Genomic DNA, 43222 nt, shown 5'->3' on the forward strand with positions numbered 1-43222 from the left:
GTACCGACAATGGCGCCGATACCCAGCGCGATCAGGTGCGGCCAGCTGAGGGTCGGCACCAGGCGCCGGCCGGCTTCGTGGACAGTGACGGAATCTAGTGACTTGCGCCGGAGCAGGGACATGCAGGCCTCGGAAGGGGATGACTTGGAACGACAAGTCCCCGAGTGTGACCGAACGCAGCGCAGCATTACCACTGACGGGGGTCATGCCTGGCCGGGCGCGCGCTGCGCCCCGACCAGGCTGCCGGAATCGGCACAATCCGGCGGCTACGACTCGATGTTGGCCATGCCACTGACCGAATAGCGCTCGCCGGCCGCGGCGTTCAACGGGAAGGCCGCATCCAGCGCGTCCAGCGTGGCGGCATCGAGTTCGACCTGCAGCGCACCGAGGTTCTCGTCCAGCCGTGCCCGCCGCGTCGTGCCCGGGATCGGCACGATGTGCTCGCCGCGCGACAGCACCCAGGCCAGGGCCAGCTGCGAGGCGGCGATGCCGCGTTCGGCGGCCAGCGCCTGCACGGTGTCCACCAGCGCCAGGTTGCGCTGGAAGTTCACGCCTTCGAAGCGCGGCGAGGTCCGCCGGTAATCGTCGGCCTCGAAATCATCCGGGCTGCGGATGGCACCGGTCAGGAAGCCACGGCCCAGCGGCGAATACGGCACGAAGCCGATGCCCAGTTCCGCCGTGGTGGCCAGCACCCCGTTCTGCTCGGGTTCGCGCGACCACAGCGAGTACTCGCTCTGCACGGCGGTGATCGGGTGCACCGCGTGGGCCCGGCGCAGGGTGGCCGCCGAGGCCTCGGACAGGCCCAGCCAGCGCACCTTGCCCTGTTCCACCAGGCGCGCCATCGCACCCACGGTGTCCTCGATCGGCACGGTCGGGTCGACGCGATGCTGGTAGTACAGGTCGATGTGGTCCACGCCCAGGCGGCGCAGGCTGGCCTCGCAGGCGGCCTGCACATAGTCCGGGTGGCCGTTGACCTGCCGTGCCTGCGGGTCGGAAGGGTCCAGGCCGATGCCGAACTTGCTGGCCAGGAACACCTGGTTGCGGCGGCCGGCGATCGCGCGGCCGACCAGTACTTCGTTGGTGTGCGGGCCATACACATCGGCGGTGTCGAGCAGGGTCAGGCCACGGTCCAGCGCGTGCTGGATGACGGCAATGGCGTCCTCCTCACTGCTGCGGCCGCCGTAGTAGGCGCTCATGCCCATGCAGCCCAGGCCGAGGGCGGACACGGTAGGGCCGGCGGGGCCGAGGGTACGGGTCTTCATGCGGATCTCCTTGGGGGAAGCGCCTCGCCCGGATGGGCGGCGGCGTGGGGCTTAGCTTCCTCCTGTCGATCATGTGGATAAACTGCGTACAACCTGACTAACCTTGAAGGCTGGCTTCACAATGGATGCCTCCGCTCCGCTGACCGCCGTGGTCGCGTTTGTCCACGTCGCCGAGCATGCCAGCTTCACCCGCGCCGCCGATGCGCTGGGCGTGTCGACCTCGGCGTTGTCGCAGAGCGTGCGCGCGCTGGAAGCACGGATGGGCGTGCGCCTGCTGCAACGGACCACGCGGCGGGTGGGCCTGACCGAACACGGCGCGCGTTTCCTGCAGCGGGTGCGGGGCGGCCTGGACCAGATCGACCAGGCCTTCGCCGAACTGGACAGCGCGCGCTCGGTGCCGGCCGGGCGGCTGCGGGTGACCCTGCCGCGCATCGTCGCCGACCGCATGGTGCTGCCGCGGCTGCCCGATTTCCTGGCGCGCTACCCGCAGGTGCAGGTGGAACTGTGCGTCGACCCGGCACTGACCGATCTGGTGGGCGAGGGCTTCGACGCCGGCATCCGTCTGGGCGAATCACTGGCCCAGGGGATGATCGCGGTGCCGGTCGGGCCGCCCGAGCGGCAGGTGGTGGTGGCGACGCCGGCCTACTTCGAACGCCATGGCGTGCCGCAGACCCCGCATGACCTGCAGGGCCACGCCTGCATCGTGCACCGCCTGGCCAACGGCCGGCCGATGCCCTGGGAGTTCAGCCGCGAGGGCCACGAGCTGGACGTGGAAGTGAGCGGGCGGCTGGTGTTCAACGATGCCGGCGTCGCCCATCGTGCCGTGCTTGCCGGGCTGGGCATGGCCCAGGGCTTTGCTTCGCTGATGGCCGACGACATCGCCGCCGGGCGACTGCAGAGCGTGCTGCAGGACTGGCAGCCGCCGTTCCCGGGCTTCCATCTGTATTACCCGGCGCGCGAACAGATGGCACCCAAGCTGCGGGTGTTCATCGATCACCTGCGCGCGGAACTGCACGACCGGTAGAGTCGAGCTTGCTCGACTGCTCCGTCGCCTTTGTAGAGTCGAGCCATGCTCGACTGCTCTTTGCTTCAGTCGAGCAGGCTCGACGCTAAGGTGAGCGGTTCGACACCCGGCCAATGGCAGCCGTCTTCCTGCCACGCCTCAAGGTCTTCACTGAACTCCGTGCGGCGCCCATCGCGCGCGCGTTCGTAGCTGAACCCGTAGACGCGCGCACCCTGCGTGGTCAGGTAGTAGCGTCCGTTGAGGCGGCCCTCGATGCGCTCTTCCCACACGCTGTCGAACTGGTAGGGGCGGTCTTCGGCCAGCACCGTGGTGTCCAGCGAAAGCTGCTGCACGTGCAGCCGCGCGCGCTGCCCGGCGTACTGCACATCGGCGCTGCCATCGTCCAGCCAGCGCCACAGCAGGTGGATGCGGTCGTTGCGGCCGCCGGTCAGGCAGCGATGGTCCTGCGCCGTTGCCGCCGCCGCGGTGTTGGCCAACAGCACCGCGCACACCAGCACTGCCAGCCGCCGGATCATCCGTTCAACCCCAGGCGGATGCCGAAGCCAACCAGAAACAGGCCGGCCACGCGGCGCAGCACGGTGCTGATGCGCGGGTGCTGGATCAGGTGGCGACGGGCCAGGTTGCCCGCGCCGATCAGCAGCGAGCAGTAGGCCACGCTGACCACGAAGATGATGCCGGCCAGCGCCGCGAAGGTCGCGATGCCGTGGTGCGCCTTCGGATCGATGAACAACGGCAGGAAGGCCATGTAGAACAGGATCGCCTTCGGGTTGAGCAGGCTGACCAGGATCGCCTGCTGGAAGTAGCGGCCGGGCTGCATGCGGATCGGGCCGGCATCACCGCCCTCGGTCTTCGGCGTGCGCAGCAGGCTGATGCCCACCCACACCAGGTAGGCCGCGCCGAGGTACTGCACGGCGTGGAAGACCAGCGGGTTGGCTTTCAGCAGTGCGGCCACGCCGGCCAGCGCCAGCCACATCAGGATCTGGTCACCAAGCAGCAGGCCGGCCAGCGCGGTATAGCCGCCACGCACGCCGCCGCGGCCGGTGGCGGTAAGCAGGGTGAAGGTGCCGGGCCCGGGCAGGGCGAGGAACACCAGCACGGCGAGCAGGAACGTCCACAGGTCCTGGATGCCCATCCACGGCATGGCATGGCTCATTGTTGTTGCGGGGGGGCGCCATTGTCGGCCACTGCTGCGGCCGGCGACAGGGGGCCGCCCTCGCCACCGGGCAGGCCGGACAGCAGCGGTTGCAGATGGCCGCGCAGCTGCGCGTGCAGCTGCCGCACCGCTGGCGAGAACTGCTTGCGGTGCGGGCACACCAGCTGCAGCGGGATGTGGCTGCCGACGCCGTCCAGCAGCACCTGCAGGCGGCCTTCCAGCACGTCCTGCCGCAGGTCCAGCCAGGATTTGTAGGTGATGCCTTCACCGGCCACGGCCCAGCGCCGCACCACGTCGGCGTCGTCGCAGACCAGCGGGCCGCGCACCGGCACCACCACGCGCCGGCCCTCGACCTCGAACGCCCAGCGGTCGTGGGTGCGTCCGCCCAGCTGGTAGGCCAGGCAGTCGTGCTCGCGCAGGTCCTCCAGCCGCGCCGGTACGCCACGCCGCTGCAGGTACGCGGGCGACGCCGCCAGCACGCGGCGGTTGCCCTCCAGCAACGGCAGGGCCACGTAGCTGGCATCGTCGAAGTGGCCCAGGCGGATCGCCACGTCCACCGGGTCGCGGAACACGTCGGCCACCTCGTCGGACAGGCGCAGGTGCAGCCGCAGCCGCGGGTGCGCGGCGCGGAACGTGGCCAGCCACGGCAGCAGCAGGTTGCGGCCGAAATCCGATGGCGCCGACAGCTGCAGGGTGCCGTGCAGGTCGGCGTCCTCGCCCTGCACGCGGGCCTGGCCCTCGCGCAGGGTCGCCAGCACGTCCTGCGCGTAAGGCAGGTACAGCGCGCCCTCGCCGGTCAGGCGGAGGCTGCGGGTGGTACGCACGAACAGGCGCAGATCCAGCTCGCGTTCCAGCCGCGCCACCGCGGCGGCCACCTGGCCGGGCAGCAGGTCGGCCTCTCGCGCGGCCTGCGAAAAGCTGCCCAGCGCGGCGGTGCGGACGAACAGCTGCAGATCGTCGAAACGGATCATTTTCATTGCCCGAGTGAAAGTGCTGATCGATTCTGCGCCTTTCCGGGGAGCCGCGCGCGGCGCACGCTGTGGATTCCTTTCCCCCCTGGACCGCTGCCATGCGCGCCATTGCCTACACCCACGCCGGCCTGCCGATCGATGACCCGCAGTCCCTGATCGATATCGACCTGGACCTGCCCCAGCCCGGCCCGCGCGACCTGCGGGTGGCAGTGCGCGCGGTGGCGGTGAACCCGGTCGATACCAAGGTCCGCCGCAATGCCGCCACCGAGGGCCCGCGCGTGCTGGGCTGGGATGCGGTGGGCGTGGTCGATGCGGTAGGCAGCGAAGTGACCCTGTTCCAGCCCGGCGACGCGGTCTACTACGCCGGTGTGATCGACCGCCCGGGCAGTAATGCCGAATACCAGCTGGTGGACGAGCGCAGCGTCGGCCGCAAGCCGGCCAGCCTCGACGATGCCGCCGCCGCGGCTCTGCCGCTGACCGCGATCACCGCCTGGGAACTGCTGTTCGACCGCCTGCGCATCGCCGAGGGCGGTGGTGAGGGCCAGACCCTGCTGGTGATCGGCGCGGCCGGCGGGGTCGGCTCGATCCTGGTGCAGCTGGCACGCACGCTGACCAAGCTGACCGTGATCGGCACCGCCTCGCGCCCGGACACGCAGGATTGGGTCTATGCGATGGGCGCGCACCACGTGATCGACCACAGCCTGCCCCTCACCGAAGGCCTGGCCCGGCTGGGCATCCCGCAGGTCGAGCACGTGGCCAGCCTGACCCACACCGACCAGCACTACGCGCAGATCGTGGAAGTGCTGGCGCCGCAGGGTCAGCTGGGCCTGATCGACGACCCCGGCCAGCTGGACGTGATGGCGCTGAAGCGCAAGGCGCTGTCGCTGCACTGGGAACTGATGTTCACCCGCCCGCTGTTCAAGACCGCCGACATGCAGCGCCAGCATGACCTGCTGAACCGCGTGGCCGAGCTGATCGATGCCGGTGTGCTGCAGACGACGCTGGGCGAGCACTTCGGGCGCATCAATGCCGCCAACCTGCGGCGCGCGCACGCGCTGCTGGAAAGCCATCGCGCCAAGGGCAAGATCGTGCTGGAAGGCTGGTAAGGATCCACGCCAACGGCTGAGCCCCTCGTGGCTGGTCGCGGAATGCAAAACCCTGCGCTTGGTCGGGCGGGTGGGTTGCGCGGGGGACGCCGTGAATCCGTCCATGGAGGCTTGTCAGCCGCATCCATGCGGCCGACACCCCCGCGCAACCCACCCGCCCGACCTCTGACAATTTCCATGCGCGTCCAGCCACGGAAAAGAAAAAAGAAGAGCAGAAGCCGGTCGCTTCGCTCGTGTGTCGACCAAGGTCGACACCTACCAGAGCAGGTCCCGTGCCGACCAACGGTCGGCACCCACCAAGGCCGTACGCCGTTCCGACAGATCGCGGGAAACTGTCGAAGGCGGGGTGGGTCCGGTTGAGGGGGTGTGAGCGGCATGGATGCCGCGACCAAGCCCCCATGGATGGGTTTACGGCGTCCCCCTCAACCGGACCCACCCCGCCATCCCACGGATAGCCAGCTTCTGAAGTTGACGTTGACGTTGATTGCAGCACGTGCAGGGCTGCAAGCCCTGCAAACAAACCAAACCCTCAGGCAACCCCGTTGTCGACGTGCGCCGCAAACCCCGGCTGCCGCCGCAACCGTTCGAACCACGCATCTACATTGGCCAGTACCGGCTTCCCGCCCGGCGTGCTGCGCCAGCGCTGCGTCGACAGCCCCAGCACGATGTCAGCCAGAGTGAAGTCATCGCCGGCCACGTACACGTGGCGCGCCAGCTGCGCATCCAGCATCGCCATCAGCCGGTTCCACTGCATCAGACTTGCTTCTGCCCGTGCGTCGTCCGGGTAATCCGCATGCCCGCGCACGCGCGCCATGAACACGTGGCGCCACGCCGTGTTCAGATCGGTGGCCTGCCAGTCCATCCACTGTTCCACCCGTGCCCGCGCCTGCGCCTCGGCCGGCAACAGGTTGTGGCGCCCGGCGCGCGCGGCCAGGTAGCGGCAGATGCTGTTGGATTCCCACAGTACGAAGTCGCCCTCGCGCAGCACCGGCACCTGTGCGTTCGGGTTCAGCCCACGCAGCAGGTCCGCATCGGGGGCGGCGTGGTGCTGCACCGCCAGGTCCAGCCCGGTGCACAGCCACAGCACCTTGCGCACGTTGATCGAGGTCGGCTTCCCGTACAGTTCGAGCATGGTCAGACGCAGCGTTTGAGACGGGGCCAGCCTACACTGGTGGCATGCAAACCGAATTCCTGCTCATCGGCGGCCTCCTGCTGGCCGTCCTCGTCCTGCAGCTGGTCGCCCTGCTGCGCCGCCCGCCCCATGACCGCCTGGAACAGGCGGTGCGCGAAGAGGCGCGGGCCGGCCGCAGCGAACTGCGCGAACAGCTCGACGGGTTTGCCCGCGCGCTGACCGACCTGTCCACCCGCACCGACCAGCGCCTGGACCTGCTGCGCGAAGCGCTTGGCGAAGATGCGCGCAAGGCACGTGCTGAAGCGGCCGAGAGCCAGCAGCGCAGCGGTGCATTGATGGGCCAGCGCCTGCAGGAACTGCGCGCGCAGCTGGAAGTGTTCGGCCAGCAGCAGGAGGCGCGCATCCACGCCTTCGGCCAGCAGCTGCAGGAACTGACCACGCGCACCGACACCCAGCTGGGCGCGCTGCGCCAGACCCTGGTGGACGATGCGCGCAAGGGCCGCGAGGAAGGGGCGCAGTCGCAGCAGCGCCTGACCGAAAGCCTGGGCCTGCGCCTGCAGGAACTGACCCAGCGCAACGAGCAGCGCATCGCTGAAATGCGCGCCACGCTGGAAGAACAGCTGCGCGCGCTGCAGACCGACAACGCGCAGAAGCTGGAACAGATGCGCGTGACGGTGGATGAGAAGCTGCAGACCACGCTGGAAACGCGCCTGGGCCAGTCGTTCAAGCTGGTCTCCGAGCGCCTGGAACAGGTGCAGCGCGGGCTGGGCGAGATGCAGCAGCTGGCCACCGGCGTGGGCGACCTCAAGCGCGTGCTGACCAACGTCAAGACGCGCGGCAGCTGGGGCGAAGTGCAGCTGGAGAACATCCTGGAGCAGACCCTGATCCAGGAGCAGTACGCGCGCGGCGTGAAGGTGCGCCCGGACAGCGGCGAGATGGTCGACATCGCCGTGCGCCTGCCCGGCCGAGGCGATGATGCGCCGGTCTGGCTGCCGATCGATTCCAAGTTCCCGCGCGAGGACTACGAACGCCTGCTGGATGCGCAGGAGCAGGGCGACGCCGAACTGGTCCGCATCCAGGGTGCGCAGCTGGAGCGTGCGGTGAAGGTGCAGGCCAAATCGATCTGCGACAAATACATCGTGCCGCCACACACCACCGATTTCGCGGTGATGTTCCTGCCCACCGAGGGCCTGTACGCCGAAGTCATCCGCCGCCCCGGACTGGTTGATCTGCTGCAGCGCGACCATCGCGTGGTGGTGGCCGGCCCGACCACCATCACCGCCCTGCTCAACAGCCTGCAGATGGGCTTCCGCACGCTGGCCATCGAGAAACGTTCCAGCGAAGTGTGGAGCCTGCTGGGCGCGGTGAAGAGCGAGTTCGGCAAGTTCGCCGGCATTCTCGAGAAAGCCGAGAAGCAGATCACCACGGTCGGCCGCAGCATCGGCGCGGCCAGCCGCAAGACGCGCACCATCGAGCGCCGCCTGCGTGGCGTAGAGACCCTTGCCAACGAACAGGTGCAGCAGCTGCTGGGCGATCTGGGCGAGGCCGAGGAAGAGGGCGGCGAGGATGAGGCCAGCGAGGGCGAAGAGGCCTGAGTGCGCTGACACACCACCTGCACCACGCCATGCGTATGCTGGCGGCCTCGATCACCGCCTGCAGGTCCGACCATGCGCATTCGCTTCCTTGCCAGCCTGGCCCTGGCCGTCCTGTTGGCGGCCTGCAGCAGCACGCCGCCGGCCGCCGATGCGGCCGCACAACCGGCCGCACCTGACACACCGGAAGCCACCGAGGCCTACCAGGAAGCGCGCGACGTGGATTGCCGCGCCGCCGGCGGCACCCTGCAGCCACTGGGTCGGCTGCAGCGCGTGCAGTGCGTGATTCCCTATGCCGATGCCGGCAAGACCTGCAGCAGCAAGCGCGACTGCAGTGGCCAGTGCCTGGCGTCGGGCGAAACCGAGGCGGGCGCGGTGGCCACCGGTACCTGCCAGCGCGATGCCAGCCAGAACTTCGGCTGCCGCCAGCGCATCGAAGACGGCAAGGCACAGGGCACGATCTGCGTGGATTGAACGCACCTGACGCATACGCGCAGCGCTATGCTGGTGGACCTTTCCACGGCATAGCCGGAGCCCCCGCGTGAGCACCCCGATCCAGGACATTTCCCTCACCACCATCGACGGCCAGCCGTCCACCCTGGGCGATTACCAGGGCAAGGTCTTGCTGGTGGTGAACGTCGCCTCCAAGTGCGGCCTGACCGCGCAGTACGAAGGCCTGCAGGCGTTGTACGCGGACAAGCAGGCACAGGGCCTGGAAGTGCTGGGTTTCCCGGCCAACAACTTCCTCGGCCAGGAGCCGGGCAGCGAAGCGGAAATCCAGCAGTTCTGCCAGCTGACCTACGACGTGACCTTCCCGATGTTCGCCAAGATCAGCGTGGCCGGTGAGGACACCCATCCGCTGTACCAGCAGCTGACCGCGGCCCAGCCGCAGGCGATCGGCGAAGGCCCGCTGCGCGAGCGCCTGGCCAGCAAGGACATCCCGATCCACGCTGCACCGGCGGTGCTGTGGAACTTCGAGAAGTTCCTGGTCGGCCGCGACGGCAAGGTCATCGCCCGTTTCGCCCCCGACGTGGCACCGGACGATGCACGCCTGCGTGAAGCGATCGACGCCGCCCTGGCCGCCTGACGCAATCAGGGTCGGATCCCTTTCCCCCGGAAAGGGCTCCGACCCCCGGCAGCAGTCAAGAAAAAACCCCGCCAAGGCGGGGTTTTTCATGCACCGACCGCAGCGGTCAGTTGCTCCAGTTCGGCATCGGCATGGCATCGACCGGGATCGGCGAATTCGCGTCGTCACTGCCACGCTCGCGCTTGCCGCGCAGGTCGTTCTCGATCTGGTAGTTGCGACGCTGCAGCCAGGCATCACGCACCAGTGCGTACTCATCCACGGCCGAGCTGCGCAGGTCGTCCACCGCCATCAGCTGCGCGCGGGTATCGACCAGCTGCAGGCCCTGCAGGCCGATGCGGATCTTGTCTTCCTCGATGGTGCGGATCGGTGACAACGGCATGTCGCCGGCCAGGCCGAACACATCGCGCACGGTGCGCGGGCCGAAGAACGGCAGTTCGACGTAACGCGAACGGCGCCAGCCCCAGGCACCCAGGGTCTGCCCGAAGTCCTCGCGGCGGTTGGGCACCATTGCCTTGCTGGCCGGGTCGAACAGGCCACCGACACCCAGCGTCGAGTTCATCAGGAAGCGGCCGAAGGTATCCCATGCATCATCGGGGCGCCCCTGCAGCAGCTGGTTGACGATGGTCACCGGCGACTTGAGGTTGTTGAAGAAGTTGCTCACACCGGTACGTGCGAAACGCGGCACGACATGGGTGTAGGCCGTGGCCAGCGGGCGCGCGATGACGTTGTCCACGCCCACGTTGAAGCGGTGCACGCGGCGGTTCAGCGGCTCCCACGGGTCATAGGCGGCGGTGGTGGCGGCCGTGCCGGTGGTGCCGTACAGCGCGTCGAAGTCGTCATCGCCACCGGGCGCAGCCGCGGCGGCCGCAGTTGCGGCATCGCTTGCGGTGGCGTCGGCTGGCGGTGGCGTGGTCGCTGCCGGCGTGTCGTCCACGACGGCGGTCGGTGCCGCTGCAACCGCACCGGTGTCGGCAGCGGATGCATCGGCGGGGGTGCTGGCCGGAACCACGGTGTCGGCCACCGGCGCATCGCTGCGCGCGGGCTTGCCGGCACAGGCGCTCAGCGCCAGGGCCAGGATCATCAGGGGAATGGCGCGTACGACGTTCATGTCAGCTCGCAGCAGAAGGTGCATTGAAATCCAGATCGGGCGACAGCCGGTAGGCCGCGCTCAGTTCGTTGAAGCCAGCCGGCGTGCCGGAGATCGCCAGCGGATGGCCCTGCGCGCGTGCACGCGCAGCCAGTTCAGCCAGCAGGGCCAGGCCGGCGCTGTCCACGCGCTCGACCTCGCCCAGTTCCAGCCGTGCCAGCTGTGCCGGCAGAGCCTGCAGCTGCGGCCAGAGCGCAATCACGGCAGCGCGGTCGAGCACCCCGCGCAGGCGCAGGGTGTCGCCTTCCAGCAGCGCCAGTGGCTTACTTGCCATTGCCGGCCGGCCCGGCCTGCATGCTGCCGCTGCGCAGTTCGCTGGCCACCTGCTTGATGCCCTTCTGGCGCAGCGGGGCATCGAACTGGTTGCGGAAGGTCTGCACGTAGGAGATGCCTTCGATGTTGACGTCGAAGATCTTCCACTGGCCGTTGACGTTGCGCATCCAGTACTCGACCGGGGTCGGCTCGTTGCCGGCACGCACCAGTTCGGTGGCCACGCGCACGCCGCGGTTGCCCGGCAGCGGGCTCTCGCCCTTCAGGCGGAAGCTCGGCTTGCCCTGGATGTTCAGCAGGGTCGAGCCGTAGCGCTGCATCAGGCTGTCGGCCATCGCATCGGCGAACAGCTTGATGTCGGCGTCGGAGGCGCCGCGGGCGTGCGTGCCCAGCACCAGGCGCGCGGCATAGTCGCGGTCGAAGGTGCGGGTCAGTTCGCTGTCGATGTAGCTGCGCAGGCTGGCCGGGTTGCTGGTGAACTCAGCGCGGCGCTGCTGCAGGGTCGACATGATGCGGCTGCTGGCGTCGATCACCACCTTGCCGGCCTGGCCCTGCGGGGCGGCGGCAGCGGCGGGCGCGGACTGCGCCTGGGCCAGGAACGGAGAAGCCAGCAGCAGCGAGGAGGCCAGCAGGGCCGGGATCAGTTTCATCTTCATGGTTGCGGTTCCGTTGCAGGCGACTGCTCGCCATCGTTGGGTTTCTGGCCGGCGCCACCGGCGCTGCCACTGAACATGTACTTGCCGACCAGCTGCAGCAGGTCCACCGCCGGCTGGGTGAAGACGATCTCTTCGCCGGGCTTGAGCACCTCCGGATCACCACCGGGCTGCAGACCGATATAGCTCTCGCCGAGCAAACCGCTGGTGAAGATGCCGGCGGAGGTATCGGCCGGCAGGTCCTTGACCTTGCTGTCCATGCGCAGGGTCACGATCGAGTCGAACTTGACCGGGTCCAGTTCGATCGAGGCGACCTGGCCGACGGTGACGCCGCCGATCCTCACCGGCGCCTGCTTGCGCAGCTGGCCGACCTGGGAGAAGCGCGCCTTCAGCTCGTAGCCCTGGCTGCCCCAGCTCCAGCGCTGGTTGGTCGAGGCCACGGCCAGCACCAGCAGCGACGCCAGGGCCAGCAGCAGAAATGCGCCGACGGAGAATTCGAGTCTGGGACCGCGTATGGCCATGTGGATTACCTGATCGAGTCGTGGTGGCCGCGCGCCCTGCGCACCGCCGGAGGAGGGGTTAGGTGAACAACATTGCCGACAGCACGAAGTTGAACATCAGCACCAGCAGCGAGGCGTTGACCACCGCACGGGTGGTGGCCACCGAGGTGCCTTCGATGGTCGGCTCGGCGTGGAAGCCGACGTAGGAGGCGACCAGCGCGGCGGTGCCGCCGAAGATCGCCGATTTCAGCATCGCCACGCCGAAGTCATCCCAGAAGTCGACGCTGTTGCGCAGCGCCGACCAGAACACGCCATTGTCCAGGCCGAGCACGTGCACCGCTTCGAAGTAACTGGCCGTGATGGCCAGCGAACAGAAGATGCCGGTCAGCAGAGGCACGGTCAGCACCGCCGCCCAGAAGCGCGGTGCCACGGCCTTGGCCACCGGGTCGATGGCCATCAGCTCCAGCGCCTTGATCTGGTCGGTGGCGCGCATCAGGCCCAGTTCGGCAGCGATCGAGCTGCCGGCGCGGCCAATGAACAGCAGCGCGGTCAGCACCGGCGCCAGTTCGCGGTACAGCGACAGGCCGAGCAGGGTCGAGAGCGCGTCGGCCGCACCGAAGGTGGTCAGCGTGCGGTAGCCCTGCAGGGTCAGCACCAGCCCGACGAAGGCGCCACCGACGGCGATGATCGGCAGCGAACGCGCACCGATCTTGTAGATCTCGCGGGTCAGCTCGGCGAGGAAATCACGCGTGGGCAGCGAACCGCGCAGCACGGTCAGCGAGAACAGGCCGGCGCGGCCCAGCGAACGGGTGGCTTGCACGAACGGCATCAGGCAACCCTCGCGCGCGGCGCGGCATCGAACGGAATGGGGCCATCGGGCTGGCCGTGCAGGAACTGCCGCAGCAGCGGGTCCTGGCTGGACTGCAGCGCTTCGGGCGTGCCCTGGAACACGATGCCGCCATTGGCAATGGCGATCACCTGGTCGCAGATCGGCAGGGTCTCGTGCACGTGGTGGCTGACGATGATGCTGGTCAGGCCCAGGCTGTGGTTGAGGCGCTGGATCAGGCTCATGATGACGCCCGAGGCGATCGGGTCCAGCCCGGTCAGCGGCTCGTCGTAGATCATCAGCGGCGGGTCCAGCGCCAGCGCGCGGGCCAGTGCCACGCGGCGCGCCATGCCGCCGGACAGCTCGCGCGGCCACGCATCGGCGGCGGCCAGCAGGCCCACCGCGTGCAGCTTCATCTGCACCAGCCGGCGCAGCACCGGCGCCGGCAGGCGGGTATGGGTGCGCAGGGGCAGGGCGACGTTCTCGGCCACGGTCAGGTCGGTCAGCAGGCCATTGCCCTGCAGCAGCACGCCCACGCTCTTGCGCATCTCCAGCAGCGCACCGCTGTCCTGCGGGATCGGCTTGCCGAACAGGGTGACCTCGCCCGCCACCGGACGCAGTTCGCCGGTCAGTGCCGCCAGCAGCGTCGACTTGCCGCTGCCGGACGGGCCCAGCACGGCGGTGATGCTGCCTTGCGGAACCTGCAGGGAAACGTCGCGCAGGATCGTGCGTCCGCTCCGGTCGATGCGGACGTTGGATAACTGCACCAGACTGGAGGCGGAAGCCGACATGGGCACCATTAACGTTTTTTAGACATCGAAGGGTGGGGTCAGCCGGCTGAACATAAGCAGACTGGACGGTGCAGTATTGTGGCACGTTGCAGCCGTTGGCAGGCCGGGATAATTGCCGGGGGCGCCGGAACAATCCATCGCGGCGCTGGCTGCGTCCCCCAGTGACGTCCGTCACCATTGAATACTGGCAGGCGTACTGCACACACTGTGCATGATGACCGACCCGTCCAGCGACTTCCGCCTCTACCATTCCAATTCCCTGGACGTGCTGGCCGCGCTGCTGGCCCGCAACGTGCGCGCCCCGGTGCCGGGGCAGCCACTGCTGGCACCGGAGGTGGTACTGATCCCGCAGGTGGCGATGCGGCGCTGGCTGCAGGCAACACTGGCGGCCGAATACGGTGTGGCGGCCAACCTCGAATTCCTCACCCCCGGTGAGTTCGTCGCGCGGGCGCTCAATGCCAATGTCGAAGGCGAAGCCGACGATCTCGATGCCGCCGGCCTGCACTGGAAGCTGTACCAGGCGCTGCGCGACCCCGTGCTGCTGGCGCAGCCACCGATGCGTGCGCTGCAGGCCTATCTTGCCGGTGGCGATGCCCTGAAGCCGTGGGCGCTGGCCGGTGAACTGGCCTCGGTGTTCGAAAAGTACCAGGCCTGGCGCCGTGACTGGCTGCTTCGCTGGGATGCCGGCGCCGAGCCGGCCGACCCGCAGGCGATCCTGTGGCGGGCCATTGCCACGGATCGTGGCTACCGCGCGCGCCGCATCCAGGACTACCTCGACCGTTTCGAGGGCCCGGACAAGCCGCTCCCACAGGGCCTGCCGCCGCGCCTGTCGGCGTTCGCCACGCTGAACATCTCGCCCGACGTGCTGCGGGTGATGGCCACCCAGGCCCGGGTCGGCGAGCTGCACTTCTATATGCCGACCCCGGTGCAATCCTACTGGGGCGACCTGCAGACCCTGGCCGAGCGCCTGCGCAGCGGCGCACCCGATCCCTTTGGCGAGGCCGCCGGCGAGAACCGCCTGCTGGAAGCCTGGGGCGCGGCGGGCCGCGACTTGATGGCCGTGCTGGGCAGTTACGAAGTGGTGCATCCGGCCGGCGAGATCGCCGCGTACTCCGATCCCGAGGAGGACACCCGACCGACCCTGGCCGAGGGCGGCCTGGCCGACAGCCTGCTGCACCGCCTGCAGCGCGACCTGTTCCACCGCCGCGCACTGCCCTCGGGCGAGCTGCGCGAGGAACCACGCAGCGATGACCCCAGCCTGCAGGTGCATGCCTGCCACACCCGCCTGCGCGAACTGCAGGTGCTGCATGACCAGCTGCGCAGCCTGCTGCAGGACGCGCGCTTCGATCCACCGCTGCAGGCCCGCGAGATCGCGGTGCTGGCACCGGACATCGATCCCTACGTGCCGTACCTGGAAGCCGTGTTCGGCGGCCGTGGCGGCGACGAGGAACACATTCCCTATGCGCTGGCCGACAGCAGCCCGCTGGCGGGCGAGCCGCTGGCCGATGTGTTCGTGCACCTGCTGTCGCTGCCGGTATCGCGGTTCGGCCTGAACGAGATCCTCGACCTGCTGGCCAGCGCACCGCTGGCCGAGGCGGCCGGGCTGGAGGCGGTGGACTTCGACCGCCTGCATGGCTGGCTGCAGCAGGCCGGCGCGCGCTGGGGCATCGACGCCAACCATCGCGGCCAGCTGCAGGCACCGCGCGACGACGCCTACACCTGGCAGTTCGCGCTGGACCGCCTGCTGCTGGGCCATGCCACGGGCAGCGATGTCGATCTGGCCGGTGTCGCGCCGTGGATCGAGCTGGAAGGCGGCGCGCTGGACGCCCTGGACCGGCTGCTGCGCCTGCTGCGCGTGCTGGCGCTGTACCAGCGTCGCCTCGGCGAGACCCTGACCCCGGCCCAGTGGCGGCAGCGCCTGCTGTCCCTGCTCGATGCGCTGCTGCCGGAGGCACCCAGTTCGCCCAACAGCCAGCGCGCGCTGGAGCGCCTGCGCAAGCTGCTCAACCAGTTCGCCGACGATGCGCGCAAGGCCGGCTTCGAGGATGGCGTACCGCCGGAGGTGGTGCGTGCGCACTTTGCCGGCGCGCTGTCCGAAGCCGATACGCGTGCGCCGCTGCTGACCGGCGGCATCAGCTTCGGCCGCATGGTGCCGATGCGCCTGCTGCCGTTCCGGGTGATCTGCGTGCTGGGCCTCAACGATGGCGATTTCCCGCGCCGCGACCCGGCCGCCGGCCTGAACCAGCTGACCGCCGAGCTGGACACGCCGCGCCGCCGCCCGGGCGACCGCTCCACCCGCGAGGATGACCGCTTCCTGTTCCTGCAGCTGTTTGCCGCCGCGCAGGACGTGTTCTACCTGAGCTATCTCGGCGCCGACCCGCGCGATGGCAGCGTGCGCGAACCCTCGGTGCTGGTCAGCGAGCTGATCGACGCCGCCGCCGAGTACCACCAGGCGCCGGAGGCCGCCAAGCGTGCGTTCACCGTGCGCCACGCGCTGCAGCCGTTCTCTCCGGCCGCGTTCGGCGAGGGCGACCCGCGCCGCTTCAGCTACCGCCGCCAGTGGCACCCGGCCGCCGGGCGCATGGCCGGCCAGCGCGGCGGGCTGCAGCCGTGGTTCGACGCCGCACTGCCGCCACCGCTGGATGACGCCGTGGAAGACGAAGTAGCCCTCGATACGTTGCGCCGCTTTCTGTGCGACCCCGCCGGGCAGTTCCTGGCCCAGGCGCTGGGCCTGCGCCTGGCCGACGATGTGGAGGAGGTGGACGACCTGGAACCGCTGGTACTGTCTTCGCGCGGACCGGAAAAGCGCAGCGTGCAGGCCGCGGTGGTGCGCGCCACCATCAGCGGCGATGCCGAGCCGCTGTACCCGCGCCTGCGCGCCCGTGGCCTGCTGCCGTCCGGTGCGCTGGGCGAGCGCCAGTTCGAGGCCGAACAACTCAAGACCCGCCCCTACGCCAGCGCGATGCTGGGCTGGATGCAGGGGCAACCGCTGGAAAGCCGCCGTTACGAGGTGGAGATCGACGGCGTGCGCCTGCACGGCCGCGTGGCCGATCGCCATCCCGAAGGCCTGGTGCGCCTGCGTGCCGGTACGCTCAACGGCAACGCGGTGATCCGCCAGGGCCTGGACTGGCTGCTGGCCAATGCGGCCGGCGATGCGCTGCCGCTGGTGCAGTTCCACGATGGCGGTGATGCCGGCCCAGGCCCGCACATCCACCCTGCACCGGGCGCGGCGGCCGCACGTAGTGCCCTGCGCGCGCTGCTGCAGCTGCGCCAGCGCGGCCTGCGCGAGCCGCTGCGCTTCGCGCCGTATACCGGCTGGGTGCTGTTCACCGCGCCGGTGGAAAAACAACGCAGCGAAGGCTGGAAGCAGTGGCACGGCAGCGACCGCAGCTGGGGCGAAGCCAACAGCGATGCCTGGCAGCTGCTGCTGCGCGGCGCCGATCCCTTCGCCGATGACGACAGTTACGCTGACCTGCTGCGCAACAGCCAGGTGGTATTCGGCGCGGTGCGCGACGGGCGTGGCCCGGGTGGCACCGGCAAGGAGGCCGACGCATGAGCACCCCCGTGGATCCCTACCTGCTGCTGCCGCTGCAGGGCATCGGCCTGATCGAGGCCAGCGCCGGTACCGGCAAGACCTTCACCCTGGCCACGCTGTTCACCCGCCTGGTGGTGGAACAGGGCCTGCGCATCGGCCAGATCCTGGCGGTGACCTTCACCGATGCCGCCACCCAGGAGCTGCGCAAGCGCATCCGCGAGCGCCTGGCCCTGGCTGCGCGCCTGGTCGATCTGCCGCCGGCCGACGACGAGGCGCCCGATGCGCTGCTGACCCGGCAGGTGCTGCAGCGTCACCTCGACGAGGGTAGGGAAAGCGCTGCCGCGCTGAAGCGCCGCCTGCAGGTGGCCGCCGACGAGATCGACCTGGCCTCGATCTTCACCATCCATGGCTTCTGCACCCGCGTGCTGCGCGAACATGCGCTGGAAAGCGGGCATACCTTCGATCCGCCGGAACTGCTGGCCAGTGACCGCGAGCTGCTGGAGGAACTGGCCGCCGACCTGTGGCGCGTGCACGCCAACGACCCGGCCACGCTGGAGCCGCTGCTCTGGCTGTGGTCGAACCCCGATGCGCTGGCCTCGGACCTGCGCGCGCTGCTGGCTTCGCCGCCGCTGTACCCGCGCCCGCAGCCGCTGGCGGTGGAAGATCCGCGCCCGGCCCTGCAGGCCGCCGCAGCCGACCTGTCGCTGGCAGTGCGCGAGCATGGGGAACGGTTCTTCCTCGATCTGTGCGAGGCGGTCGACAACAAGTGGATCAACGGCGTTTCCTACAAGCTGGGCTGGCTGCACCCGCTGGGCCGGCAGCTGCTGGCCTGGGCCGCGCGCGACGATGCCGGCGAGCTGCTGAGCAGCGACCGCCTGCCGGCGCTGCTGGCCGATGCGCTGGTGGCCAAGACCAACAAGAAGTTCGTCGACCGCACCCCGTCCTCGCCGCTGCAGGCACCGCTGCAGCGCTACGTGGCGCTGCTGGCCCAGCGCGAACAATGGCTGCGCGCGGCCGCGCTGAACTTCCTGCACAGCCTGCGCGAGGAAGCCACTCAGCGGCTGGCCATGCTCAAGCGCACGCGCCGGGTGCAGACCTACGACGACCTGATCGACGGCGTGGCGCAGGCGCTGGAGGGCCAGCAGCGGTTGGAGCTGGTGCGCAAGCTGCGCCTGCAGTACCGCATCGCTCTGGTCGACGAGTTCCAGGACACGGACGATCGCCAGTGGGGCATCTTCCACACCGTGTTCGGCGATTCGCCGGAGGTGCAGGCGCTGGGCCTGCCACCGGCGCTGTTCCTGATCGGTGACCCGAAGCAGGCGATCTACGGCTTCCGTGGCGGTGATATCCACACCTACCTGAAGGCCAAGCAGGCCGCGCGGCCGGCACCGCCGCTGGACCAGAACTTCCGCTCGCGACCGTCGGTGCTGCGCGCGCTGCAGGCGCTGTACGACAACGGTGGCGAAGACGCCTTCCTGGAAGCGGGCATCGGCTTCGAGCCGGTCCGCCCCGGTGGCGTGCGTACGGATGAAGACTACCTGCGCGACGGTGCCGCGGCCCCGGCACTGACCCTGCGCGTGCTGCGCAGCGAAGGCGACAAGGCGATGAGCGCCGACGCCTCGCGTGCCGCCGCGACCCAGGCCTGCGTGGCCGCCATCCACCAGACCCTGCTGGATGCGCGTGCCGGTACCGCCGTCCTGCGCGGCCGCCCGGTGCAGCCCGGTGACATCGCCGTGCTGGTGCGTTCCCACCGCGAGGCGACGCTGGTGCAGCGCGCGCTGGCGGCGGTGGGCATTCCGGCGGTGGCGGCGGGCAAGCAGAGCCTGTTTTCCACCAGCGAGGCACGCGACCTGCGCACGCTGCTGCTGGCCCTGCTGCAACCGGCGGATGAAGGCCGCCTGCGCGCGGCGCTGGCGACGGTGCTGCTCGGCCAGCGGGCCAGTGCCATCGCCAACATGGAACGCGAGGGCGACCTGCAGCGCGCGTTCCAGGCGCAGCTGCTGCACTGGCGCGAGCGCTGGCAGCGCGGTGGCCCGTTCGCGGTGGTGGCCGATGTCTGCGCCGCACAGGGCGAACGCCTGCTGGCGCTGATCGATGGCGAGCGCCGGCTGACCAACTACCTGCAGCTGGGCGAACTGCTGCAGGAAGCCTCCGCGCAGGCGCTGGGCATGCATGGCCTGCTGGACTGGCTGCAGGGGCAGATGGCCAATGCCGACCAGAACGACGAGCAGCAGCTGCTGCGCCTGGAATCGGACGCGCGGCGCGTGCAGATCATCACCCTGCACAAGAGCAAGGGCCTGGAATACCCGCTGGTCTACCTGCCGTTCGTCGGCATCGATGGTGGCGCACCCAATACCGCCGCGCACTGCACCGTGCACGTGGACGGCGAGCGCCAGCTGCATTGGAAGCTGGACAAGGACGAGGCCTGGGAAGCGGCCAGCGGCCAGCGCGAACGCGAGCAGCGCGCCGAGGATGCGCGCCTGCTGTACGTGGGTCTGACCCGCGCCGAGCATGCGCTGTGGATCGCCATCGGCGATCTCGCCGGGCTCGGCAGGACCCGCCTGGCGCCGCTGCTGGGTGACCTGCAGGCGCTGCGCGCGCACACCGATGTGCATATCGACGACAGCGAGCAGGTGCTGCGGCTGCCGCAGCTGCCGGTCGAACAGGATGGCGAACTGCCGGCCGTGCGCAGCCTGACCCGGCGCGTACCACACGACTGGTGGGTGTACAGCTTCACCCAGCTGGCGCATGCCGATGCCGGTGACGACGTCGAAGCGGCGGCGACCGAACTGCCGGCACCGGCCGCCGACGAACCGGCGGGTGCGGAACTGCCGCTGGAACCGGCCCTGCCCGAGCCCGCAGCTGTCGACGCCGCACCGTTGGATCCGCGTTTCATGGGCAGCCGCTTCGGCAACGTCCTGCACGAGGCGCTGGAAAACGTTGATTTCGCCGCCTGGGGCGGCTGGACAGCCGAACAGCCGGCGCCCGAAGGGCAGGCCGACCTGCTGCGCAAGGCGCTGCACGACGAAGGCTACGCCGACGCGGACCTGGATGATGGCGTGGCGGTGCTGGTGCCGCTGGTCGGTCACACGCTCACGGTCGCGCTGCCCGAGGGCGGTGCCCTGCACAGCCTGGGCGAGGGCGAGCGCCGTGCTGAAATCGAATTCCACTTCGCCATCGAACCGACCGCCGTGCCCGCGCTGCTGCAGCTGCTGCACGCGCACGGCATTTCCAGCGCGCGGCGTGGCTTCGGCCTGCGCCGCCGGCTGGAAGGGCTGATGACCGGCAAGATCGACCTCACTTACGTGCGCGATGGGCGTTGGTACGTGCTCGACTACAAATCCAACCGCCTGCCGGGCTACAGCCCGGACCTGCTGCAGATCGCCATGCGCCACAGCGAGTACGACCTGCAGGCGCTGATCTACACCGTGGCCCTGCACCGCTGGCTGCGCTTCCGCTTGGGCCGTGCCTACGATTACGCGCAGGACATGGGCGGCATCCGCTACCTGTTCTGCCGTGGCCTGGATGGCAACGGCAATGGCGTGCACGTGGACCACTTCGCGCCAGAGCTGGTGGATGGACTGGACGCGCTGTTCGCCGGGGGCGACGCCGCCCATGCCGACCTGGTCGCGCGTGCCCTTGGAGCCAGCGCATGAGCGAGACCCTGCTGCAGCAGCTGTACCGCGGTGGCCACCTGCGCACCCTCGACCATGCCCTGGCCATCAGCCTGCTGCGCCTGCGCGCCGACACCCCCGATGGCGTGGCCGTTGCCGCGGCGCTGGCATCGCTGGCGGTGTCGCAGGGCCATGCCGCCTTCGATCCGGCGCAGCCGCAGCGTCTGCTGGAAGGCTTCCAGGCCTGGCCCGCACCCGCGCAGTGGCTGGCCCAGCTGCAGGCGTCGCCGTGGGTGGCGCAGCCGGAGGATCCCGAGGCGGCCGCCGATGAGGCACCGCTGGTGCTGGAGAACGGGCTGCTGTACCTGCGCCGTTACCGCGAATACGAGCGGCAGCTGGCCTCCGGCCTGCAGCGCATCGGCCGGCACCCGTTGCCGGCGCCGGACATGGCGGCGCTGGCGCCGTTGTTCGCGCGCCTGTTCCCTGCTGCCGCCAGCCAGGAAGACCACCAGGCCCGGGCGGCCAGGGTGACCTTGCGCCACCCGTTGGCGCTGGTCACTGGCGGCCCGGGTACCGGCAAGACCACCACCATCGCCCGCCTGTTGCTGCTGCTGGCCGCGCAGGCCCTGCATGCCGGCCAGCCGCTGCCGCAGGTTGCGCTGGCGGCACCGACCGGGCGTGCCGCCGAGCGCATGGCCGAAAGCCTGCGCCTGGCCGTGCAGCGCCTGCAGGAAGAAGGCCTGGACCCGGCGCTGTGCGCGGCGCTGCCGAGCACCGGCACCACCCTGCATCGCCTGCTCGGGGTCATTCCCGATTCACCGCGCTTCCGCCACCACGCCGACAACCCGTTGCCGGTGGACGTGGTGGTGGTGGACGAAGCCTCGATGATCGACCTGCCGCTGATGGCCAAGCTGGTCGATGCCATCGCCAGCGGCACGCGGCTGATCCTGCTGGGCGATCCGGACCAGCTGCCCTCGGTGGAAGCGGGCGACGTGCTCAGCGCCATCCTGCGCGCCAGCGGCGATGGCAGCGGCACCCGCGCCGATGATGCGCAGGCCCTGCATGGGCTGCTGGCGGCGTCGACCCTGCAGCCGCAGGCCGTGCCACGCGCCTTCGCCGGCCGTCGCGTGCAGCTGCAGCGCGGCTACCGGCAGAGCGATGCCCTGCAGCTGGCGCCATTGGCCCAGGCGGTGCGCGAAGGTGACAGCGGCACCGCGCTGGCCCTGCTGCGCAGCGGCAGCCTGTCCGGTGTCAGTTTCCACGAGAATGATGCCGACCCGCTGCGTGGCCAGCGCGAACACCTGCTCTCGCACTGGCGCGCGCTGGCCGAGGCTGAAGACCCGGGCCGCGCGCTGCAGCAGGCCGGTCGCCTGCGCGTGCTGACCGCCCTGCGCGAAGGCCCGCAGGGCGCGCGCGGGCTCAACAGCCGCATCGAACAGCTGCTGGCCGGCAACACCCCCGGCTACTTCCAGGGCCGCCTGCTGCTGGTGACCGAAAACAGCTACCGCCATCGCCTGTTCAACGGTGACATCGGCATCTGCCTGCGCGATGCCAGCGGCGCGATGGTGGCCTGGTTCCCCGGCGATACCGCCGAACAGCCCCGCGCGTTCCACCCGGCTGCGCTGCCCGCACACGAGAGCGCCTTCGCGATGACCGTGCACAAGGCACAGGGCTCGGAGTTCGATGAAGTGTGGCTGCAGCTGCCGCGGCAGGACAGCCGCGTGCTGTCGCGCGAACTGGTCTACACCGGCCTCACCCGCGCCCGCCAGCGCCTGCATGTGGCCGGCAGCGAAGAGGTGCTGGTGGCCGCGTTGAAGCGGCACGCGAGCCGGTTGGGTGGCCTGGCGTGGCGGTTGGGTGCCGAAGCGGGGTCGGATCCTTTTCCCGACGGCAACGGGCTCTGAGCCCATCGCGCTGATGCGCCCCTGTAGAGCCGAGCCATGCTCGGTTGCAGTTCGTGCGAGGTCCGCAGTCGAGCATGGCTCGACTCCACAAGAGCATCCACGCATGGCGTGGATCTACTGCAATGGATCTACCGTGCCGACCAACGGTCGGCGCCCACCAAAGCAGAACGCCGATCCAACAGACCGCAGGAAATTGTCGAAGGCGGGGTGGGTCCGGTTGCGGGGGCGTGAGCCGCATGGATGCGGCGACCGAGCTTACATGGACGTACTTGCAGCGTCCCCCGCAGCCGGCCCCCCCCCCCGCCATCCCACGGATAGCCAGCTTTTGACGTTGACGTTGACGTTGCATCGAGCAGGTGCAGGGCGCAGCCCTGCCGCCCCCTTCATTCCGCGATCAACACCAGTCCATCCGGAAACACGATCGCCGCTTCATCCGCACTCAGGTCGAAGAACCCCACGCCATGCTTCTCGGCCAGGTCCTGCACGCGGCCGTGCGCGCGCTCGGCCACCGAATACGCGAACGCCCCGTAGATCACCTGGCGGCCGATGCTGTAGTCAGTCACTTCGGGACGGTCGTCATCGTCGTTGCTCAGCGGCCCGTTCATCGGTGGGAAGTCCTGCGCCATCTCCGCAAACCATGCCTGCAGCGCCGGGCTGCTCACCGCCGGATCGTCGTACTCGTGGTTCTCGCCCCACTGCGCCTGCTTCTCGAACCAGGCGATGAAGGCCGCAGCGTCGCGTGGTGCAGCACTGGCCTCAAACACCATCATGTCGTAACTCATTGAAGCTTCCTGTTGTCGGGGCGAAAGGCCGCCGGGCACGGCCCGGCGCTACCGAACGGCAATCATCGCATCACACGGACGGCGCGGCGGCGTCCGCCAACCCCCGTGCCAACGCCTTCGCCTCGGGGAACAGCGCGAAGCGCAGGCCGATCAGGCCCATCAGCGCCTCATCGCGTGCCTTGCAGGCGCCTACGCTGCCCACCCGGCCCAACGAGGTGTCCAAACGCTCGCGCAGTGCTTCGGCCGCGGCAATCGGGCGGCGTGCGGCAATCTGCCGACGGTAGTGCGCGGCGATTTCTTCCAGGATGTGTTCGACCGCCTCGCGGCTGCGTTCGGGCAGCTCCAGGCGGGCACGGCGCAGCTGCAGGATGTTCAGGCCGATGCGGGCCTCGTTGAGCATGTCCACCGAGGCGATGTCGCTGCCTTCCGGCGTCGCCGCCAGGCGCGGCGCGAGCAGGCCCAGCAGGTCGAGCATGCGTGCGGCGAAGCGCTGGCGATCCTGCTGGCCGCGCCCTTCGGCGGCCTCGGCCAGCGTGGTCCAGCCCTGGCGCACCAAGCGGCGCGCCGTCCACTCGGCACCCACCGAACGGAACAGGCGGGTCATCACCACCGCGAAGCCAATGCCGATGAACATCGCGATGGACGAGTTGAGGAAGCTCTGGATGTTGGCGCTGTAGGTGTTCTGCAGGCTCAGCAGCGCCGCCAGGTTCACCGTCAGCGGCAGCGCGAACAGCGCGCTCTTGGGGTGGTGCAGCAGCAGGCCCAGCGGCAGGAACGCCACCGCCAGCACCAGCGCCAGCAGGCCGAAGTCATGCACGGCCGGGAACACGCCGAACAGATACACGCCGGCCACCAGCGAAGCGACGATGGCCCAGACCAGGAACGAGACCATGCTCGGCGCCGGGTCGTCCTGCGCGGCAAAGAACGCGGCCGTCACCGCCGCCATCATCGCGCCGTTGCCGCCGCCTTCCCAACCCAGGCCGATCCACAGCACGCAGTAGCTCATCAGCGCCACGCCGGCGCTGAGCGCGGAGAACAGCGCCATGCCGTAGTCCACATGCTTGTCGGTGGCCACGCGCTCGGTACGGATACGGTAGTGCGCGCGATCCAGCGGCGCGGTGCCGTGGTCGATCGCGTGCTGCAGGGTGCGGCAGTCCTGCCACAGGTCCACCAGCTCCTCCAGGCGCAGCAGCAGGCTGGCCAGCTGCAGGTGCTGCAGGTCACTGTCCACCTGCGGCTTCAGGGCACTTATGCGCGCGCGCAGGCGGGCGTAGTCGCTGGCACTGGCAGGCGTATCGATCCAGTCGTGGATGTCATCGACCAGCGCCGGCAGGCCCTCCGGCAGCGTCTGCCCCTCGCTGCGCAGCGCGCTCAGGCGGTCGGCAATCGAAGAAAGCACCGGCAACAGCAGCAGCATGCGTTCGCGCAGGCGCTCCATCGAAATCGCAGAACCCGCATGGCGCGGATCATCGCGGCGCAGGAACTCGATGAGCGCCTCGAACTGCACCAGGTCGGCGGCCAGCCGGTTGCGCGGGGCATGGGCGCGGCCACGCTCGAGGATCTGCCGGCACCACTGTGCGGCATCCTCCATCCAGTTGCCGATGCGGGTGCGCAGCATCGGCTGCACCGAGGCCGGGAACAGCAGCGATGCCGCCAGCACCGCCACCACCGTGCCGAGGATGATTTCCTCGCTGCGCGCCACCACCGTATCGAAGATGGTTTCCGGCGAGGTCACCGCCGGGAAGCCGATGAAGGCGGTGGTGTAACCGGCCAGCAGGAACGCGTAGCCGCGTGGGCCGCGGTTGAGCAGGGCCAGGAACAGGCAGGCGGCCAGCCACACCGACATCGCCGCGCTCAGAATCATCGGGGTTTCCACCAGCGCCGGCAGCACCAGCAGGGTGGCCAGGCCGGCCACCAGGGTGCCGACGATGCGGTACACGCCCTTGGCCCGGGTCGGGCCCAGCAGCGGCTGGCTGACGATGTACACCGTGCCCATCGCCCAGTACGGGCGCGACAGGTTGCCGGCCATGGCGATGTACAGCGCGGCCACGGCGGCCAGGTAGGTCTTGATCGTGAACAGCCAGGCCTGGCGGTCGGTCAGCGCGTTCATCGCTTACTTTGCCGTGGCCTGTGCGGTGGCGGGGGCGGCCGGGGCCACCGTCGTCTGCCAGCCACCGCCCAGCACCAGGAACAGGTGGATCTGGTCACGCGACACCTGCGCCTCGGCTGCGGCCAGGGTGGCATCGCTGGTGGCCAGGCTGCGGTCGGCATCCAGGCTGGACAGGTAGGGCGTGCGTCCGCCCTGGTACAGGCGGCGGTTCTGCTCGGCGGCCAGTGCGGCCTGCTGCTGGGCTTCGCGCAGCGACTGCAGGCGGCGCAGGTCCTGCGCGTAGCGGTCCAGTGCGGTCTGCGTCTCGCGCAGGGCCTGCAGCACGGCATGGTCGAACTCGGCCAGCGCAGCATCGGCACCGGCCTCGGCGGCGTGGATGCGCGCGTGGGTGCCCGAGGACGGCAGCGTCCAGGAGATCAGCGGGCCGATCGACCACTGCTGGGTCATCGGCGTACCGAAGTCCTCCAGCAGGCCGGCGGCACCGAGCGAGGCGCCCAGGCGGATGTCCGGGTACAGCTCGGCGGTAGCCACACCAATCCGCGCGGTGGCCGAGGCCAGCTTGCGCTCGGCCTGGCGGATGTCGGGGCGACGCTGCAGCAGGGCGCGGCCATCACCGACCGGCAGCGGCTGGGCCAGGCGCGGCGCGTCGGCGCAGTCGATCACGCCGGCCGGCAGCTGGCCGGGGGTCTGCCCCAGCAGCGCGGCCAGCGAATAGGCAGCCGCCGAACGCTGCGCGCGCAGCGGCGGCAGTGCCGCTTCCAGCAGGGCCACCTGTGCGTTGGCGCGGGCCAGTTCCGGCGGCGTGCCACGGCCGGCATTGATCAGGCGCTGGGTCACCGAGCGGCTGCGCTGCTGCAGCTGCAGGGAATGCTCGGCCACATGCAGTTCGTGGTTGGCGTGGCAGATTTCCAGATAGCTGTCGGCCACTTCGGCCACCACGCTCACCTGCGCCAGGTCACGTGCGGCGGCCACCGACTGCTCGTCCGCGCGGGCGGCTTCGGCACCCCGCTTGAGCTTGCCGAACAGGTCGAACTGGTAGCTGACCGCGAACTTGCCATCAGCCAGGTTGATCACCGGCAGCTCGTGTTCCTGCAGGAACGCTTCGGCCGACAGCTGCGCGCGGCTGACCCCGGCTTCGGCTTCGTACTCAAAGCCACCGGCATCCATCGCCTGTTCGTACACGGCGGCGGCGCGGCGCAGGTGCGCATCGGCGGCCTTCAGCTCCACGTTGTCACGCAGCGCTTGGGTGATCAGGCCATCCAGCACCGGATCGTTGTACAGCGACCACCAGCGGTCGGGCAGCGCCTGGTTGGCAGCCACGTCCGGGTTCTGGGTGTCGATGAAGGCGGCGTTGGCCTGCGGACGCTTGAACGCCGAGCCTTCCGGCAGGGCGTAATCCGGGCCGACGGTCCTGCAGGCCGCCAGGCTGGCCAGCGCAACGATCAGGCCGAGACGGGGCAAGGTGGTGTTCACAGGCCCGCCTGTGTCGGCGCGGTGCCGGCCTTGTCTGCGTGCTTCCTGCTGTTGGTTTCGACGGTCACCGTGGCGGTACGGCCGGCGATCAGTTCCACGCCCTGGGGCACGTCATCAATGGCGATGCGCACCGGGATGCGCTGCGCCAGCCGCACCCAGTCGAAGGCCGGGGTCACGTTCGGCAGCAGGGTGCTGCCGTTGCTGCGGTAGCGGTCCTCGATGCCGGCGGCGATGCTTTCGACGTGGCCGCGCAGCGCGGTCGATTCGCCCATCAGGCGGATGTCCACGGCCTGCCCGGGTGCCACGCCGCGCAGGCGGGTTTCCTCGAAATAGCCATCGATGCGGAACGAACCGGTATCCAGCAGCGCCAGCACCGGCTTGCCGGCCACCACGTAGTCGCCCGCGCGCATGGTGCGGTCGTTGACCCGGCCGTCGGCCGGTGCGTGCACTTCGGTGCGGGCCAGGTTCAGATCAGCCAGGTCGACCGCTGCCTGGGCGGTGGCCAGCGATGCCTGCGCGGCCTGCAGCTTGGCCCGGCGCACTTCGGCGTCCTCGGCGGCCACCAGGTCCTGCAGGCTGCGGTCGCGGCCGATCTCACGGCGCAGCTGCGCCACCGAGGCCTGGCGTTCGGCCAGGCTGGCCTTGGCCTGTTCCAGCGCGATGCGGTAGCGCGCGCGGTCGATCACGAACAGCACGTCGCCCTTCTTCACCGCCTGGTTGTCGGCCACGTTCACCGATTCCACCAGGCCGGACACATCGGGGGCCACCTGCACCACGTCGGCGCCGACATGGGCGTCGCGGGTCCACGGCTCGTCCATGTAATAGACCCAGAGCTGGCGCAGGACCAGCAGGGCCACGATCACCGCCGCGCTGGTCAGCAGTATGGGAAGTGTCTTCTTCACGATCTTGTTCACGATTGCATCCAACGCAGGAGGTGGAACAGCAGGCCCAGCACGATCCCGTACAGCGCCAGGTTGAACAGCGCCGGATGCCAGACATGGCGGTAGGCGCCGGCACGCTGCAGCAGCGCGTGCAGGCCGCTGTTGACCAGGTAGGCCAACAACATCAACCCGAGCAGGGTCGGGACGAACACTCCGTGGAGACTGAATTCACCGGGCATCGGTAGGGCGGGGGCGAGATGGGGGAGGGGAGGGGCAACACACAGGACAACGACAACGGGCAAAAGCCGCTGGCGCCTGCACGGCAGCGGCGGTGTTCCAGCGATAACGGGCTTACGTGATGCGGTCGGCCGCCTCGGCCAGCAGGCGCCATGTCTTCAGCACGGCCTGCAGTTCATCCATGGAAAGTTCGCCGAACACGTCCTGGCGCAGGCCGATGAGCTGTTCTTCCAGCTCACGCACCAGCGCCTGTCCCGCGTCGGTCAGCCACAGCAGGTTGGCGCGGCGGTCGCTGGCGTCGCTTTCGCGGCGGACCAGGTCGCTGGCGCACAGCTTGTCCAGCAGGCGTACCAAAGACGGGCCTTCCATGCCCAGCTGCTGGGCCAGCGCCACCTGGCGGATACCGCCGCCGGAGCGGCCGATCATCAACAGGGGCATGGTGCAGGCGGTGGAGATGCCGTAGCTGCCGAGCCGGCTGTCGGCCAGGCGCTGCCACTGCCGTCCTGCATAGAGCAGGCCGGAGCTGAGCTGCATCTGCAGCCGGGTACGGTCGTCGAGGGTTCGGTCCATAAGAGATAGATAGGATACTACTAATTTCATTCCTATCAATAGTTTTTGCTGAATGGGTGATTGGGGGTGGGTCGGTGTACTGAGGAAAGCGCTTCGCCTGCTGGTTGTCGGTGGGGCAGCGGGGGCCGGACGGGGCAGGACACGCCGTAAACCCGTCCTTGGGGGCTCGGCCGCGGCATCCATGCCGCGGACGGTCCTGCCCCGTCCGGCCCCCGCTGCCCGCCCATCACCCCGCGAGCGCGGTGGGTTGGCTCTTTAAAGGCAGGAGCAGTGCGGACCAACGGTCCGCACCTACCAAGGCAGCGGCGCGCGGAGCTTCCGGAGCCATGAACCCCCGCTTTTGCCACCGCTTTCGGGTGGCCTCGCCGCGCCCGCAGGAAACTGTCAGGGATGGGGAAGGGCGGCAGGGCAGGACCGTGAGGCGCATGGATGCGCCGACCGAGCCCCCATGGATGGGTTCACGGCGTGTCCTGCCCTGCCGCCCTTCCCCATCCAAACCGATAGCAGGCAGGCGCCACGACGACCCCCGATGAACCGTCCCCACAGGACGACCCACCCCCCGGTCGGGTACGATGCTCGCCCCCCGTTCGGGACGCTGTACGCAATGAGCATGAACAACGAAAAGGCCGCCCCGCAGGGCGACGTGACCCAGGACCAGGCCGAGGATGCCGTGCGCACCCTGCTGCGCTGGGCCGGTGAGGACCCGTCCCGTGAAGGCCTGCTGGATACCCCGCGCCGTGTCGCCGAAGCCTATGGCGACTGGTTCAGCGGCTACCGCGACGACCCGCGCGCCTACATGGAGCGGACCTTCGAGGAAGTGGCCGGCTACGACGAACTGATCGTCCTGCGCGACATCGAGTACGAAAGCCACTGCGAACACCACATGGCGCCGATCATCGGCCGCGTGCACGTCGGCTACCTGCCGGCCGGCAAGGTGGTGGGCATCAGCAAGCTGGCCCGCGTGGTCGAAGCCTACGCGCGCCGCTTCCAGGTGCAGGAAAAGATGACCGCGCAGATCGCCCAGTGCATCCAGGATGTGCTGCAGCCGATCGGTGTCGGCGTGGTCGTCGAAGGCGCCCACGAATGCATGACCACCCGTGGCATCCACAAGCGCGGCGTCAGCATGGTCACCTCGAAGATGCTGGGCAGCTTCCGCGACGACGCGCGTACCCGCGCCGAGTTCCTGCGCTTCATCGAAGTGGGCGGCAGGCGCTGAGCCGCTTGCCCGCACCGCGCCGGCCCCGCGTGGCCGGCACGTCCACGGCTGCCCCCGCGGCGGCCGTGCATGGCTGCCCGCAGCCGCCAGCGTCCATGACTCCTTTCGCTGCATGAAGCACCGCGAACGTATTGCCCGTTACCGCCATCTGCGCGAACAGCCCCAGTGGAAGCTGCTCGCCGCCGACCACGCCCCGGAAATCATCGGCCTGCTGCAGGGCCTGCTGATGGACGGCGAGCGCACGCTGCCCTCCTCGGTACTGAACGAGCGCCTGCAACGCGCGCTGGACCAGCTGGCCGGCGACGAACTGTCGCGCGAGCTGCCGCGTACCGCCCAGGCCTACATCGCCCACTGGCTGGCCCAGGGCTGGCTGGAACGCCGCCTGCCCGAAGGCGCCGACCAGGAGCAGTACGAGCTGTCGACCCCGGCGCTGCAGGCGATCCGTTTCGCCGACAGCCTGGAGCAGGCCCGCGTGGCCGCCACCGAAAGCCGCCTGGCGCTGGTCATCGAGCAGCTCTCGGCACTGGCCGCACAGACCGAAGCCGATCCGGATGCGCGTCTGTCCGCGCTGCACGACGAGCGCGACCGCATCGATGCCGAGATCGCCCGCGTCGGCGCCGGCCGCGTGGTCGCCCTCGACGGCAAGCGCGCGCTGGAACGTACCCGCCAGATCATCGGCCTGGCCGACGAACTGACCGAGGACTTCCGCCGCGTGCGCGATGACTTCGAGCAGCTCAACCGCGATTTCCGCGAACGCATCATCGACGACGAAGGCGAGCGCGGCGACGTGCTGTCGCAGCTGTTCGAAGGCGTTGATGTCATCGGCGAAAGCGATGCCGGCCGCAGCTTCCAGGCATTCTGGCGCCTGCTCAACGACGCCGAACAGAGCGCCCAGCTCGACGCCGCGCTGGAGGCCGTGCTCGCGCGCGGCTTCGCCCGTCGCCTGGACCGCAACGAACGCAACTTCCTGCGCGGCTTCACCAGCACCATGCTGGAACGCGGCGGCCAGGTGCACGACGTGCTGCAGAACTTCGCGCGCAGCCTGCGCGGCTTCGTGCAGAGTCGTGGCTATCTGGAACAGCGCCGCCTCAACCAGCTGCTGAAGCAGGCCCAGTCCGAAGCCCTGGCCCTGCGCGATGATTTCCCCGCACAGCGCAGCATCGGCCGCGACCTGCAGCTGACCACCAGCCGCCTGCGCTCGTGGTCGCAGTGGAAGCTGCACGACCCGCGCAGCGCGCAGGTCGATGGCAACGTCGAATACAACGATGCGGCCGCCATCAGCCTGGAAAGCGTGGGCGACCTGGTGGCCTCGTCGGAAATCGACTTCCGTACGCTGCGCCGAGACCTGCATGAACTGCTGGACACGCAGCCGCGCCTGAGCATCGCCGAAGCCCTGGCCCAGCGCGAAGCGCCGCAGGGCCTGGGCAGCGTCATCGGCTACCTCTCGCTGGGCACGCGCTTCGGCAACGTGGTTGCCGGCGAGCAGGAGCTTGCGCAATGGCGCGGCGGCGACGGCCAGGTGCGCCGCGCACGTATTCCGCTGGTTTGGTTCACCCAGGAGAGACGCCATGAGCTGGCATGAAGATCCCATCGAAGCAGCGGCGCCCGACCTGGTCGAAGACGCCTACGAGGCCGAACCGGCACCGGTTGCTGCCGCGCCGCGCCGTGGCAACGACGTCTACTACATGGGCGATACCGGCCGCCTGCCGCTGGATGCGCGCCGCGCGCTGTGCCAGCTGCTGATCGGCCCCAGCATCGACCAGCTGCGCCACGCCAAGCTGTGGCCGGCGCTGATCCGCAGCGAAGCCGCGATCCGCTCGGCACTGGCCGACCTGTTCCTGGAACTGGTGCTGGACCGTGACAGCGGCGTGGCCTTCACCCGCCAGGCCGATACCGAAGACGTCGACGCGCCGGTGCTGCTGCGCACCTCGCCGCTGACCTTCATCGATTCGGTGCTGCTGCTGTACCTGCGCCAGCAGCTGGCCGAGGCCGATGCGCGCGGCAACCGCGCCGTCGTCGCCGATGCCGAGATGGCTGAAGCGCTGGCCATCTACGAGAAGAACCTGTCCACCGACCGCGCCGGCTTCAACCGCCGCGTGGCTTCGGCTGTGCAGAAGATGAAGGACAACCACATCCTGACCCGCCTGGGCGGCCAGGAAGACCGCCACGAAGTCTCGCCGGCGCTGAAGCTGCTGTTCTCCGCCGAAGACGTGTCCCAGCTTTCGGCGGTGTACCGCCAGCTGCGCGAAACCCCGGCTGCCGAAGCCTGAGAGACCCGAGCACCGCATGGCCATTTCCAAGCACACTCCCGCCCTGTTCAACGAAGGCCTGCCGGACCCGCGCCTGCAGCAGTTCCGCATGCGCCGCCTGCAGGTGCACAACTGGGGCACCTTCAACGGCCTGACCGAAGTACCGATCGCCGAGCGCGGCTTCCTGTTCGTCGGCCGTTCCGGCTCGGGCAAGTCGACCCTGCTCGATGCGATGTCCGCGCTGCTGACGCCGCCGGCCATCGTCGACTTCAACGCCGCCGCACGTGAAGCCGAGCGCAGTGGCCGCGACCGCAACCTGGTGTCCTACGTGCGTGGCGCGTGGGCCGACCAGCAGGACAGCGGCACCGGCGAGATCGCCACCCAGTACCTGCGCAAGGGCGCGACCTGGACCGCACTGGTGCTGGAATACCGCGCCGGCGATGGTCGCGTGGTGTGCCTGGTGCGCCTGCTGTGGATCTCCGGCAACGGCACCTCGGCCGGCGACGTGCGCAAGCACTACATGATCGCCGAGCGCCCGTTCGACATCGCCAAGGACCTCGGCGGCTTCGACCTGGACCTGCGCAAGCTGAAGCAGAAGCTGGCCGACATCCACCACTTCGATACGTTCTCCGGCTACGCCGAGCGCTTCCGCCACCTGCTCGGCATCGACAACGAGATGGCGCTGCGCCTGCTGCACAAGACGCAGTCGGCGAAGAACCTGGGCGACCTCAACGTCTTCCTGCGCGACTTCATGCTGGACACGCCGCGCACCTTCGATGCAGCCGAGCGCCTGGTCAGCGATTTCGCCGAACTCGACGGCGCGCACCAGGCGGTGGTCACCGCCCGCCGCCAGGTGGAAACCCTGCTGCCGGCGCGCGCGCACTACACCGAACTGAAGGACATGCATCGCCAGCGCGGCGATGACGAGACCCTCAAGCTGGGCATCGACAGCTTCCGCGAAAGCCGCCGCCAGCTGCTGATCGAAGCACGCCTGCGCGAGATGGACGTGCGCGACCGTGGCCTGCTGGGTGAGGAATCCCAGCGTCGTGCGGCGCTGGACAACCACACCGAGCGCCTGGCCGAGCTGGAACTGCAGCGCCGCCAGCAGGGTGGCGAACGCATCGAGGAACTGGAACGCGAACAGGGCCGCGCCGAAAGCGAGCGCGACCGTCGCCTGGCCAAGCAGACGCAGGCCCGCGACGCTGCGCGCCACCTGCAGGCCGAGCTGCCGGAAGACGCGCACGGCTTCTCCGAACTGGTCGAGCGCGCGCAGAACGAACTGCAGGACCGCCAACGCGCTTCGGCGGCGCTGGACGATGCGATCAGCGAACGGCTGGGCGGCAAGCGCGATGACGAACGTCGCTTCGGCGAAGTGCGTGGCGAACTGGAAGCGATGCAGCGCACGCCGTCCAGCATTCCCGCGCCGATGCAGAAGCTGCGCGCACGCCTGGCCGAGGAAACGGGTATTTCCGAAGCCGCGCTGCCCTTTGTTGGTGAACTCATCCAGGTCCGCGGCGAAGAGCAGAACTGGCAGGGCGCCATCGAGCGCGTGCTCGGTGGCTTCGCACAGTCGCTGCTGGTCGACGACAAGCATTACAACGAGGTTGCCGACTGGGTGAACCGCACCCACCTAGGCATGCGCTTCACCTATTACCGCGTGCGCCGCAACGATGATGCGTTCGCCCGCGAACCGTCCGCGCGTTCGCTGCTGCACAAGCTGGAACTGCGCGACCACGCCTTCGAGGGCTGGCTGCGCCGCGAGCTGGGCAAGCGCTTTGACTATGAGTGCGTCGATGCCAAGCAGCTGCGCAACGTTGACCGCGGCATCACCCGCGAAGGCCAGGTCAAGCATCCGGGCGACCGCTTCGAGAAGGACGACCGCAGCGCGGTGAACGACCGCCGCCGCTGGATCCTGGGCTTCAACAACCGCGACAAGCTGGTGGTGTTCGAGCGCGAAGCGCAGGAACTGGCCAAGCGCATCGCCAGCTGCGATACCGATATCGCCAGCCTGCGCAGCCAGCGTGACCGCGACAACGAACGCCGCCTGGCCTGCCACGAACTGATCGGCATCCAGTGGAATGAGATCGACGTGGCCGCGCCGCAGCAGCGCCTGGCCGACATCGAAGCCACCCTGCGCGACCTGCGCGAAGGCAATGCCGACCTGGCCCGCCTGGCCCAGCAGATCGACGCCGTGCGCGCCGATATCGAGCAGGCCCGCCGCACCTATGAAGACACCCGCGTCGAGCGCGGCCAGCTGGTGCGCGAACGCGACCGCCTGGACCGTGCCCGCCAGCAGAGCCGTGCCCTGGTGCTGCCGGCGCTGGCCGAAGACCAGGAAGCCGGACTGGCCGAGCGCCTGCAGGAGCAGGGCCCGCTCAGCCTGGAAACGCTGGAAGCGCACATGCGCCAGGTCAGCAATGCACTGAACGAGCAGCTGTCGTCCTCGCAGCAGGACGTCAACCGCGTCGAGAACCTGCTGCTGGGCTGCTTCCGCCGCTTCATCCAGCAGTGGCCGGAAGAATCGGGCGACTTCACCGTGTCGGTGGCCTCGGCCGAGGATTTCCTCGCCCGCCTGGAACGCCTGGAACGCGATGGCCTGCCGCAGCATGAAGAGCGCTTCTTCGACCTGCTGCAGAACCAGAGCAAGAACAACCTGCTGGCCCTGCAGCGCCACAGCGCAGAGGCCCGGAAGTCGATCGGCCAGCGCCTGGACGAGGTCAACGCCAGTCTGGAACAGGTGCCGTTCAACCGCGGCACTCTGCTGACCATCGAGCTGAGCGACCGCCGCCTGCCGGAAGTGGGCGAGTTCCACCTGCAGCTGCGCGAGGTGCTGTCGCAGCAGCAGACCGAACAGCGCGAGCTGGCCGAGTCGCAGTTCACCGTGCTGCGCCAGCTGGTCAACCGCCTCGGTTCGCAGGAAGGCGAGGACAAGCGCTGGCGTGAGCTGGTGCTGGACGTGCGCATGCACGTCGAGTTCATCGGCGTGGAGCTGGACGCGGAAACGCGCCAGCAGGTCGAGATCTACCGCAGCGGCGCCGGCAAGTCCGGTGGCCAGCGGCAGAAGCTGGCCACCACCTGCCTGGCCGCGGCGCTGCGCTACCAGCTCGGCGGCGCCGACAGCCAGCTGCCCAGCTATGCCGCCGTCGTGCTCGACGAAGCTTTCGACAAGGCCGACAACGAGTTCACCGCGCTGGCGATGAACATCTTCGACAACTTCGGCTTCCAGATGGTGGTGGCCACCCCGCTGAAGTCGGTGATGACGCTGGAGCCGTTCATCGGTGGCGCCTGCTTCGTCGAGATCAGCGGCCGCCACGATTCAGGCGTCCTGCTCATCGAGTACGACGAAGAAGGCAAGCGCCTGAAGCTGCCCGAGCGCAGCCGCCAGCAGGCCAACGAACCGGAAGAAGCCGAGGCCTGAGCAGCCAGGTAGCGCCGGGCCATGCCCGGCAATCCCCTGTAGAGCCGAGCCATGCTCGGCTGCTCTGCGCGACCGGCTACAGCGTGCCAACCAAGGTTGGCACCTACCGGATTGCGTCGCGCCCTCACGCCCCGCGGAACGTATCCCACGCCATCCGCGCGATCAGCACCACCACCAGCCCCACGAACAGCTTGCGGATGAACGGCGTGCCGCCCTTCAGCGCCAGCCGCGTGCCCACCACCGAACCGAAGATGTTGGCCGCCGCCATCGGCAGCGCGAACAGCCACAGGATGTTGCCGGTCGGGATGAAGAACGAAATCGCCGCCACGTTCGTCGCCAGGTTCACCACCTTCGATGCCGCCGAGGCGCGCAGGAAATCCAGGCCGAAGAAGCGCACGAACAGGAAGATCAGGAAGCTGCCTGTGCCTGGCCCGAAGAAGCCGTCGTAGAAGCCGATCGCCGCACCGATGGCCAGGGCGATCACCAGTTCGCGGCGGCCGATGTCCTGCGTCCGGTGCAGCGCACCGAAATCCTTCTTCCACAGCGTGTAGCCCAGCATCGCCACCAGCAGCACCAGCACCAGCGGGCGCACTGCGTCCTTGGGCAGCAGGCTGACCGCCGTGGCACCGGCAAAGGAGAAGATGAAGGCCGTACCGGCTGCGAACAGCACCGGTTTCCACGGAAAGCGCACATTGCGCGCATAGCGCCAGGCCGCCGCGCCGGTGCCGAACATCGAGCTGAACTTGTTGGTGCCAAACAGCATCGCCGGGGTCTGCTGCGGCAGCACCGTGAACAGGCCCGGCAGCTGCACCAGCCCGCCGCCGCCCACCGCCGCATCGACCAGGCCTGCGATGAAGGCAATCACCACCAACCACCACAACTCAGGGGGAACCAGTTCCAGCACGGCCATCGACACTTGAATGGGGGGCGACAGCATACGCCTATCGCCGATGGATGCTGGCTGCGTCCCGCGCGACAATACCGGCATGACCCGCACCCCTGCCGATCCCTGCCCCTGTGGCCTGCCCGCCGACTACGCCGCCTGCTGCGGCCGCTACCACGCTGGTGAAGCCGCCCCGGATGCCGAGCGCCTGATGCGTTCGCGCTACAGCGCCTACGTGCGCCAGCTGCCCGACTACCTGCGCCAGACCTGGCACCCGGACACCCGCCCGGCCGAACTTTCGCTGGACGAGGCGCCGGGCCAGCGCACCCAGTGGCTGGGCCTGTCCGTGAACGAACACACTGTCACCGGTCCGGACAGCGCCGAGGTCCGCTTCACTGCCCGCTACCGCATCGGCGGCAGCAGCGCGGTGCGGATGACCGAGCACAGTCGTTTCCTGCGCATCGACAACTGCTGGTACTACCTCGACGCGGTCTGAGCGGGCGCCGCGGCGCAGTGTCCATGTGAATGCGCTGACCTCATGCAATGACATTGCGCTCACCCGGCGCAGCCGAAGCTGGGCCCATGGACAGCGCAACCCTCGCCGTCGCTGCCCCGCAGCGTGAACTGGCCGCCCACTTCGCCCACGTACGCGGGCGCAGCCAACAGCTGGCCGCACCGCTCAGCGCCGAAGACGCGATGTTGCAGAGCATGGACGATGCCAGCCCGGCGAAGTGGCACCTGGCCCACACCACCTGGTTCTTCGAACGCTTCGTGCTGGCCAGCGTACCGGGCCACACGCCGTGGGATCCGGCCTGGGATTTCCTGTTCAACAGCTACTACAAGAGCCTCGGCCCGGCCCACGCACGGCCGCGCCGTGGGCTGCTGTCGCGGCCCTGCCTGCAGCAGGTGCGCGATTACCGTCGGCACGTCGACGAACAGGTGCTGGCACGCCTGGTCGATGGCGATCTCGGCCAGGAGGCGCTGCAGCACCTGCAGCTGGGTCTGCAGCACGAACAGCAGCACCAGGAGCTGCTGCTGACCGATATCAAGCACGCGCTGTGGTGCAATCCACTGCAACCGGCCTACCGCGCAGACCTGGCGGCGGTTACCAGCGTGGCCAGCGCACAGGGCTGGGTCGCGCAGGACGAACGCATCATCACTGTCGGCGCAGCGCGCTGGCCGCAGCACGCCGCCTTCGCCTACGACAACGAATCGCCGCCCCACCGCGTGCTGCTGCCCGCACACGCCATCGCAGACCGCCCGCTCAGCAACGGCGAGTACCGCGCCTTCGTCGACGCCGGCGGCTACCGCGACCCACGCTGGTGGCTGAGCGAGGGCTGGGCCCTGTGCGAGACCGAAGGTTGGCAGCACCCGCTGTACTGGCATGACGACCTGCAGCGCGAATACACCCTTGGCGGCTGGCGTGCGCTCGATCCCCACGCACCGGTCTGCCATCTCAGCTATTACGAAGCCGATGCCTGTGCCCGCTGGCATGAGGCGCGCCTGCCGACCGAGTTCGAGTGGGAAGCGGCCGCCGCCATGCAGCCGCCCAGCGGCCACTTCGCCGACGACGACCACCTGCACCCGCACGCAGGGCAGGGCACAGGCCTGCGCCAGCTGTTCGGCGATGTCTGGGAATGGACCCGCAGCGCCTATGGCGCCTATCCGGGCTTCCAGCCGTTTGCCGGCAATCTGGGCGAATACAACGGCAAGTTCATGTGTGGCCAGTGGGTGCTGCGCGGCGGCAGCTGCGCCACTCCGCGGGGCCACGTACGCAGCAGCTATCGCAACTTCTTCATGCCACCGGCGCGCTGGCAGTTCTCCGGCGTGCGCCTGGCAAAGGATCTTCAATGAGTACCGTACAGGACGCGCTGCAGGCGCTGACCGACCTCACCCCCGGCCGCCAGCAGATCATGGCCGACGCCGTGGCCGGCCTCTCGCGCGCCGCGCGCCAGCTGCCCTCCAAGTATTTCTACGATGCGCGCGGCTCGCGCCTGTTCGAGCAGATCACCCATACGCCCGAGTACTACCCCACGCGTACCGAACTGGCCCTGCTGGACCGGGTCCTGCCGGACATCGCCCGTGCCGTGGGCAGTCATGCCCACGTGGTCGAACTGGGCAGCGGCAGCGGCCGCAAGACCGCACGCCTGCTCGCCGCGCTGCACGACCCGGTGGCCTACACCCCCATCGAGATCTCACGCGCGGCGCTGCTGTCCAGCATCGATCACCTGGCACCGGCGCTGCCGCAGGTGGAAATGCTGCCGGTCTGCGCCGACTTCACCCGGCCGGTGCAGGTGCCTGTGCCCGAACGCGCGGCGACGCGGCGGCTGCTGTTCTTCCCCGGCTCCACCCTGGGCAACTTTGCCGGTGAAGAGGCCATCGCCCTGCTATGCGCGATGCGCCAGACCATGGGCGATGACGGCCTGGCACTGGTCGGCATCGATCTGCACAAGGACCCGGCATTGATCGAGGCCGCCTACAACGATGCCGATGGCATCACGGCGGCCTTTACGCTCAACCTGCTGGCCCGCCTCAACCGCGAAGTGGGCAGCGACTTCGACCTGGATGGCTTCCGCCACCAGGCCCGCTACAGCACCGCGCGGCTGCGCATCGAAACCGACCTGGTCAGCCAGCGCGAGCAGGATGTGCATCTGGATGGGCAGACCTTCCACTTCCAGGCCGGCGAACCGATCCGGGTCGAGTACAGCCACAAGTACACCGATGCCAGCTTCAACCACCTGCTGCAGCAGGCCGGCCTGGAAACCGTCGGCCTCTGGAATGCGCCTGATCCCGCATATGGCCTGCGCCTGCTGCGCGCCTCCGCCCCATGACGGTCGCGCCGGGCCATGCCCGGCGGCGCATCACCACCCGCGCTACCATGGCCCCAGCACCGGCAACACGGAGGACGCCATGCCCTTGATGACCACGCTCGGCCTGGCCGCCGCGCTGGCTGCGCCGTCGACGGTGCAACCCGCGCCTGCCGCTGATCCGGCCTTCGCCCGCTGCATGGCGCAACTGCAGGTCACCGCCGGCAGGCAGGGCATCGCTGCGGATCGCTTCAACGCGATCACCGCCGGCCTGCAGCCTGATTCCACGGTGCTGCCGCTGCTGGATGCGCAGCCGGAGTTCACCACGCCCATCTGGGATTACCTGGCAGCACTGGTTGATCGCCCACGTGTGGACGACGGCCGCGCGATGCTGCAGCAGCATCGTGATCTGCTGCAGCGGGTATCGGCGCAATATGGCGTCGATCCAGCGACCATCGTCGCCGTCTGGGGCGTGGAAAGTGATTACGGCCGCGTGTTCGGCAAGCGCCCGCTGCTGCAGTCGCTGGCCACGCTGTCCTGCGCCGGGCGGCGCCAGCCCTTTTTCCGCGGTGAACTGCTGGCCCTGGTCAAACTGATCGACCAGGGTGATCTGCAGGCGCAGGGCCTGACCGGCTCGTGGGCCGGTGCCTTCGGCCACACCCAGTTCATGCCCAGCACCTATGCGCGTATCGCCGTTGACGGTGATGGTGATGGCCGCCGCGATCTGGTGGGCAGCATCCCCGATGCGCTGGCCTCCACCGCCAACTACCTCAAGCGTGCCGGTTGGAACCGCGGTGAACCGTGGGGCATGGAAGTCCGCATCTCCGAGGGCTTCAAGACAAGCCTGGCCGGCCGCACCCAGCGTCGTGCGCTGGCTGACTGGCGCGCACTGGGCATCACCGGCCTGGATGGCAGCGCCCTGGCACCGCAGGGCCTGCCGGCCGACGCCCGCGCGGCCCTGCTGCTGCCCGCCGGCAGCAAGGGGCCTGCGTTGCTGGTGTTCCGCAATTACGATGCGATCTACAGCTACAACGCCGCCGAAAGCTACGCGCTGGCCATCGCCACGCTGGCCGACCGGTTGCGCGGCGGCAGCGGCCTGGCCACGCCCTGGCCCACCGATGACCCCGGCCTCGGCCGCGACGAGCGTCGCCAGCTGCAGACCCTGCTGCTGGCCCGTGGCCACGACATCGGCAGTGCCGATGGCATGATCGGCAACGCCAGCCGGCGCGCCATCCAGGTCGAGCAGCGCCGCCTGGGCTGGGCCAATGCCGATGGCCGCCCCGGCCAGCGCATCCTGCGCACCCTGCAGGCCGAACCGCGCACGCCGGCCACGCCCACCCGTTTCAGCCTTCCCCCCAACTACAGTGCCGCGCAGTCGCCGGCCATACGGAGTCGATCCACCGTGCAACAGATCCAAGGTGTCAGCACCGGCCAGTTCCAGGGACTCGATGCCTGGCTGGTGGAAACCCCCGAAGCGACCGCCGCCATCAGCGTGTTCGGCGGCCAGCTGCTGTCCTTCGTGCCCAAGGGGCAGCCCGATGTGATGTGGCTCTCACCCACGCGTGCCGAGCTGCCCACCCCGATCCGTGGCGGCAGCCCGGTGTGCTGGCCGTACTTCGGCCGCCAGGGCCAGGGCAATGATGTGCCGGCGCACGGCTTCGTCCGCACCGTGCCGTGGGAACTGCAGCAGGCGCGCCGGCTGGATGACGGCAGCATCGAGCTGACCCTCGCCCCGCCGGCCCTGCAGGATCTCGGCCTGCGCCTGAGCATGACCGTGCGGGTGGGCCGCGAACTGCGCCAGCAGCTGGTCACCGAGAACACCGGCAGCGTTCCGGCCAGCATCACCCAGGCCCTGCACAATTACTTCCGCGTGGGCGATGCCACCCGCGTCGAGGTGGACGGCGTGGACGGGGTGACCTACCAGGACAAGTACGAGAACTACGCCCAGACCCGCCGCCAGCAGGGACCGTGGTCACTGCGCGACCCGCGCGATCCCGGCCGCAGTGACCGCATCTACAGCCCGGCCGGCGGACGCTATGTGCTGCGTGACCCGGTGCTCAAGCGCCGCATCGAGCTGCGCACCGAAGGCAGCCGCGCGCTGGTGGCCTGGAACCCCGGCGCTGACGCGGCAGCAAAGATGACCGACGTCGGCGACGGCTGGCGCGACTACGTCTGCCTGGAGGCGGCCAACGCCGGCCCTGATGTCATCACGGTGGCCCCCGGCGGTCGCCATGTACTGGTGCAGGTGCTGTCCTCAGCACCGCTGTAGGCACGGCGACGGCGGTACGGGCGTCCTGCGGTCGCGTCACTGGCCCATCAGGCCGTCGTGCGCGGCCGCAGCACCAGCAGGCACAGCGAGCCGGCCACCAGGCCCCAGAAGGCCGAGCCGATACCCGCCAGTGATACGCCGGAGGCGGTGACCAGGAAGGTAACCAGCGCCGCCTCACGGTCGCGCTCCACGGCCAGGGCGCTGGCCAGGCTGTTGCCGATGGTGCCGAACAGGGCGATACCGGCCACGCAGGCCACCAGTTCCCTGGGGAAGGCGGCGAACAGTGCCGCCACCGTCGCCCCGAACAGGCCGATCAGGATGTAGAACGCACCGGCCGCCATCGCTGCGGTGTAGCGACGGTCGGGATTCTCATGGGCGTCGCGGCCCATGCAGATCGCCGCGGTGATCGCCGCCAGGTTCAATGCATAGGCGCCGAAGGGCGCCAGCAGTGTATTGACTACCCCGATCCAGCCGATCACCGGCGAGATGGGTGCGCTGTAGCCGGAGGCGCGCATGACCGCGACGCCGGGGATGTTCTGCGAGGCCATGGTGACCACGAACAGGGGCAGGGCGATGCCGGCCACCGCCTGCCAGGACAGTGACGGCGTCACCCACTGCGGTGTGGCCAGCTCCAGGTGCAGGTCCTGTGCGTGCAGCAGCCCACGGCTGGCGGCGATGATGATGCCGACCAGCAGGGTGGCGATCACCGCATAGCGCGGAAACAGCCGGCGCCCGGCCAGCCAGGTAGCGAACATCGCCAGCGCCAGCAGCATCTGGGTGTTCATGGCCACGAACACGTCCAGGCCGAAACGCAGCAGCACTCCGGCCAGCATGCCCGCAGCCAGCGCCATCGGCACCCGCTGCATCAGCCGGGCGAAGATGCCGGAGAAGCCGGCAATCATGCCGAGCACCGCAGCGAGCAGGAAGGCACCGGTGGCTTCGGACAGCGACGCGCCGCCGGCACCGACCACCAGCATGGCCGCACCCGGGGTCGACCACGCGGTGACCACCGGTACCCGATAGCGCAGCGACAGGCCAATACAGGTCACACCCATGCCAAGGCCCAGCGCCCACATCCATGAGGCGATCTGCGCCTGGTCGGCGCCGACGGCCTGTGCGGCCTGGAACACGATCACCGCCGAACTGGCAAAGCCAACCAGTACCGTGATGAAACCAGCGACGATCGCCGGCACCGAAAGATCGCGCCACCACACCTGTCGTACCTGCGTGCCCATCGTTGTCTCTTCTGTATGCATCCGTACATACATAGCGCCTGCGGCGTTGACCGCGCAACGCGCGGGCAACGCCGTTGTCATCCAGCTGAAAAAACAGTTGACGAATCCGGCAGGATCTCTAGAATTCGCTCCCTTGCTGCGGCGCGGCAGCTTCCCCGGAAGTCACCCGCCAACAGCGACGCCACACCGGCGGACGAGATGATCGAACGAAGGTGTTGACGGACTCGAAAAGTCCGGCATAATAGGCGGCTCGCAACGACGAAAGGCCTTCGGGTCCAACGACGAAGCGGCATCGGCAACAACGTCCACCCCGGTGAGGCGGCCTTGAAAAAGGTGTTGACGAAGCGGAAAAGCCGGCTATAATGGGCGGCTCGCTACGAAGGAAACTTCGCAGCACACGGGAATGGCGCTGAGGCCACTTCCCCTGATCTTTGAAAGTATGCGCAGGTATCTTGTGAAGGCGCCTGCAGGAAGGATGATTGTCCATCTTGCAGACGTTTGATCAAGCAACTATTAATTGTTTTA

Annotated in this window: 36 protein-coding genes (1 of these 36 only partly in view); 16 read left to right on the forward strand and 20 right to left on the reverse strand. The window is 69.1% G+C overall.

What is annotated here, in order from left to right:
- On the reverse strand, positions 1-122 hold the beginning of the coding sequence (locus tag VER16_RS05885; RefSeq protein ID WP_164073020.1) for an amino acid permease. 1306 nt of this gene lie to the left of the window's left edge; only the first 122 of its 1428 coding nucleotides appear in the window; its start codon is at positions 120-122; the stop codon falls past the left edge of the window.
- A gap of 144 nt (positions 123-266) precedes the next feature.
- Complete coding sequence (locus VER16_RS05890; protein ID WP_324806212.1) at positions 267-1262, reverse strand: aldo/keto reductase; 996 nt, start codon at positions 1260-1262, stop codon at positions 267-269.
- A gap of 121 nt (positions 1263-1383) precedes the next feature.
- Here VER16_RS05890 and VER16_RS05895 point away from each other — a divergent pair, with 121 nt between their 5' ends.
- The gene (locus VER16_RS05895) at positions 1384-2286 is read left to right on the forward strand and encodes a LysR family transcriptional regulator (RefSeq protein WP_324806214.1); all 903 of its coding nucleotides are present in this window, start codon (positions 1384-1386) and stop codon (positions 2284-2286) included.
- A gap of 65 nt (positions 2287-2351) precedes the next feature.
- On the opposite strand, the gene VER16_RS05900 is transcribed toward VER16_RS05895, so the two are convergent.
- Genes VER16_RS05900 through VER16_RS05910 form a run of 3 tightly spaced genes read right to left on the reverse strand, consistent with a single transcriptional unit; the run spans position 2352 to position 4416 of the window.
- The gene (locus VER16_RS05900; RefSeq protein WP_324806216.1) at positions 2352-2801 is read right to left on the reverse strand and encodes a hypothetical protein; all 450 of its coding nucleotides are present in this window, start codon (positions 2799-2801) and stop codon (positions 2352-2354) included.
- A complete protein-coding gene (gene leuE / locus VER16_RS05905) occupies positions 2798-3427 on the reverse strand; it encodes a leucine efflux protein LeuE (protein WP_108770547.1) in 630 nt (209 codons plus the stop codon). Before leuE ends, VER16_RS05900 begins: the two co-directional genes overlap by 4 nt.
- Positions 3428-3435: 8 nt before the next feature.
- Positions 3436-4416, reverse strand: coding sequence for a LysR family transcriptional regulator (locus VER16_RS05910; protein ID WP_324806218.1), 981 nt, complete (start codon positions 4414-4416; stop codon positions 3436-3438).
- A 92-nt stretch (positions 4417-4508) separates the two neighbouring features.
- On the opposite strand from VER16_RS05910, the gene VER16_RS05915 reads away from it, so the two are divergent.
- Entirely contained in the window at positions 4509-5516 is a 1008-nt protein-coding gene (locus VER16_RS05915) for a zinc-binding alcohol dehydrogenase family protein (protein WP_324806221.1), read from the forward strand.
- A 529-nt stretch (positions 5517-6045) separates the two neighbouring features.
- Here the strand turns inward: VER16_RS05915 and VER16_RS05920 are convergent.
- Complete coding sequence (locus VER16_RS05920) at positions 6046-6648, reverse strand: glutathione S-transferase family protein (RefSeq protein ID WP_324806223.1); 603 nt, start codon at positions 6646-6648, stop codon at positions 6046-6048.
- Between the two features lie 44 nt (positions 6649-6692).
- Here VER16_RS05920 and rmuC point away from each other — a divergent pair, with 44 nt between their 5' ends.
- The 3 genes from rmuC (at position 6693) to VER16_RS05935 (ending at position 9327) form a co-directional block, all read left to right on the forward strand.
- Entirely contained in the window at positions 6693-8243 is a 1551-nt protein-coding gene (rmuC, locus tag VER16_RS05925; RefSeq protein ID WP_324806225.1) for a DNA recombination protein RmuC, read from the forward strand.
- A 72-nt stretch (positions 8244-8315) separates the two neighbouring features.
- Positions 8316-8714, forward strand: coding sequence for a hypothetical protein (locus VER16_RS05930; protein WP_324806227.1), 399 nt, complete (start codon positions 8316-8318; stop codon positions 8712-8714).
- Between the two features lie 67 nt (positions 8715-8781).
- Complete coding sequence (locus VER16_RS05935) at positions 8782-9327, forward strand: glutathione peroxidase (RefSeq protein WP_324806228.1); 546 nt, start codon at positions 8782-8784, stop codon at positions 9325-9327.
- Between the two features lie 106 nt (positions 9328-9433).
- Here the strand turns inward: VER16_RS05935 and VER16_RS05940 are convergent, their stop codons facing one another.
- The 6 genes from VER16_RS05940 to VER16_RS05965 are packed head-to-tail and all read right to left on the reverse strand — an operon-like array spanning position 9434 to position 13514.
- Complete coding sequence (locus VER16_RS05940) at positions 9434-10435, reverse strand: VacJ family lipoprotein (RefSeq protein ID WP_324806230.1); 1002 nt, start codon at positions 10433-10435, stop codon at positions 9434-9436.
- 1 nt (position 10436) lies between these two features.
- Positions 10437-10748, reverse strand: a complete 312-nt coding sequence (locus VER16_RS05945) for an STAS domain-containing protein (RefSeq protein WP_324806232.1) — start codon at positions 10746-10748, stop codon at positions 10437-10439.
- Positions 10738-11400, reverse strand: coding sequence for an MlaC/ttg2D family ABC transporter substrate-binding protein (locus VER16_RS05950; protein ID WP_108766894.1), 663 nt, complete (start codon positions 11398-11400; stop codon positions 10738-10740). The genes VER16_RS05945 and VER16_RS05950 overlap by 11 nt, the downstream gene beginning before the upstream one ends.
- Positions 11397-11918, reverse strand: coding sequence for an outer membrane lipid asymmetry maintenance protein MlaD (mlaD, locus tag VER16_RS05955; RefSeq protein ID WP_324806235.1), 522 nt, complete (start codon positions 11916-11918; stop codon positions 11397-11399). The genes VER16_RS05950 and mlaD overlap by 4 nt, the downstream gene beginning before the upstream one ends.
- 58 nt (positions 11919-11976) lie before the next feature.
- Complete coding sequence (locus VER16_RS05960; RefSeq protein ID WP_324806238.1) at positions 11977-12726, reverse strand: MlaE family lipid ABC transporter permease subunit; 750 nt, start codon at positions 12724-12726, stop codon at positions 11977-11979.
- Positions 12726-13514 carry an ABC transporter ATP-binding protein gene (locus tag VER16_RS05965; protein ID WP_324806239.1) on the reverse strand — a complete coding sequence of 263 codons (789 nt, stop codon included), beginning with the start codon at positions 13512-13514 and terminating at the stop codon, positions 12726-12728. Before VER16_RS05965 ends, VER16_RS05960 begins: the two co-directional genes overlap by 1 nt.
- Positions 13515-13725: 211 nt before the next feature.
- On the opposite strand from VER16_RS05965, the gene recC reads away from it, so the two are divergent.
- The 3 genes from recC to recD are packed head-to-tail and all read left to right on the forward strand — an operon-like array spanning position 13726 to position 22567.
- The gene (gene recC / locus VER16_RS05970) at positions 13726-17070 is read left to right on the forward strand and encodes an exodeoxyribonuclease V subunit gamma (protein WP_324806241.1); all 3345 of its coding nucleotides are present in this window, start codon (positions 13726-13728) and stop codon (positions 17068-17070) included.
- Positions 17067-20705, forward strand: a complete 3639-nt coding sequence (gene recB / locus VER16_RS05975) for an exodeoxyribonuclease V subunit beta (RefSeq protein WP_324806243.1) — start codon at positions 17067-17069, stop codon at positions 20703-20705. Before recC ends, recB begins: the two co-directional genes overlap by 4 nt.
- Positions 20702-22567: an exodeoxyribonuclease V subunit alpha gene (recD, locus tag VER16_RS05980; protein ID WP_324806245.1), complete on the forward strand. Its 1866-nt coding sequence runs from the start codon at positions 20702-20704 to the stop codon at positions 22565-22567. The genes recB and recD overlap by 4 nt, the downstream gene beginning before the upstream one ends.
- Positions 22568-22950: 383 nt before the next feature.
- Here the strand turns inward: recD and VER16_RS05985 are convergent, their stop codons facing one another.
- The 6 genes from VER16_RS05985 to VER16_RS06010 all read right to left on the reverse strand — a co-directional run bounded on the left by VER16_RS05985 (position 22951) and on the right by VER16_RS06010 (position 28620).
- Positions 22951-23349, reverse strand: a complete 399-nt coding sequence (locus tag VER16_RS05985) for a hypothetical protein (RefSeq protein ID WP_324806247.1) — start codon at positions 23347-23349, stop codon at positions 22951-22953.
- 70 nt (positions 23350-23419) lie between these two features.
- Positions 23420-25459 carry an FUSC family protein gene (locus VER16_RS05990; RefSeq protein WP_324806249.1) on the reverse strand — a complete coding sequence of 680 codons (2040 nt, stop codon included), beginning with the start codon at positions 25457-25459 and terminating at the stop codon, positions 23420-23422.
- Positions 25460-25462: 3 nt separating this feature from the next.
- Entirely contained in the window at positions 25463-26932 is a 1470-nt protein-coding gene (locus VER16_RS05995; RefSeq protein ID WP_324806251.1) for an efflux transporter outer membrane subunit, read from the reverse strand.
- The gene (locus VER16_RS06000; RefSeq protein ID WP_324806253.1) at positions 26929-27846 is read right to left on the reverse strand and encodes an efflux RND transporter periplasmic adaptor subunit; all 918 of its coding nucleotides are present in this window, start codon (positions 27844-27846) and stop codon (positions 26929-26931) included. The genes VER16_RS05995 and VER16_RS06000 overlap by 4 nt, the downstream gene beginning before the upstream one ends.
- A complete protein-coding gene (locus VER16_RS06005) occupies positions 27843-28052 on the reverse strand; it encodes a DUF1656 domain-containing protein (protein ID WP_010487502.1) in 210 nt (69 codons plus the stop codon). The genes VER16_RS06000 and VER16_RS06005 overlap by 4 nt, the downstream gene beginning before the upstream one ends.
- Positions 28053-28164: 112 nt before the next feature.
- On the reverse strand, positions 28165-28620 hold the full coding sequence (locus VER16_RS06010; protein ID WP_324806256.1) for a MarR family winged helix-turn-helix transcriptional regulator: 456 nt from the start codon (positions 28618-28620) through the stop codon (positions 28165-28167).
- Positions 28621-29224: 604 nt separating this feature from the next.
- On the opposite strand from VER16_RS06010, the gene folE reads away from it, so the two are divergent.
- The 4 genes from folE (at position 29225) to VER16_RS06030 (ending at position 35503) form a co-directional block, all read left to right on the forward strand.
- On the forward strand, positions 29225-29836 hold the full coding sequence (folE, locus tag VER16_RS06015; RefSeq protein WP_324806258.1) for a GTP cyclohydrolase I FolE: 612 nt from the start codon (positions 29225-29227) through the stop codon (positions 29834-29836).
- A gap of 112 nt (positions 29837-29948) precedes the next feature.
- On the forward strand, positions 29949-31418 hold the full coding sequence (locus tag VER16_RS06020; protein ID WP_324806260.1) for a DUF3375 domain-containing protein: 1470 nt from the start codon (positions 29949-29951) through the stop codon (positions 31416-31418).
- The gene (locus VER16_RS06025; protein ID WP_414716025.1) at positions 31405-32106 is read left to right on the forward strand and encodes a DUF4194 domain-containing protein; all 702 of its coding nucleotides are present in this window, start codon (positions 31405-31407) and stop codon (positions 32104-32106) included. Before VER16_RS06020 ends, VER16_RS06025 begins: the two co-directional genes overlap by 14 nt.
- A 16-nt stretch (positions 32107-32122) precedes the next feature.
- Positions 32123-35503, forward strand: coding sequence for an ATP-binding protein (locus VER16_RS06030; RefSeq protein WP_324806261.1), 3381 nt, complete (start codon positions 32123-32125; stop codon positions 35501-35503).
- Positions 35504-35627: 124 nt separating this feature from the next.
- On the opposite strand, the gene VER16_RS06035 is transcribed toward VER16_RS06030, so the two are convergent.
- Positions 35628-36407 (reverse strand): sulfite exporter TauE/SafE family protein, encoded by a 780-nt coding sequence (locus VER16_RS06035; RefSeq protein WP_324806293.1) that lies wholly within the window; start codon positions 36405-36407, stop codon positions 35628-35630.
- Between the two features lie 82 nt (positions 36408-36489).
- Here VER16_RS06035 and VER16_RS06040 point away from each other — a divergent pair, with 82 nt between their 5' ends.
- The 4 genes from VER16_RS06040 to VER16_RS06055 all read left to right on the forward strand — a co-directional run bounded on the left by VER16_RS06040 (position 36490) and on the right by VER16_RS06055 (position 41462).
- Entirely contained in the window at positions 36490-36882 is a 393-nt protein-coding gene (locus tag VER16_RS06040; protein ID WP_324806263.1) for a YchJ family protein, read from the forward strand.
- Positions 36883-36968: 86 nt separating this feature from the next.
- Positions 36969-38240 (forward strand): ergothioneine biosynthesis protein EgtB, encoded by a 1272-nt coding sequence (gene egtB, locus VER16_RS06045; RefSeq protein ID WP_324806265.1) that lies wholly within the window; start codon positions 36969-36971, stop codon positions 38238-38240.
- Positions 38237-39217 (forward strand): L-histidine N(alpha)-methyltransferase, encoded by a 981-nt coding sequence (gene egtD, locus VER16_RS06050; RefSeq protein ID WP_324806267.1) that lies wholly within the window; start codon positions 38237-38239, stop codon positions 39215-39217. Before egtB ends, egtD begins: the two co-directional genes overlap by 4 nt.
- Positions 39218-39305: 88 nt before the next feature.
- Positions 39306-41462, forward strand: coding sequence for a lytic murein transglycosylase (locus tag VER16_RS06055; RefSeq protein WP_324806294.1), 2157 nt, complete (start codon positions 39306-39308; stop codon positions 41460-41462).
- A 47-nt stretch (positions 41463-41509) separates the two neighbouring features.
- Here VER16_RS06055 and VER16_RS06060 read toward each other — a convergent pair whose 3' ends face one another.
- Positions 41510-42697 (reverse strand): benzoate/H(+) symporter BenE family transporter, encoded by a 1188-nt coding sequence (locus VER16_RS06060; RefSeq protein WP_324806270.1) that lies wholly within the window; start codon positions 42695-42697, stop codon positions 41510-41512.
- Between the last annotated feature and the right edge of the window lie 525 nt (positions 42698-43222).

It is taken from the genome of Stenotrophomonas sp., from assembly GCF_035634915.1.
GTDB lineage: Bacteria > Pseudomonadota > Gammaproteobacteria > Xanthomonadales > Xanthomonadaceae > Stenotrophomonas.

Excerpts from the sequence above, each read along its gene's own strand:
- leuE (WP_108770547.1), bottom strand. The coding sequence starts at position 3,427 with ATGCCGTGGATGGGCATCCAGGACCTGTGGACGTTCCTGCTCGCCGTG.
- VER16_RS05950 (WP_108766894.1), bottom strand. The coding sequence starts at position 11,400 with ATGAAGATGAAACTGATCCCGGCCCTGCTGGCCTCCTCGCTGCTGCTG.
- VER16_RS05960 (WP_324806238.1), bottom strand. The coding sequence starts at position 12,726 with ATGCCGTTCGTGCAAGCCACCCGTTCGCTGGGCCGCGCCGGCCTGTTC.
- VER16_RS06040 (WP_324806263.1), top strand. The coding sequence starts at position 36,490 with ATGACCCGCACCCCTGCCGATCCCTGCCCCTGTGGCCTGCCCGCCGAC.
- VER16_RS05895 (WP_324806214.1), top strand. The coding sequence starts at position 1,384 with ATGGATGCCTCCGCTCCGCTGACCGCCGTGGTCGCGTTTGTCCACGTC.
- VER16_RS05890 (WP_324806212.1), bottom strand. The coding sequence starts at position 1,262 with ATGAAGACCCGTACCCTCGGCCCCGCCGGCCCTACCGTGTCCGCCCTC.
- folE (WP_324806258.1), top strand. The coding sequence starts at position 29,225 with ATGAGCATGAACAACGAAAAGGCCGCCCCGCAGGGCGACGTGACCCAG.
- VER16_RS05910 (WP_324806218.1), bottom strand. The coding sequence starts at position 4,416 with ATGAAAATGATCCGTTTCGACGATCTGCAGCTGTTCGTCCGCACCGCC.
- VER16_RS05965 (WP_324806239.1), bottom strand. The coding sequence starts at position 13,514 with ATGTCGGCTTCCGCCTCCAGTCTGGTGCAGTTATCCAACGTCCGCATC.
- VER16_RS05940 (WP_324806230.1), bottom strand. The coding sequence starts at position 10,435 with ATGAACGTCGTACGCGCCATTCCCCTGATGATCCTGGCCCTGGCGCTG.
- VER16_RS06055 (WP_324806294.1), top strand. The coding sequence starts at position 39,306 with ATGACCACGCTCGGCCTGGCCGCCGCGCTGGCTGCGCCGTCGACGGTG.
- VER16_RS06010 (WP_324806256.1), bottom strand. The coding sequence starts at position 28,620 with ATGGACCGAACCCTCGACGACCGTACCCGGCTGCAGATGCAGCTCAGC.
- VER16_RS05985 (WP_324806247.1), bottom strand. The coding sequence starts at position 23,349 with ATGAGTTACGACATGATGGTGTTTGAGGCCAGTGCTGCACCACGCGAC.
- recD (WP_324806245.1), top strand. The coding sequence starts at position 20,702 with ATGAGCGAGACCCTGCTGCAGCAGCTGTACCGCGGTGGCCACCTGCGC.
- VER16_RS06005 (WP_010487502.1), bottom strand. The coding sequence starts at position 28,052 with ATGCCCGGTGAATTCAGTCTCCACGGAGTGTTCGTCCCGACCCTGCTC.
- VER16_RS06030 (WP_324806261.1), top strand. The coding sequence starts at position 32,123 with ATGGCCATTTCCAAGCACACTCCCGCCCTGTTCAACGAAGGCCTGCCG.
- VER16_RS05900 (WP_324806216.1), bottom strand. The coding sequence starts at position 2,801 with ATGATCCGGCGGCTGGCAGTGCTGGTGTGCGCGGTGCTGTTGGCCAAC.
- VER16_RS05990 (WP_324806249.1), bottom strand. The coding sequence starts at position 25,459 with ATGAACGCGCTGACCGACCGCCAGGCCTGGCTGTTCACGATCAAGACC.
- rmuC (WP_324806225.1), top strand. The coding sequence starts at position 6,693 with ATGCAAACCGAATTCCTGCTCATCGGCGGCCTCCTGCTGGCCGTCCTC.
- VER16_RS05915 (WP_324806221.1), top strand. The coding sequence starts at position 4,509 with ATGCGCGCCATTGCCTACACCCACGCCGGCCTGCCGATCGATGACCCG.
- VER16_RS05920 (WP_324806223.1), bottom strand. The coding sequence starts at position 6,648 with ATGCTCGAACTGTACGGGAAGCCGACCTCGATCAACGTGCGCAAGGTG.
- VER16_RS06020 (WP_324806260.1), top strand. The coding sequence starts at position 29,949 with ATGAAGCACCGCGAACGTATTGCCCGTTACCGCCATCTGCGCGAACAG.
- egtB (WP_324806265.1), top strand. The coding sequence starts at position 36,969 with ATGGACAGCGCAACCCTCGCCGTCGCTGCCCCGCAGCGTGAACTGGCC.
- VER16_RS05945 (WP_324806232.1), bottom strand. The coding sequence starts at position 10,748 with ATGGCAAGTAAGCCACTGGCGCTGCTGGAAGGCGACACCCTGCGCCTG.
- VER16_RS06025 (WP_414716025.1), top strand. The coding sequence starts at position 31,405 with ATGAGCTGGCATGAAGATCCCATCGAAGCAGCGGCGCCCGACCTGGTC.
- VER16_RS06060 (WP_324806270.1), bottom strand. The coding sequence starts at position 42,697 with ATGGGCACGCAGGTACGACAGGTGTGGTGGCGCGATCTTTCGGTGCCG.
- recB (WP_324806243.1), top strand. The coding sequence starts at position 17,067 with ATGAGCACCCCCGTGGATCCCTACCTGCTGCTGCCGCTGCAGGGCATC.
- VER16_RS05930 (WP_324806227.1), top strand. The coding sequence starts at position 8,316 with ATGCGCATTCGCTTCCTTGCCAGCCTGGCCCTGGCCGTCCTGTTGGCG.
- mlaD (WP_324806235.1), bottom strand. The coding sequence starts at position 11,918 with ATGGCCATACGCGGTCCCAGACTCGAATTCTCCGTCGGCGCATTTCTG.
- egtD (WP_324806267.1), top strand. The coding sequence starts at position 38,237 with ATGAGTACCGTACAGGACGCGCTGCAGGCGCTGACCGACCTCACCCCC.
- recC (WP_324806241.1), top strand. The coding sequence starts at position 13,726 with ATGATGACCGACCCGTCCAGCGACTTCCGCCTCTACCATTCCAATTCC.